Source organism: Xanthomonas sp. CFBP 8152, from assembly GCF_014199025.1.
In the GTDB taxonomy this organism is placed as follows: Bacteria; Pseudomonadota; Gammaproteobacteria; order Xanthomonadales; family Xanthomonadaceae; genus Xanthomonas; species Xanthomonas arboricola_B.
Map to the genome: position 1 here is coordinate 342,804 of NZ_JACHNO010000001.1, position 57,671 is coordinate 400,474.

Here is a 57,671-nt window from a genome sequence, read left to right on the forward strand (position 1 = left end):
CAACCGATTGCGCGGTGCCGCTGACCTTCAGGCCTTCCAGGCAGCCGATCAGGCCGATCACCAGCGCAAACAGCGGCGCCTTGGATAGCCCGACCAGGAAATGCCGCAGCTGGATGGTGTCGTGCATGCGCGCCAGGTACATCTGCGGTGGAATATCCAGATCGAACGCGCCCACGGTGACGCCACCGGCCAGGCCGGCGATCATCGCGATGAAGGTCAGCAGCGGCAGCGTGAAGATCAGCGCGAGCAGGCGCGGGATCACCAGCAGGTCGATCGGGTCCAGGCCCAGGGTGCGGATCGCATCCACTTCCTCGCGCGATTTCATCGCACCGATCTGCGCGGTGAACGCGCTGGCGGTGCGCCCGGCCAGGACGATGGCGGTCAGCAGCACCGCGAACTCGCGCAGAAAGGCGATCGACACCAGTTCCACCACATAAATTTCCGCACCGAAGTCGCGCAGGATGGTTGAGCCCAGGAACGCGATCACCGCGCCGACCAGATACGACAGCAGCACCACCAGCGGCACCGCATCCAGGCCGACCTGCTCCATGTGGTGCACGGTGGAGGTCAGCCGGAAGCGCCGCGGCTCGTGGATCAGCCGCGCGATCTTGACCAGGTTCTCTCCCAGAAAGCTGTTCAGCTCCAGAATGCCCTGGCCCACGCCGTGGGTGGTGCGGCCCAGGCGGTCCAACGCGGCGACGAAGCCGTAGTCGCGTTTGGGCTTGGGGCGTTCGTCGTTGAGTTCCTCGATGGTACACACCAGCGCCTGGTGCTCATCGCGGAAATCGATCGCGTCTTCCTTCAGGCCCATGCGGCTGGCGAAGCGCAGCAACTGCAGCACGCCGGCCGAATCCAGTTGCCCGATGCCGCGCGCGTCGATGCGCCGGATTCCTTCGGGCACGGCCTGCAGCAGCTCGGCCTGGGGCAAGGCGGTCGCCAGGACCCAACTGCCAGCCAGGCGGACCTGTGCGTGATCCTGGGAGTCTTGTTCGATGCGTGGAGGTTGCGCTTTGATCATGGGTGGCCTGTCCGTGGCGCCAGCATACCGCGCCCGGCGTGAGCGAATGATGGGGACGCTTCGCACCTGCGGTCCCGGCACAGACAATCGGCGCGCCGGCCAGGTGCGCTGCGGCATACACTGGCGGCCTCGCCAGACGGCGTTTCTCCGATCCGACCCGCCACGCATGTCCGCTGCCACCGTCGTCCAACCGTCCGCCAGCGCCACCTATGCCCAGCGCGTCGCCTTTGTTTCGGAAATCGCCGGGCGCCTGCATTCCTATGGCACCACTGCGCAGCGTCTGGAGGCCGCCGTGGTCGGACTGTCGCAGAAACTGGGCCTGGACTGCGAGCCCTGGTCCAATCCCACCGGGATCATTTTGAGCTTCAGCGACCCGACCAAAGCCATCGGCTCCAGCGACATCACCCGGGTGATCCGGCTGGCCCCGGGCGAAAACGATCTTTACAAGCTCAGCGTGGCCGATTACGTGGCCGACAGCGTGGCCAACGGGCGCATGAGCATCGCGCAGGGCCACACCGCGCTGCGGCGGCTGGACCGCGAGGTCGATCGGCGCGGCAAGACCATGCAGGTGCTGGCATTCGGGCTGGCCGCTGCCGGCGTGGCAGGGTTGTGGAAACTGCCCTGGCTGGACATTGCCACCGCCGGCGCGATCGGGATGTCGATCGGCCTGCTGACCCAATACACCGACAAACGGCCGGCGACCAAGGAGGCGGGCGAGGCGCTGGCCGGCCTGCTGGCCGGGGTGGTAGCCGCGGTGGTGGCTGCGCTGGTCGGGCCATTGAACCTCAATACGGTGATCATCGCCTCGCTGGTGGTGCTGCTGCCCGGCATGTCGTTGACCAATGCCTTCAACGAGCTGGCCAGCCAGCATTGGGTCTCGGGCACTGCGCGGCTGGCCGGTGCAGTGACCACGGTGCTCAAGCTCACCGTCGGCGCGGTGATCGCGGTGACGCTGACCCAGGTGCTCGGCCTGCACCCGCGGGTGGCCGCATTGCGCCCACAGTCCGGCTGGGTGGAATGGGCCTCGCTGTTGGTGGCCGCTTATGCGTTTGCGGTGTTATTCAAGGCCAATCGACGCGATTATTTATGGATCATGGCAGCGGCCATGTCCGGGTATGTCATCGCGCGTTATGCCGGGCATGCCTGGGGTGGGCCGGCCGGTGTCTTTGCATCGGCCATGGCATTGACTGCCGCCGGTAATCTGTTCGGGCGGGTGGTGCAAAAACCCGGTGCATTGATCCGTTTGCCCGGCATCATCATGCTGGTTCCGGGCAGTGTCAGCCTGCGTGGTTTTCTGACCCTGGTACAGCAACAGGATGTCAGCGTCGGGCAGGCCGCACTATTGGCGGTGACCAATATCGTGATGGCCTTGATGGCCGGTTTGCTGTTCGGCAATCTGTTGATTCCGGCCCGCAAGAATTTATGACCGATGGAAAAAACACGCAATAAAAACGCCGGCACTGCCGGCGTTTTTATTGGTATGAATCAAGCAGCCTTGGACTTCTTGGGCGCGCGCTTGGTGGCGGCCTTGCGCGGCGCGGCCTTCTTGGCCGGGGTCTTCTTGGCGCTGACCTTGCTGATCAGAAAGTCTTCGACTTTCTTGCCGGCGGCGGTCAGTTCGGCCAGCCAGCGCGGCTGCTTGCCGCGGCCGGTCCAGGCTTCCTGAGGATTGGCGGGGTTGCGATATTTCGGCGCAACCTTGCCCAGCTTGCGGCCGGCGCGCGGGCTCGGCTTGGCAGCGGCAGCCGGACGACCCGTGCCGGCGCTGGCGCTGGCGCCAAACAATTCGTCGATGGAATAACCCTGGGCTTTTGCCGCGCGGGTCAGCTGGGTGCGAACCTTGGCAATCGGGGCGCGCTTGGCAACCACGGTCTGCTGCTTTTTCGCATTTTTGATCAGTGCACCCAATTGCTTGGCCGACAGGCCGCTAAGATCGATCGACATCACTACTCCGGAAGATGAGAGAAAAAAGAATGCCGGTCCGTGGCAGCGCTGGCCATCATAATGTCAGAAAACCCGGGTGACAAACGCGCCGAAATAATTCGGCGACTTTTGTTCATCCGATTGAAGTGGTTCCGGGTGATTTGATCAATGACCCAGGCGGGAGAATAACCCGGCCTTATCCAGGTTTTCTGCTGCCTCTGCAGTGCGGGCGCGATATTCAAATGTGCCGGCCGCCAATCCGCGTTCGGAGACCACCACCCGATGCGGAATGCCCAATAGTTCCATATCGGCAAACATCGCGCCCGGGCGCAGGCCGCGGTCGTCCAGCGCCGCTTCGATCCCTGCGGCGATCAACTCGTCCAGCAATGCCTGAGCGGCGGCAACCACCTGCGCATCCTGCTTGGGGTTGATGATGCAGACCACGACCTGCCACGGTGCCATCGGCGCGGGCCATACGATGCCTGCGTCGTCATGGTTCTGCTCGATCGCCGCGGCCACGATGCGCGAAATACCGATGCCGTAGCAGCCCATCTTCATCACTGCGGGCTTGCCGTTCTCGTCGATCACGGTGGCCTGCAATGCCTGCGCATACTGGCTGCCGAGCTGGAACACGTGGCCCACTTCGATGCCGCGGGCCAGCCGCAGTTCGCCGCCATCGGCGGCGCGTTCGCCGTCGATGACGTTGCGTACATCGGCAACGGTTTCCGGTTCCGGCAGGTCGCGGCCCCAGTTGACGCCCACCAGGTGCGCGCCGGGCACATTGGCGCCGACCACGAAATCGGCCATTGCCGCGACATCGCGATCTGCCACCACGCGCACCGGACGGGCGGTGTTCACCGGACCCAGGAAGCCAGGCTCGCAGCCGAGGTGCTCGCGGATCTCGGTTTCGTTGGCCAGGCGGTAGCCGGCCAGGCCGGCGACCTTGCCAAGCTTGATCTCGTTGACGGCGTGATCGCCGCGTACCAGCACCAGCACGAAGCCGGCTTCGGTCATCACCGCCACCGACTTGACCGTGCGCTGCAGTGCGATGCCCAGCAACCCGGCGACGTCTTCGCAGGTCTTCTGGGTGGGCGTTGCGACCTGGCGCATCGCCTCGCCAGCCGCGGCGCGCGGGGCGGGCAGGGCGGCGCTGGCGGTTTCCACGTTGGCGGCGTAATCGGAGCCGGTGGAGAATGCCAGCGAGTCCTCGCCGGAGGCGGCGATGACGTGGAACTCCTGCGAGGCGTCGCCGCCGATGGCGCCGGAGTCGGCCTGCACCGCGCGGAATTCCAGCCCCAGCCGGGTGAAGATGCGGGTATAGGCCGCGCGCATGTTGTCGTACTCGCGCGCCATGTCCGCATCGGTGAGATGGAAGGAATAGGCGTCCTTCATCAGGAATTCGCGCGCACGCATCACGCCGAAGCGCGGGCGGATCTCATCGCGGAACTTGGTCTGGATCTGATAGAAGTTCAGCGGCAGCTGCTTGTAGCTGTTGATCTCCTGGCGCGCGAATTCGGCCGCGGCCTCTTCGGCGGTCGGGCTGTAGCAGAACTCCTGCTCCTTGCGATCCTTGATCTTGAGCAACTGCCCGCCGAACTTCTCCCAACGGCCGGTGGCGTCCCACAGCTCGCGCGGCTGGATGGTGGGAAACAGCACTTCCACCGCCCCGGCGCGGTTCATCTCCTCGCGCACGATGGCCTCGACCTTGCGCAGCACGCGCAGACCCAGTGGCGACCAGGTGTACAGCCCGGAGGCCAGCTTGCGGATCATGCCCGCGCGCAGCATCAGACGGTGGCTGATCAGCTCGGCGTCGGCCGGGGTTTCCTTGGTGGTGTGCAGGTGGAACTGGGAAAGACGCATCGGGCTTCGCTTGGGCGGAAAGCCCATAGTTTGCCAGTCTCGCGCCCTGCCGGTCAGTGGCGCCGGCCGGGTGGACCGACATGTGGCCGGTCGCGGGCCGGCTCAGCTGGCCGGATTGCCGCTCGCTGCCGGCTTGCAATAGGCCTTGGCGGCCGCCTCGGCGAGATTGCGCTGCGCCGCGCGGGCATCCGGGTCCAGCGGGGTGCCGGGCTTGCCGTCGGCGCCGGCTCCCATGGTGACCTCGCCCTTGCCGCTGAGCAGTTCCAGGTTGCGGCGGGCGGTCAGGCAGTCGGCCGATTCGGGTGTGGCGGTTTCCGGCGCGGCGATGGCGGCCGTGCCGCTGCGCGCATCGATCCGGCGTGCTTCGTAGCGCTGGCCGGTCGGTGGCGGGGTTTCGGTGTAGTGGGTGACGCCCTTGGCGTCCTTCCATTTATACAGATCGGTCGCGCCGGCGACGGTGCTGACCAGCAGCAACAGGGCGCAAAGCCCGGACGACAGGTGCATGTGGCTTCCCCTGGATGATTCCCGCGGCGATTGCAGCATCCGCGGCCCGCGCTGGCAAGTGATGCCGCTGGCACGCACGCACGATGCAGGCGCGCTACCGCCTGACGGACCTCAGGCCCTACACTTGCCGGATGGATGAGATGAGACCGCCCCCGCGCTCGCGCACGATCTACCTGCTGCCGAACCTGTTCACCACCGCCGGGCTGTTTTCCGGTTTCTACGCCATCATCGCCGCCGCCAACGGGCAGTTCGTCCAGGCCGCCATGGCGGTGTTTGTGGCTGCGGTGATGGACGGGCTGGACGGCCGGGTGGCGCGCCTGACCAATACCAGCAGCGAATTCGGCGTGCAGTACGACTCGCTGGCCGACCTGGTGAGCTTCGGCATGGCCCCGGCGCTGGTGATGTATCACTGGTCGCTGTCGGCATTGAAGTACGACAGCAACGTGATGGGCCGGGTCGGCTGGTCGGCCGCGTTTCTGTATGCGGCCTGCGCGGCGCTGCGCCTGGCGCGCTTCAACACGCAGGTGGGCGTGGTCGACAAGCGCTGGTTCATCGGCCTGGCCAGCCCGGCCGCTGCCGGCTTGATGATGTCCTTCGTCTGGGCCTTTGCCGACGACAGCCTGGGCTTCGATGGCGAGCAGCTGCGTTATCTGGCGCTGGCGGTCACCGTGGTAGCGGCCTTGCTGATGGTCAGCCGCATCCGGTTCTGGAGTTTCAAGGGCGGCGCGCGTGGGCCGCGTGCCGACCGTGTGCCGTTCCTGGCGCTGGCGATCGCCACGGTGGTGATCGCGTTGCTGGTGATCGATCTGGCCCGTTCGCTGCTGGTGATCGGCGTGCTGTATGCGCTGTCCGGCCCGGCGATGTGGCTGTGGCGGCGCTGGCGGCGTACGCCCGAGCTGCCATGAGTCAATTGGCCTCAGAGCCGATGTGGTCCGATTTGCAGGTGTCGTATCTGCAGGCGTTGGGGCACACCGTGTATCTGGACCGCGATACCGTGGACGCGGCGGCGCCTGACGAGACGATCGAACGCGCGCCGGCAGCGGCACCGCCGCGCATGGAGCGCACGCCATCAATGCCGGCGCCTGCGGCACCGCCTGTGTTCCGTCGCAGCGCTCCGGCGGCGCCGGCCGACGCGCCGCCGACGGTCACGACTGCATCATCGACAGCGCCGCAGCGGCGCAGCCGGGTTGGCCTGCCCGATCGCCTGCAGATGGCGTTGCTGCGCGCCTCCGGCTGCAACCCGGGCGATCCGAATACGCAAGCCTTGATGGCGTCTTGGCCGCTGGCCGAGCTGCGCGGCAATCCGGCGGCCAAGCGCGCGCTGTGGCCGCAACTGCGCGCGCTGCGGCGGCGACAGGACCCGGCATGAGCGCCTTGAACGCGCCGCTGCACACCTCGCTGCGCGCCATGCGCGAGAGCGATCTGGATGTGGTGATGGACATCGAACATCGCGCCTATCCGTTTCCGTGGACGCGCAGCATCTTTCGCGACTGCCTGCAGGCCGGCTATCCGGGCTGGGTGATGGAGCAGGGGGGCCAGGTCATTGGCTACGGGGTGATCAGCATCGCCGCCGACGAGGCGCACGTGCTCAATGTCTGCATCGCACCGGAGGCGCAATCCCAGGGGCATGGCCGGGTGCTGTTGCGCGCGCTGATCAAGGGAGCCTGCGATCGCGGTGCGCGGCGCGCGTTTCTGGAAGTGCGCCCGTCCAATCCGTCGGCGATCGCGCTGTATCACTCCGAAGGCTTCAACGAAATCGGGCGGCGCCCCCGCTACTACCCCTCCAACACCGGTCGCGAAGATGCGTTGGTGATGGCGATCGAGTTGTCCTTCGAAGGGTTTTCCTGAGCGCCATCAGTCGTTGCTGATGGGAGCGTTCACGCGCACCGGGCTTGAACAGCATGATTTGCCTGATACATGCCACGCGGTTGCATTGGTGACGGGGATCGCGACCTGAACACGCCACCCCAAGCCCCGGCGTCGCGGGCGGACGACGGCTCCGGTGCTTCCCTGTTTCGCAGCGAGTGCGGCTTGTTCGTTACAAAGTACGATCAGGTAAACAGGCAATCGCGCGTGCCGTGAGCAACGCCCTTGCGCGTCGCTGCAATCGATCGCAACACGGCGCACATTTTTTCTGCCGCCTCGTGTGAGTCGGCCACTTGCGCGCCGTCATCTGCCATGACGCGCTTGTACGCGGCATGGTGATTCTTTCGCCATGTTGCATTTTACTTTTTCAATGGCGCGATCGGTTGCGTCCAAACGCGCGAGACGCCGCGTGATGGCGATAGCTCGCATTGCAGCCGCTATGCGCGTCAAAAAGCACATGCAGGCATGTGGTCGTGCTGGCACACCGTGCTGGACCTGTGACTGCCTGCGTTGCAAGGCAGGTCATGCTGCGCTGCAGTGTCCCTGGGCCTGTCTCCATCTGTCTTGGTTGCAGCGTTTTGTCTTCTCTTGCGTGTCTCGCAACCGTTTGCGTGACTACGCGTGCACATCGATGCATCGGCTAGATACAAGCCAATGCGATGCTCCTAGTATCGATGCCGCGGAACTGAACATTACAGAGATGAAAAGTATGTTCCGCGCCTGCTAGACGAGGGGTGTGCCGCCGCGCGGCGCATCGAACCCATCCGAGGGAGACATCAAGATGAAGCCGAAATTCTCAACGGCGGCCGCCGCGTCGCTGTTTGTCGGGTCGTTGCTGGTCGTTGGCGTTGCCTGTGCCGATCCTGCGCTGGAAGTTGCAACCACCGGTTGGGCGACACAGAACGGTGGGACCAAGGGCGGCTCCAAAGCGGCAGCTGCCAACATCTACACGGTCAAGACTGCCGCAGAATTGAAGAGCGCGCTCAAAGCCAGCGTGGGCAGCAACGGGCGCATCATCAAGATCAGCGGCATCATCGATGTCAGCGAAGGCAAGCCGTACACCACGACCTCGGATATGAAGGCCCGCGCGCGCCTGGACATTCCGACCAAGACCACGCTGATCGGCATCACCGGCAACGCGGAGATCCGCGAAGGCTATTTCTACGTCAAGGCCAACGACGTCATCATCCGCAACCTCACCATCGAAAATCCATGGGATCCGGAGCCGGTCTGGGATCCGGATGACGGCAGCGCCGGCAACTGGAATGCCGAATACGATGGCCTCACGGTCGAGGGCGCAACCAATGTGTGGGTGGACCATGTCACCTTCACCGACGGTCGCCGCACCGACGATCAGAACGGTACTGCCAACGGCCGCCCCAAGCAGCATCACGACGGGGCGATGGACGTCAAGAAGGGCGCCAACTTCGTCACCATTTCCTATTCGGCGTTCAAATCGCACGAGAAGAACGACCTGATCGGCTCCAGCGACAGCGCCTCCAGCACCGACAGCGGCAAGCTCAAGGTGACCATCCACAACACCTTGTTCGAGAACATCTCCGCGCGCGCACCGCGTGTGCGTTTCGGTCAGGTGCATCTGTACAACAATTACCACGTCGGCAGCACCAGCAATAAGGTCTATCCGTTCTCTTACGCACATGGCGTGGGCAAGGAGTCGAAGATCTTTTCCGAGCGCAACGTGTTCGACATCAGCGGGGTGAGCGGCTGCGACAAGATTGCGGCCGATTACGGCGGCAGCGTGTACCGCGACCAGGGCTCGCTGCTCAACGGCAAGGTGCTGACCTGCTCGTGGAATACCACCATCGGCTGGACCCCACCGTATGCCTATAGCCTGCTGTCGGCCGACAAGGTCGCTGCGGACGTCAAGGCAAAGGCCGGCGCAGGCAAGCTGTAAGGCGTCTGCCACTCGCAACGCTGCGATGCCTGCCGCGTTGCACCGCTTCCCGCAACGCCCGCAACACTGCGGGCGTTGTGCGTTGTGGCGGCGCTAGATCTTGGCGCGTTGTTCGCGCAGGCCGGTCAGTTGCGTGGTCCAGTCGTTCAGGCGCGCGCGCTCCTGCTCGACAACGACGGCCGGTGCGTTCTGCACGAAGGTGGCGTTGCCCAGCTTGCCGTTGCACTTGCCGATCTCGCCTTCCACGCGCTTGATTTCCTTGTCCAGGCGCGTGCGTTCGGCGTCCATGTCGACCAGGCCTTGCAGCGGCACCAGCAGGGTGAGCTCGCCGACGATGGCCGTGGCCGACGGCGGGGTGTCCTGGCCGGCCTCCAGCCAGTCGATCGCTTCGAGCTTGAGCAGGAACGACAGCTGCGAGGCAAAGCGGCCAACACGGGCGCGATCGTCGGCAGTTCCTGCCTGCAGCAGCAGGCGCACCTGCTTGGACGGCGGCACGTTCAACTCGCTGCGCACACGACGCAGTGCCGACACCATCGACTTCAACCATTCGACATCGGCCTCTGCGCCGGCGTAGCGCGCGGTGTCGATATCGCCGGCCTGCGGGAATGCCTGCAACGAGATCGTGGTGGCGGTGATGCCCAGGCGCGGTGCGACCTGCTGCCACAGTTCTTCGGTGACGAATGGGATGAGCGGGTGCAGCAGGCGCAGTAGCGCTTCCAGGACCTGCAGCAGGGTGCGGCGGGTGCTGTCGGCGGCGTGGGCGTCGTCGCCGTTCAACGCCGGCTTGGTCAGCTCCAGGAACCAGTCGCAGAACTCGTTCCAGGCGAACTCGTACAGGCACTGCGCCAGCAGGTCGAATCGATAGGCGGCGTAGTGCGCCTCGGCTTCGGCGCTGACCTTGTCCAGCCGCACCAGGATCCACTTTTCTGCATCGGTGACCGGCACATGCTTGCCCGAGTCCGGATGCGAGGCGGCGTCCGCATGGTTTGCCCCCCGGGCGCGTGGCGACGCGTCTGTCGCTTCCGCGGCCGCGGGATCCCCGGGGCGCGTGTTCATCAGCACGAAGCGCGTGGCGTTCCACAGCTTGTTGCAGAAGTTCTTGTAGCCTTCGGCGCGGCCGAGATCGAACTTGATGTCGCGGCCATGCGTGGCGAGTGCGGCGATGGTGAAGCGCAGCGCGTCGGCACCGTGGGCGATGATGCCGTCCGGGAATTCCTTGCGCGTGGCTTTTTCGATCTTTTCGGCCATGCGCGGCTGCATCAGCCCGTTGGTGCGCTTGGCCACCAGGTCTTCGATGCTGATGCCGTCGATGATGTCCAGCGGATCGAGCACGTTGCCCTTGGACTTGGACATCTTCTGGCCCTGCGCATCGCGGATCAGGCCGGTGATGTAGACATCGCGGAACGGCACCTGGCCGGTGAAGCTGTCGGTGGCCATGATCATGCGCGCCACCCAGAAGAAGATGATATCGAAGCCGGTGACCAGCACCGACGACGGCAGATAGCGCTCGAAGCCGCGCTCGGCCATCGCGTTCGCATCCGGCCAGCCCAACGTGGAGAAGGGCCACAGTTGCGAGGAGAACCAGGTTTCCAGCACGTCGCTGTCCTGGTGCAGCGTGACGTCGGCACCCAGGCCGTGTTTCGCGCGGACCTCGGCTTCGTCATGGCCGACATAGCACTTGCCGGCCTCGTCGAACCACGCCGGGATGCGATGCCCCCACCACAGCTGACGGCTGATGCACCAGTCCTGGATGTTCTCCATCCAGTGGCGATAGGTGTTGATCCAGTTCGGCGGCACGAACTTGACCTGGCCGCTCTCGACCAGCTCCAGCCCGCGCCTGGCCAGCGCGTCCATCTTCACGAACCACTGGTCGGTGAGATAGGGCTCGATCACCTGGCCGGTGCGATCGCCGCGCGGCACCTGCAGTTTGTGCGGCTTGGTTTCGACCAATACGCCCAGGTCTTCCAGTTCGGACAGCACCAGCTTGCGTGCGTCGTAGCGGTCCAGACCGCGATAACGCTCCGGCGCATTCTCGTTGATGGTGGCGGTGACGGTGAACAGGTTGATCAGCGGCAAGTCGTGCCGCACGCCCACCTGGTAATCGTTGAAGTCATGCGCAGGCGTGACCTTGACCACGCCGGTGCCGAAGCCGCGGTCGACATAATCGTCGGTGATCACCGGCACGCGCCGGCCGGTCAGCGGCAGCACGATGCCGGCGCTGTGCAGCGTGGCGTAGCGCGGGTCTTCCGGATGCACCATTACCGCCGTATCGCCCAGCATGGTCTCCGGGCGGGTGGTGGCGACCACCAGATAATCGCGGGTTTCGCGCAGCGTCTCGACGCCGTCGGCATCGTGTTCGACATGCTCGTAGGTCACGCCATCGGCCAGCGGGTAGCGGATCGACCACAGGAAGCCGTCTTCTTCGACGTTTTCCACTTCCAGGTCGGAGATCGCGGTCTTCAGCACCGGGTCCCAGTTGACCAGTCGCTGGCCGCGATAGATCAGGCCCTGCTCGTACCAGCGCACGAAGGCTTCGTTGACTGCGGCCGACGGCTGCGGGTCCATGGTGAAGGTGCTGCGCGACCAGTCGCTGGAGGTGCCCAGCCGGCGCATCTGGCGCTCGATGGTGTCGCCGGATTCGGCCTTCCATTCCCATACCTTGGCGATGAAGCCTTCGCGCCCCAGCGAGTCGCGCGTGTCCCCCTTGCCTTCCAGGGCCAGGTTGCGCGACACCACCATCTCGGTGGCGATGCCGGCATGGTCGGTGCCCACCTGCCATAGCGTGTCGAAACCGCGCATGCGGTGATAGCGCACCAACGCATCCATCAGCGTCTGCTGGAACGCATGGCCCATGTGCAGCGTCCCGGTCACATTCGGCGGCGGCAGCAGCACGGTGTATGGCTCACCCTTGCCGGACGGCACGAAATAACCGGCAGCCTCCCACTGCGCGTACAGGCGCGATTCGAAGGAAGAGGGTTCGTAGCTGGAGGCGAGGGTGGTCATAAGGCGGGGAATGGAGAGTCGGGAATAGGGAATGGGGAAAGCAGGCGTGTTGAAAAGTGAAGGTCTACGGGGTAGTCGACGTTCAATTCTCGATTCCCCATTCCCGATTCACATGTCGTACTTGGTCAGTTCCAGGCCCAGGGCCTTGTACTGTTTCCAGCGTTCGCGCAGCGGTTCGCGGGCGGCGGGGTCGGCCGGCACGACTTCCAGCACGCGGTCGCAGGCGCCCAGGTAGGGATCGTCGCGCAGGTTGATCACCAGCGGGCGCGAGGGCGCATCGAACTCCGGTGAGGCGATCAGTACCGGTGCCAGTTCGTCTTCCTCGTCGGTGCCGGCGATCTGGTGCGGGATGTAGGCCTCGTCGTCGAATGCCCACAGCAGGTCGTCCAATGCCTCGGCCTGCGCGGCGTCGCGCGCCAGGATCAGCGTGGACAGATTGGCGTCGTTGGCCTTGCGCGCCAGCTCGCAGACCAGCCGCAGCGGTTCGTTGAGGAAGCGCGGTTTGGCGATCAGGTAAAAGTCGGCACGGGGCATCAGGGCAGGGATTCGGGAGAGGAGAATTGGGAATGGTCACGGCACCGCCGCGACCTCGAAGGTCGCGGCGGTGCCTGAAAGGAAAGGGCTTTCACGATTCCCTATTCCCGATTTTCAATTCCCACCTTTGGCGCGATCCAGCAACCACTGGGTCAGCAGCCCGACCGGGCGACCGGTGGCCATGCCGCGCTTGCCTTCGTCGCTGGCGACGCCGGCGATGTCCAGATGCGCCCAGCGCTGGTTCTCGGTGAAGCGCGACAGGAAGCAGCCGGCGGTGATCGCGCCGCCCCAGCGGCCGCCGATGTTGTAGACGTCGGCGAAGGTGGAATCCAGCAGGCCCTGGTATTCGTCCCACAGCGGCAGGCGCCAGGCGCGGTCGAACACGTGCTCGCCGGCGGCCAGCAGTTCGTTGGCCAGGTCGTCGTGCTTGCTCATCAGGCCGGCGGTCTGGTGGCCGAGCGCCACCATGCAGGCGCCGGTCAGCGTGGCCACGTCCACCAATGCTTCGGGGTTGAAGCGCTCGGCATAGGTCAGCGCATCGCACAGGATCAGGCGGCCTTCGGCGTCGGTATTGCCGACCTCGATGGTCTTGCCGGACATGCTGGTGATCACATCGGAGGGGCGATAGGCATTGCCGTCGATGGCGTTCTCCACCGCCGGCACCACCACCACCAGGTTGATCGGCAGCTCGGCCTTGACCGTGGCCACGAAGGTGCCGATGACGTTGGCGCCGCCACACATGTCGTACTTCATTTCCTCGATGCCGCCCTGCGTCTTGAGGTTGACGCCGCCGGTGTCGAAGGTGATGCCCTTGCCGACCAGCACGTAGGGCCGCGCATCGCCGCCCCCGTTCCACTTCAGCACGATCAGCTGCGGGCGGTTGGCCGAGCCACGCGCCACCGACAGCAGCGAGCCCATGCCGAGCGACTCCATCTGCGTCTCGTCCAGGATCTCGGCCTCGGCGCCGGGGAACTTGCCGGCGAATGCGGCGGCGGTCTCGGCCAGATAGGCCGGGGTGCAGTAGTTCGGCGGCAGGTTGCCCAGCTCGCGGGCGAACTCCACGCCCTCGGCGGTGGCCACGCCCACGGCCAGTGCACGGGCGTCGTCGCCGGCGATCGCCAGCGTGGTCAGGCCGGTCTCGTCGACCTTTTTCTTGCCCAGCGTGGCGGTGTAACGGTAGGCGGCGTGGTCGCTGACGATGATGGCCTGGCGGATGTTCCAGGCGCCATCGCGCGCCTTGACCTGCAATTCGGTCAGGGTGAGCAGGGCGGTGCCGACCGGGCCGGTCTTCAGCGCGCGGGTCGCGTCGCCGACCGCCTTGAGATACGGCGCCACGCCGAACTTGCCGGCTTCGCCCAGGCCGACCACCAGCACGCGCGGGGCGGCGACACCGGGCAGGTCGTGCAGCAGGCTGGTGCTGCCGGTCTTGGCAGCCACATCGCCACGTGCCACCAGGGCCGTCAGACGGCCCTGGCTGGCGCTGTCCAGCGCCTGGGCGGCGGGCGACAGGGTCTTGTCGGCGAACACGCCAACCACGATGCAGTCGACGGCGGCGCTTGCCGGCGCGTCTTGGTTCAGGGTGAATTGCAGGGCCATTGATCAGATTCCGTAGGCAAATCCGTACAATCGCGGGCTGTTTACGCCAACCGGACTAGGCTGGCGCCGCCGCGAACGAATCCGAGAGTTTAAAACAAGCCCACCCCATGCCGAAGCTCGATCGATACCTGCTTAGCGATTTCACCCAGAGCTTCCTGGCCACCCTGATCGTGCTGCTGGTCGTCAGCGTGGGCGGTGTGCTGGTGGATATCCTCGGCAATATCGCCGACGGCCGCATCCCTGCTCGCTTGCTGCTGTCCCAGGTGGGCCTGCAATTTGTGGCGTATCTGCCGATCATCCTGCCACTGGCGTTGATGCTGGGGCTGTTACTGGCGTTGGCGCGGCTGTACCGCGATTCAGAAATGGCCGTCATTACCGCCATCGGTGTGGGCCCGCGGCGCATGTTGCGGCCGATGCTGATGCTGGTGGTGCCGGTGGTGGTGGTGATCGGGCTGTGCTCGCTGTGGCTGGGCCCCTGGGCCAGCCGCACCGCCGAGACCATGCTGGAAGACGCCAACCGCAGCATCGTGATGGCCGGCCTGGAGTCGGGCAAGTTCACTCCGCTGTCCGGCGGCGGGGTGGTCTACCTGACCACGATCTCGGCCGACGGCAAGGGCCTGGGCAAGGTCTTCATGCAGCGCCAGAAGGACGACCGCATCGATGTGGTCACCGCCGACCGCGGCGCGATGTTCTTCGAAGGCAAGGCCGACCGTTATCTGCGCCTGGAGGACGGCTACCGCATCGAAGGCCCGGCCGCCGGCAACACCCTGGACTACCGCCTGATGAAGTTCGCCAGCAACGATGTGGCCTTGCCCGACCGGACCCAGGTGCACGATGCCAACGATCCGGAAGTGATGTGGACCACGCAGTTGCTGTCGGACCAGCGCCCCGCCGCGCGCGCGCAGTTGCATGAACGCCTGGCGCCACCGCTGCTGGCGCTTGCTTTCGCGCTGCTGACCCTGCCGCTGTCGCGCAGCGCACCGCGGCAGCAGCGGTATGGCCGGATCATGCTGGCCTTCCTGGCTTACATGGTGGGCACCAATCTGATGATCGTCGGCACCCAGTGGATCGCCAACGGCAAGACGCCGGCCGCGCTCGGGCTGTGGTGGCTGACCCTGCCGCTGCTGGCAGTGGCGATCTGGGCGTATGCACGCGATGGCCGCGTGCGTCGGCCGAGGGTGCGCGCATGAGGCTGATGCCGCGGGTGCATGATTGGTACATCGGGCGTGCGGTGCTGTTCACCGTGCTGCTGACATGGGCGGTGTTGCTGGGCCTGGACCTGGTCAACGCGTTTGCCAGCGAGGCCAAAAGCATCGGCCAGGGGACTTACACCTTCGGTCATGCGATCGCGTATGTGGCCTACACGGTGCCTCGTCGGGCCTACACCTTGTTCCCCACTGCGGCGGTGATCGGCGCCTTGATGGGCCTGGGCCAGCTGGCGGCGACGTCCGAGCTCACCGCACTGCGCGCGCTCGGCGTGTCGCGCAAGCGCATGTCGGCCTCGGTAGTGGCCGCCATGGCGCTGCTGACCGCCACCATGGTGATCAGCGGCGAGACCGTGGGGCCGTGGGCGCAGAACCAGGCCGATACCCTGAAAACCAGCGCCCGCTACAACAGCAACATGGCAATGGCACGCTATTCCGGCCTGTGGGCGCGCGAAGGCGACACCTTCCTCAATGCGCTCAGCGGCGAAGAGAAGCTGCTCGATGACGGCGGCACCGCGCTGGATCTGCACGACGTGCGGCTGTATCACCTCGATGCCAGTGGCCGTCTGCAGCAGCTGACCTATGCGGGGCTGGCCGAGAACCGCAACGGGACCTGGACGCTGCGCCAGGTGCGACGCGATACCTTCCAGGACCGCTCGGTGCAGCGCGAAACCTTCCCCGAACTGCCCTGGCAATCGCAGCTGAGCCCTGCAGCGCTGGCGGCCGGGCTGGCCAAACCGCGCAACCTGTCCGCGCGCGATCTGGAACAGAGCATCGAGTACCGTCGCCGCAACGGCCTGGACGCACGCGATTACGAAGATCAGTACTGGAGCCGCTGGTTCTATCCGCTCAACGTGCTGGCACTGTGCCTGGCGGCGATTCCGTTTTCGTTCGGTTCGCTGCGCAGCGGCGGCCTGGGCAAGCGCCTGTTCCTGGGCATCCTGTTCGCGTTGGGGTTCTGGCTGCTGCAGCTGTTCTTCGGCCGCATGGCCGGCGCGCTCAAGCTGGATTACCGCATCGCCTACGCGCTGCCGCCGATGGTGATGCTGGGTGTGTCGGCGTGGTTGTTCCGACGGCGCAGCAGCTGACGCCGATGGGTCGGTTCAGCGTCTTCGGAACCGTGCTCTGCCTGCTCTGAGCAGCGGTTACCGCTTCGCGCCTCTGGGCGGTCAGTACTCCGCATGACGGCCGCACTCCAACGTCGCCTGCCGTAGAGAGCGGCAAGGGGCCGGCCTGACCGTTTCAGCGCTTTGGGGTGCGCTGCAGCCGGGTGCCACTGGCGCGGTCGTGCCAGGCCAAGCGATCGCGATCCAGCCAGGCCCACCAGAACCCTGCGCCAGCCAAGCCCAGCGACAGCGTACCGACGGTATAGCGGATCCAGAGCGCACGCCAGGAGGCTTGCGGACCGACCAGCGACAACCGCCATGGGCGCATGCCCAGGGTCTGGCCACCACGTCGCCAGCTGACGGTGGCGTACACCCCGGCAGCGATCCAGCAACACAGCCACAACAGCCATTGCCAGCCGCTGAAGGGGGCGATGTTTTCGCGAGCCGGGTGCCCGGCAAGCGTGAACCCCAGCGTGAACGCGGCAGAGATCAGCATCCACAGCGCGAGGACCGGCCAGGCGTCGTAGCACAGGGCCAGCAGGCGCCAGACCACCAGGGCGGGCGGTCGCGCGCTGCGCGGTGAAGGGGGCGAGGTCATGCCGCGAGCATAGCCGGCGCAGGCGATCGGGCAACGTCGCGCTGCGGCAATCCCGCGCCTGGCCAACACGGCGCGCCGCAACACGCATGCCACGCTCTATGCTGTTGCGATGTCAGCCAGCAGTCCTGCCGAACGTCGCCAACTGGCGCAACACCTGCCACCGGTGCAGGCCGCCGATGCCGCCGCCATCGAACGCTTCCTGGAGCGGTTGTGGGCCGAGCAGGGCGTGGCGCGGCAGACCCTGGACAGCTACCGGCGCGATCTGGAAGGGCTGGCGCGTTGGCGCGACGGTGGCGGCGGCCTGCTGGGGGTCGATCGCGCGGTGTTGTTCGACTATCTGCGCTGGCGCACCGAGGCGCGTTATTCGCCGCGCAGCAATGCCCGGTTGTTGTCGACCCTGCGTGCGTTCTATGGGCGGTGTCTGCGCGATGGCGTGCGCAGCGACGACCCCACCGCATTGCTGGACCCGCCACGCCTGCCGCGCTCGCTGCCCAAGGCGCTGACCGAGACGCAGATCGAGGCGCTGTTGGCCGCGCCCGAGATCGACACGCCGCTGGGCCTGCGCGACCGTGCGATGCTCGAGCTGATGTATGCGGCCGGCCTGCGGGTCAGCGAACTGGTCAACCTGCCGGCGGTGGGGGTCAACCTGCGCCAGGGCGTGCTGCGGGTCACCGGCAAGGGCAGCAAGGAGCGGCTGGTACCGCTGGGCGAGGAGTCGCAGCATTGGCTGGAGCGATATCTGAGCCAGGCGCGCCCGCTGCTGGCCAGCCACAAGGCGGTGGCGGCAGTAGACGGGCAGGTGCCGTTGTTCATCGATGCAGCGCGTCAGCCGCCCAGCCGCCAGCAGTTCTGGGCGCTGGTCAAACGCTATGCGGCGGTGGCCGGAATCGATCCCGCCACGGTCAGCCCGCACGGGCTGCGGCACAGCTTTGCCACCCATCTGCTCAACCACGGCGCGGACCTGCGCGCGCTGCAGATGCTGCTCGGTCACAGCTCGCTGTCCACCACGCAGATCTACACGCTGGTGGCCCGTCAGCACCTGCAGAAGCTGCACGCCACCCATCATCCGCGCGGCTGACTGCGGCCGCAGAGGCAGCGGCGGTGCGGCTTCGGCCGAGGCGGCGGTCCATTCAGCGGCTCAGCCAGCAGACAGGCCGGCCTGCTGGCTGCCTGGCTTCATCTGCGCTGTGCGAGAATCCCGGCACCCCATTCCACTGGATGCGTGAATGTATCGTCTTGCCATCGCCGCGCTGCTGGGCGCAATCAGCCTTACCGCCTGCGCGCAGTCCTCGCAGCCTGCGGCAAGCAACGCCGGCGCCAAGCCAGCCGCCGCCGCCCCCGCCGCCTCGGGCAATGTGGACCAGCGTGTGAGCGTCGCGCTCAAGGCGTTGGATCCGGACTTCAAGCCGGACTACATCGGCGCCGCGCCGTTTCCCGGTTTCCGTGAGGTGGTGGTCGGCGGGCAGGTGCTGTACGTCAGCGACGACGGCCGTTACCTGATCCAGGCGCAGCCGTTCGACATCCAGAACAAGCAGTTCGCTGCCAGCCCGGGTCTGTTGGCCTACCGCCGCAAGCAGCTGGAGACCGTGCCCAAGGCCGACCGCATCGTATTTGCGCCGGCAAATCCCAAGTACACCGTGACGGTGTTCACCGACGTGGAATGTGGTTACTGCCGCAAGCTGCACAGCGAGATCGGCGAGCTCAACAAGCAGGGAATCGCGGTGGAATATCTGGCATTTCCGCGCATGGGCCTGGGTAGCCAGGACCACAAGGAAATGATCGCAGTGTGGTGCGCGGCCGACCGCAAGCAGGCGCTGACCGCGGCCAAGTCCGGGCAGCCGGTGAATGCCAAGGACTGCAAGAACCCGGTGTCGATGGAGTACACGCTGGGCCAGCGTCTGGGCGTCAATGGCACCCCGGCGATCTTTGCGCCGGACGGCACTCAGCTCGGTGGCTACCTGCCGCCGGCGCAGCTGCGTGAGGCGCTGGAAAAGCGCGCGGTCACCACTGCCGGCGGCAGCCGCTGAGGTATCCGACAGCGGCGCCGGGATGCGGGCCGCTGCGGCGGTCGGTGTGATCGATCAGGAGGCCGGAATGCGCATGCATTCCGGCCTCTTGCGTTTCAGGGTCGGGCCGGCTGCATGGTTTATAGGGTGAGAGCGGCGGTGGACCGGCAGTGCCAGCACTGCGGACGTCGCCACCGCGCGGAGACCGGCCCAAAGACAGGTGGACGCGACAATCCCTGCTGGCATCGCCATCCGCCTTCGCCGTTGCCGCATCGGCCGGAACGCGCCGCATCCGGCCCGGGCTGTGCCGATGATCACCGCATGGATTGGCGGCCCACCCACGCCGGGTCCGGCGCCGGCGCATCAGCTCCGTTACAATCTGCAGCCCCGTTTCTGACACGGTTCCCCGGACATGATGGTCCTCGAGGGCGCTTCTGCCCTTTCGCCGTTCCGCCGCGCTCGGCTCGAAACCCGCCTGCAAACCCTCGTTCCCGCGCTGCGCATCACCGGCGCCTGGCACGTGTACTTCATCCGCGCCGAGGCCGGGCAAGCGCCCGATCAGGCCACCTTGCAGCGGATCCTGCAGGCCGAAGCCGCCCCCGCGCCGCGGGCCGAGGACGCCTCCTCGCGCTATGTGGTACCGCGTCTGGGCACCTTGTCGCCGTGGTCGAGCAAGGCCACCGAACTGGTGCGCGGGGCCGGACAGCCGATCCAGCGCGTGGAGCGCGGTACCCGCATCGATCTGGCCGGCTGGCCGGCCGACGAAGCGATCCAGGCCGCCGTGGCCAAGCTGCTGCACGACCCGATGACGCAGTCGCTGCTCGGCTCGGCCGCGGCCGCCGAGGCGCTGTTTAACGTGCCCGATCGCGGACAGTTGCAGCGCGTGCCGCTGGCGGCGCTGGAACAGGCCAACCGCGACCTCGGTCTGGCACTGGCGCAGGACGAGATCGACTACCTGCGCGAACGCTTCGCCGAGCTGGGCCGCGACCCGGCCGATGTCGAGTTGATGATGTTCGCCCAGGCCAACTCCGAGCACTGCCGGCACAAGATCTTCAATGCCAGCTGGACCATCAACGGCAAGCCGCAGGAACGCTCGCTGTTCCGCATGATCAAGCACACCCACCAGCAGACCCCGCAGCACACCCTGTCTGCCTACAGCGACAATGCGGCGGTGGTGGAAGGCGTGCCGGCCGCGCGCTATCGGCCGGATCCGGCCAGCGGCGAGTACCGCGCCGAGGCGGTGCTGCCGTCGGCGTTTGCGATCAAGGTGGAAACGCATAACCACCCGACCGCGATCGCGCCGTTTCCCGGCGCCGCCACCGGTGCCGGTGGCGAGATCCGCGACGAAGGCGCCACCGGCCGCGGCGGCAAGCCCAAGGCCGGGCTGACCGGGTTCACGGTGTCGCACCTGCGCATCCCGACCCTGCCGCAGCCATGGGAAGCGCCGCGCGCGCTGAACCCGCGCATGGCCCCGGCGCTGGACATCATGCTCGACGGCCCGCTCGGCGGCGCCGCGTTCAACAACGAGTTCGGCCGGCCGAACCTGCTCGGCTACTTCCGCAGTTTCGAGCTCGCCGAAGGTCAGGGCCTGACCCGCGCCTACGACAAGCCGATCATGCTGGCCGGCGGCCTGGGCGCGATCGATCGCAGCCAGGTCGAGAAGCTGCGCCTGCAGCCCGGCGATGCGGTGATCGTGCTGGGCGGCCCGGCGATGCTGATCGGCCTGGGCGGCGGTGCGGCCAGTTCGGTGGCGGCCGGCGACAGCGCCGAGGCGCTGGATTTCGCCAGTGTGCAGCGCGAAAACCCGGAGATGGAGCGCCGCTGCCAGGAGGTCATCGACCGCTGCGTGGCGCTGGGCACCGACAACCCGATCCGCTGGTTTCACGACGTGGGCGCGGGCGGCCTGTCCAACGCCATCCCCGAGCTGCTGCACGACTCCGGCGTGGGCGGCATCATCGACCTGGGCCGCGTGCTCACCGACGACCCCTCGCTGTCGCCGCTGGAACTGTGGTGCAACGAATCGCAGGAGCGCTACGTGCTGGGCGTACCACAGGCACGCCTGGACGAATTCGCCGCCATCTGCGCGCGCGAACGCTGCCCGTTTGCCGCCGTCGGCGTGGCCACGGCCGAGGAGCGGCTGGTGGTTGGCTATGGCGTCCTCGACGCCGGGAATCGGGAATTGGGAATCGGGAATGGCGACAGCACGCTGCCGGCTGCCGATTTCGCTTCTCCCCATTCCCCATTCCCCACTCCCGATTCCCCGCTGCCGATCGACCTGCCGATGGACGTGCTCTTCGGCAAGGCGCCAAAGATGCATCGCGATGCGGTGCATCCGCCGGCGCCGCAGTGGCCGGTGCTGCAGACCGCCGCGCTGGATCTGCAGCAGGCCGGTCTGCGCGTCCTGGCGCATCCCACGGTGGCGTCCAAGAGCTTTCTGGTGACCATCGGCGACCGCAGCGTGGGTGGCTTGACCGCGCGCGAGCAGATGATCGGGCCGTGGCAGCTGCCGCTGGCCGATTGCGCGATCACCCTGGCCGGCTTCGACACTTTCGCCGGAGAGGCGATGTCGATCGGCGAGCGCACCCCGCTGGCGTTGTTGAATGCCGCCGCGTCGGCGCGCATGGCGGTGGGCGAGGCGATCACCAACCTGTGCGCCGCGCCGGTGCAGACGCTGGACAGCATCAAGCTGTCGGCCAACTGGATGGCCGCCGCCGGACACGCCGGTGAAGACGCCTTGCTGTACGACGCGGTGCGCGCGATCGGCATGGAGCTGTGCCCGGCGCTGGAACTGAGCGTGCCGGTGGGCAAGGACTCGCTGTCGATGCAGGCGCAGTGGGTTGTCGCGAATGGGGAATCGGGAATCGGGAATGGCGAAACGCCGCAGCCCTCCGCTTCCACCATTTTCCATTCCCCATTCGCCATTCCCGGTGAAACCCACAAGAGTGTTTCACCGGTCTCGCTGATCATCAGCGCGTTCGCCCCCGTTGGCGATGTGCGCACGCAGTTGACGCCGTTGTTGCGTAGCGACGAAGAGAGCGAGCTGTGGTTGATCGGGCTGGGTGGCGGCAAGCAGCGTCTGGGTGGCTCGGTGCTGGCGCAGGTGTATGCAGACGCTGCGGCGTTGCCGGCATTCGGCGGCGAGGTGCCGGATCTGGACGATGCGCAGCGGCTGCGCAGCTTCTTTGAGCTGATCCGCGCGGCGCGTGAGAGCGGCCTGCTGCTGGCGTATCACGACCGCAGCGATGGCGGGGCGTTCGCTGCGCTGTGCGAAATGGCGTTCGCCTCGCGGCAGGGCCTGGATATCACCCTCGATGCCTGGGGCGACGATGCATTCCGCAGCCTGTTCAATGAGGAACTGGGTGCGGTGGTGCAGATCGCCAACGAGGATCGCGCCGCGTTCGCCGATCTGGTCGAACGGCATGCCCTGACCGAATGCGCGCAGCGCATTGCGCGGCCTACCGGCGCGCCGCGCATCCGCGTGAGCGGGCAGGGCCGGGTGCTGGCCGAGTGGCGTTGGGAAGCCTTGTTCGATGCCTGGTGGTCGGTGACGCACGCCATGCAGAGGCTGCGCGACAACCCGGAAACCGCCGACGAAGAACGCGCACAGGCACGCGACTTCCAGGCGCCGGGCTTGCGCCCGAAGCTGGTGTTCGACCCCTCCGAAGACGTGGCCGCGCCCTTCGTGGCGACCGGCGTGCGGCCCAAGGTGGCGATCCTGCGCGAGCAGGGCGTCAACGGACAGATCGAGATGGCCTACAACTTCGAGCGCGCCGGTTTCCGTGCGTTCGACGTGCACATGAGCGACCTGATCGAAGGCCGCGTGGATCTGGCGCAATTCTCCGGGTTTGCCGCCTGCGGCGGCTTCAGCTACGGCGACGTGCTGGGGGCCGGCCGCGGTTGGGCCACCTCGATCCTGGAGCGGACCGCCTTGCGCGATGCATTCGCCGCGTTCTTCGCGCGTAGCGATACCTTCGCGCTCGGCGTGTGCAACGGCTGCCAGATGCTCAGCCAGCTCAGGGACATCATTCCCGGTGCCGAGCATTGGCCGCGCTTTTTGCGCAATCGCAGCGAGCAGTTCGAAGCGCGTACCGCCTTGCTGGAAGTGGTGGAGTCACCGTCGATCTTCCTGCGCGGCATGGCCGGCTCGCGGATCCCGGTGGCGGTGGCGCATGGCGAAGGCCGCGCCGAGTTCGATACCGTGGTGGATCAGGCGGCTGCCCGCGTGGCCCTGCGTTTCATCGACGGCGATGGCGTGGTGGCATCGCAGTACCCGCTCAATCCGAACGGCTCGCCGGACGGCATCACCGGGCTGACCAGCACCGACGGTCGCGTCACCATCTTGATGCCGCATCCGGAGCGCACCCCGCGCACGGCAAACCTGAGCTGGCACCCGGCCGGCTGGGGCGATGACGCGCCGTGGCTGCGTATGTTCCGCAATGCGCGGGTCTGGTGCGGTTGATGGTAAGTTGTGCGGCGTGAGCTGAAGCGCCGCAGCAAGAGTGTCATTCGACGGCCGCGTGCAGCGATGCGCACGGCCGTCGTCGTTTCCGGTGTCGGCTCTGCGCAACTGCCTGCGATGGTGCCGGGTCGTTCGCCCCTTGCCGCGCTCGCTGTGGCGATGTGCGATGCGTTATGAGCAAGAAAGTGCACGGCCGCGGCTGGGTCGACAGCACCAGATAGGCTCTCACGGAGCCAGGCTTGCCTGCGACAGTTGCCGATAGCAGCGACGTCCCTTGCACGAAGCGTGCGCATCGGCAGGACATTCGGGGAATACTGCGTTCAAGCATGGTCAGCGGCCGTTGAGAGACTTTTCGCTCTCACTTTGCAGGCGTTGCGGATGAGGCCTATACCTGCGATCGCATCGGCGTTGCTGCGATGAAATGCATTTAGTGAAGTCGACCCATGGTTTACTTCAAGTAACCATCGGAAAACTACTGGGCATTTAGTCCAAGCGCCTGCTGATGCGGCCTGTGTAGCGTCGATCTTAATCGGATTTTGATTTTCAACTAAATCGAGGCCGCCAGCGGCAACGCCTGCGACCGATGCCGATGCACCGGCGTTTGCAGATGGTCAGGGTGTGCTGGCAATGGGCAGTGCGAGCAATGCCCTGGGCGATGGAACCAATGCATTTGGCGGCGGAAGCCTGGCATTGGAGCGCGGCGCGGCCGCGATCGAATGCAATGCGTCGGCCGCAGGGGAATCGGCAACCGCCATCGGCGCTGGACGCGGGTTGGCGCAGCGACGGGGGCAGGGGTTGTCGACGTGCACCGGCAAGGGCCGCGGCGGTCCGGCCACACGCCGCATCGTCAATGTCGGCAGCGGCGCGATCGCCGGTGCCAATGGCGCGCCGGTGATCCGACACACGGCAGCGCGAGGCGATGCGGACGTCGGTTTTCTGGCGCAGTGATGCGGGTAGATCGGTCCCGTCGCCGACCGTGCTGGTCCGAGGCGTGGGCGCGGCGAGCGCTGGTCCGATTTCTGGCCTGTTTCGCGCACGGTTTTGCGCAAGCAGGCTTGCCGGCGTCCTGCCGGCGGGCTTTCATGTCCGCAGCGGACATGCGTATTCAGCTTGGAAATGTCTTGCGAGACATGATCTAGATCGCTGTTTTCCAAAGAATTATCAAAAAACGAACAAAAGCAGGTCGAAGTGTGATGGCGCGCACGCTTGGTTGCGCTTTCTGTCAAAAACTTGACGCCCAATTTGACGGCTGTTAACACTTTGCTCAGTTCTATGGTTGGGTAGCGTTCACTTTTTGACTACCCGGGGTGCCGCTTCCCGCGCACCGCCATTTGGCCCATGGCGCCAATCACCACGGGGGATCGCAGCGGCGAAAAGGCCTCGCGATGGTGTGGGTGTTCGTCAAAAAACCAGTCCCAACATTCAGGAGCAGTGCGTCGATGAATCGGATTTATCGCAAGGTCTGGAACAAATCGTTAGGCGTGTGGGCCGTGGCATCGGAGTTGGCCAGCGGCGACAGCCCGGGCGCAGTGAGCACCGCCGCATTCATCGACCGCCGCCAGAGCCGTTGCCTGGTTGCCGCGATCGCCCTGGCGCTGGGTAGCGCCGGCATCGCAATCCCCCTTTCTGCAATGGCGCAATCAGTGGAAGTCGGCCGCGGCGCGTCGGCATCTGCCGCCAACGCTACCGCCATCGGCGGCGGCAGTCGCGCCAGCGCGACCGGCGCGCTCGCCACCGGTGCCGACAGCAGCGCCAGCGGCGTCAACAGCAGCGCGATCGGACGCCAGACCAATGCGATCGGCGAGAACGCGGTGGCCATCGGCTACAACAGCTTCGTACGCCAGAGCGGCGAAAACGGCGTGGCGCTGGGTGCCAACGCCGGCGTGACAGGTGCCAACTCGGTGGCGCTGGGCGCAGGCTCGCGCACCCACGAAGACGATGTGGTTTCGGTCGGCAGCGGCAATGGCCGCGGCGGCCCGGCCACGCGTCGCATCACCAACGTCAGCGCCGGCATCAACGCCACCGACGCGGTCAACGTGGCGCAGTTGCGCGACGTGGCCGATGTGGCCGAAGACACGGCCACGTTCTTCAAGGCGACCCCTGGCGAAGACAGCGTCGGTGCCTATGTCGAAGGCGATAGCGCGCTGGCTGCCGGCGATGCCGCCAATGCGGTGGGCACGGCGACCACGGCGCTGGGAACCGGTGCCAATGCGGTGGCCGACAATGCCACTGCGGTCGGCGCCAATGCGCTCGCCTCCGGGCAGAACAGCGCGGCATTCGGCCACAACGCGCAGGCCAACGGCCCCGGCAGCGTGGCCGTTGGCGGTGCTGCAGTGGACGAAGACGGCGAGCCGTTGATCACCAGTGGCGGCGTGCCCGTCACCACCGGCGCCACCAGCGCCGGCGTCGGCGGGACCGCAGTCGGCGCCAGCGCCAATGCCGATGGATTTGCCGCCTCGTCGTTCGGCGTCGGTGCGTATGCGGCCGGTGCGCAGTCTTCCGCGTTCGGTGCGGTCGCCAATGCGGCAGGCGATTACGCCACCGCCGTGGGCACGCAGACCAGTGCCAGCGGTACCAGCAGCACCGCTGTCGGTGGTCCGGTCGATTTCATTCCCGGTCTGGGTTTCTTCGTGCAGACCCAGGCCAGCGGCGAAGCCTCCACCGCGCTCGGCGCCGGTGCGATCGCATCGGGCACCTACACCACGGCAGTGGGAACGCTCAGCGAAGCCTCCGGCACCGAAGCCACCGCGGTGGGTTATTTCGCCTATGCGCCTGGCCAAGGTGCCACGGCAGTCGGCCCGGAATCCTGGGCCAGCGGTGAGCTGAGCACGGCGCTGGGTTACTACAGCACCGCACGCGGCGCCAACTCGGTTGCGTTGGGCGCCAACTCGGTGGCCGCGCGTGCCAACACCGTGTCGGTGGGTGCGGCGGGCGACGAGCGTCAGATCACCAACGTCGCCGCCGGTACCGAAGGCAGCGATGCGGTCAATCTCGATCAGCTCACCGCAGTGTCCGACGTTGCTTCCACCACCGCGCGCACGTTCGTGGCCACCGGCGATGGCACCGCGATTGCGGAGGGCATCGACAGCGTTGCGGCCGGTTCCAATGCATCGGCTTATGAGGATTACAGCACGGCGCTGGGTTCGAGCAGCGTGGCGTCAGCGGTCAACACCACTGCGGTTGGCAGCGGTGCGGTTGCCAATGTCAACAATGCCACCGCGCTCGGCTTCAACAGCATTGCCAGCGACCGCTATGCCACCGCCGTGGGTGCCGACAGCACGGCATCGGGCTTCTATGGCACTGCAGTGGGCGGCACCAGCGTGGCCAATGGCCGTGGCGGTACCGCAATCGGTTTCGAAAGCATCGCCAATGGTCTCGAATCCACTGCGCTGGGCTTTGCCAGCGTGGCCTGGGGCGATACCAGCACCGCCGTGGGTGCGGAAAGCACGGCCTACGGCGCGCGCAGCGTCGCGGTAGGCATCACCTCGGCCGCCAGCGGCAGCGTCTCGGTGGCCATCGGCGATAACGCCTATGCCGGCGGTGGGCGTGCGATCGCCATCGGCTCGCAAGCAGTCGGCTATGGCGATCGCAGCATCGCACTGGGCGCCGAGGCCTTCGTCGAAGGCGCCGACAGCATCGCGATCGGCGACGGCGCGCGCATTTCGGTCGACAACAGCGTTGCGCTCGGCGTCGGTGCAGTTGCCGACCGCGCCAACACGGTGTCGGTGGGCACGGTCGGCGGCGAGCGCCAGATCACCAATGTCGCCGCCGGTACCGAGGGCACCGATGCGGTGAACCTGGACCAGCTCAATGCAGTCGGCGAAACCGCACAAACCACTGCGCGTCTGTTTGCCGGCACCGGCACCGGCACGGCCGACGCGCAGGGCGAGGACGCCACCGCGGCCGGCTCCAACGCCACTGCGGACGGCGATTACAGCAGCGCGTTCGGTTCCAGCAGCCAGGCCACCGCAATCGGCACCGTCGCCCTCGGCAGCGGTGCCAGCGCCACCGCGCAGTACGCCACTGCGGCCGGTTACAACGCCGCTGCCAGCGGCTACGGCAGCATTGCCAACGGCGCCTTCAGTCAGGCCAGCGGAGATTACGCCGTGGCCGTGGGTGGCGAGAGCGAAGCCGCCGGCGCGCAAAGCACCGCACTGGGTGCGGCGGCAGGTGCCTATGGCGATGGTTCCCTGGCCGCCGGCACGTTGAGCGTGGCCGATGGCAGCGAAACCACCGCGGTGGGCTATTTCGCCAGCGCCAGTGGCGAGTCGGCCACTGCAGTCGGCGCAGAAAGCGTGGCCGATGGCACCAGCGCGGCCGCGTTCGGCTTCGGTGCCGAGGCCACCTCCAACTACTCCACCGCCTTGGGCGGCTATTCCAGTGCGACCGGCTTCAACAGCACCGCGCTGGGCAATTTCAGCACCGCCAGCGGCTCCAATACCGTGGCCGTGGGTGGCGATGCCACCGCAACCGGCGACTACAGCGTTGCCGCCGGCCAGGGCAGCGTGGCCAGCGGCTACAACAGCGTGTCGGTGGGTGGCGCCCTGCTCGGCCTGTTGCCGACCGAAGCCTCCGGCGACTTCTCCACCGCGCTCGGCGGCGCGGCATGGGCACCGGGCCTCAACAGCACCGCGCTCGGCAACTTTGCCGAATCCACCGGCGAAAGCAGCGTGGCCCTGGGCGCCGATTCGGTGGCCGATCGCAACTTTGCGGTTTCGGTAGGCAGTGCCGGCAACGAGCGTCAGATCACCAACGTGGCCGCCGGTATCCAAGGCACCGATGCGGTGAATCTGGACCAGCTCAACGCCGTTGCCGAAACCGCGCAATCCACCAGCAAGTACTTCCAGGCCAGCGGCAGCGATGACAGCGATGCCGGCGCCTACGTCGAGGGCGACAACGCCCTGGCCGCAGGCGAGGGCGCCAATGCCACCGGTACCGGCGCCACGGCGTTGGGTGCCGGTGCGCAGGCGGTGGTCGATAACGCAACGGCGGTTGGCGTGAGTGCGCTGGCCAGCGGAATCGGCGCAGCGGCAGTGGGCAACAATGCCCAGGCCACCGGCGAGAACAGCAGCGCCGTCGGCAGCGATGCCCTGGCCAGCGATGTCGGCGCCACCGCGAACGGTGCCGGCGCGCAGGCGATTTCGACCTATGCGACCGCGCTCGGCAGCGAAGCGGTGGCGTCGGACAATCAGGCCACGGCGGCAGGTTTCCGCAGTACCGCTTCCAATGTCGGCAGCGCAGCCTTCGGTGGCTACAGCGAATCCAGCGGCAGGCTGTCGTCGGCGCTGGGCTATGGCGCGGTTGCGTCCAGCGACTACAGCACCGCCGTGGGTGCCGCCGCACTGGCCTCCGGCGCAAGTGCAGTGGCCGTCGGCGAATTCAGCGAGGCCACCGGCGCAGAAAGCGTGGCCGTCGGCGGCAGCACGTTCTTCGGCTTCATCCCGGCGCGTGCCTCCGGCACCGGTGCTGCTGCATTCGGTGCGGGTGCGTGGGCCACGGCCGACTACACCACCGCAATCGGCTGGAACTCGTATGCCGACGGCGTCAATGCCACCGCGCTCGGTCAGAGCGCGGCGGCACTTACCGACAACACGCTGGCCCTGGGTGGCGGCAGCCGCGCCGATGCAGTCGGTGCCAGCGTCGTCGGTGTGGATGCATCGGCGAGCGGCATCAACAGCACCGGTGTCGGTCGTCAGGTTAACGCGATCGGCGAGAACGCGGTATCGGTGGGCTACAACTCGTTCGTGCGTCAGAGCGCGGTCAATGGTGTGGCCCTGGGCGCCAATGCCGGCGCGACCGGTGCCGACTCGGTGGCGCTGGGCTCGGGTTCGCGTACCTACGAAGCCGACACGGTGTCGATCGGCAGCGGCAATGGCCGCGGCGGCCCGGCCACGCGGCGCATCGTCAATGTCAGCGACGGCCAGGCGGCGACCGATGCAGTCAACAAGGGCCAGCTGGATGCCCTGGCCGCCGATGTGCAGACCACCAACGGCATGGTGCAAACCACCGGTGAAGGGGTGGCCAGCGCAACCGGTGATCGCGCCACTGCGGCGGGCGCCGGCGCAACCGCCAGCGGCGCACGCAGCGTGGCGATCGCCTCCGGCAGCCGCGCCTCGGCCACCGGCGCCAGCGCCCTGGGTGTGGACAGCAGCGCCAGCGGCGTGAACAGCACCGCGATGGGCCGGCAGACCAATGCCATCGGCGAAAACGGCGTGGCGCTGGGCTACAACTCCTTCGTGCGCCAGAGCGGTGCCAACGCGGTGGCGCTGGGTGCCAATGCCGGTGCCAGTGGTGCCGACTCGGTGGCGTTGGGCTCGGGCTCGCGTACCTATGACGCCAACGTGGTCTCGGTCGGTAGCGGCGACGGCCGCGGCGGCCCGGCCACGCGTCGCATCGTCAATGTCGGCAGTGGTGCGATTGCCAGTGCCAGTACCGATGCGATCAACGGCGGCCAGCTGTTCCAGTCGTTGAGCAATGCCGCCAGCTTCCTCGGCGGTGGCGCGGCGATCGGTGCGCAAGGCGTGTTCGTCGCGCCGACCTACGTGATCCAGGGCGCCAGCTACAACAACGTCGGTGCGGCATTGACCGCGTTGGACAGCAAGGTCACCGAGCTGGATGCACGCGGTGGTGCCGCAACCGCCAGCACGGCGGCACGTACGGTGTCGCTGCGCACTGCAGCGGTACCTGCGGTTGCCACGAGCGCAGTGAGCGCATCGAGCAACGCCGTTGCCGACACCGGCGCAAGCGTGCAGGGCACGCCGACCGCCGCAGTGGTCGGCAGCATCACCCCGGCCGCAAGCTCCACTGCCGTGGGCACCGCCGCAGTGGCCAACCACGTGACCGGCACTGCGATCGGCGGCAGCGCGTATGCGCATGGCCCCAACGACACTGCGATCGGCAGCAACGCACGCGTCGATGCCGATGGCAGCACCGCAGTTGGCGCCAATACGCAGATCGCCGCAGTGGCGACCAATGCGGTGGCGATGGGCGAAGGCGCGCAGGTCAGTGCGGCCTCCGGCACGGCGATCGGCCAGGGCGCACGTACCAGTGCGCAAGGTGCGGTCGCCCTGGGTCAGGGCTCGGTCGCCGATCGTGCCAACACGGTGTCGGTGGGCAGCGTCGGTGGCGAGCGTCAGGTGGCCAATGTGGCCGCCGGCACGCGTGCCACCGATGCGGTCAACAAGGGCCAGCTGGACAACGGCGTTGCCGCGGCCAACAGCTATACCGACAGCCGCTACAACGCGATGGCCGACAGTTTCGAGACCTACCAGGGCGACATCGAAGAGCGTCTACGCCGGCAGAACCGTCGCCTGGATCGTCAGGGTGCGATGAGCTCGGCGATGTTGAACATGGCCGCCAGCGTCGGTGGCATCGCCACGCAGAACCGCGTCGGTGCCGGCGTTGGTTTCCAGAACGGCGAATCGGCGTTGTCGGTGGGCTACCAGCGTGCGATCAGCCCGCGCGCCACCCTGACGGTGGGCGGCGCGCTCAGCGGCGACGACAGTTCGATCGGTGTGGGTGCCGGCTTCGGCTGGTAATGCGCTGCTGCATGACACGCGGCGGCGCCACCGTGCGCCGCCGCGCCAGAGCAAGGCCTGAGGGGGCGGGCAAGGACCGTGGCTGGGCCGGCCAACGGATTCGATGGAGTGATGGCCTTACCAGGAGTGGCTGATCGAACGCAGCGCGCTGCATTGCAGTTGCGCAGCAGTTCGGAAGCCGCTCCCAGCTGATCGACGAAAAACACGAAGAGGATTTCACCGTGATCGACAAGAATTTCCGTCTCTCCCCGCTGACCGGCGCCATCTTGATGATGGCCCTGGGTGCATCGGGCACGCTCGCTGCTGCCCCGAAACTGCTGGTCAAGGAACCGACCCAGGCAGCATCGGCCGGCGCTACGTTCAGTAGCCGCCTGATCGTGCGCTACAACGACAACACGGCTGCTGCGACCGATCGCGCCAGCAAGCTGAGCGCGGTGCAGGCCGCAGTCGGCCGTGTCGGTGCCAGCACCGGCGCACGTAGCAGCGCAGCCGCCGCCAAGGCGACGTATGTGCGCAAGCTCGGCATCGGCTCGGACCTGATCAAGCTGTCCAGCACGCTGACTACCGCACAGGTGGACAAGGTGGTGGTCGAGCTCAAGAACGACCCGTCCGTGGCCGACGTGCAGATCGATCGCATGCTGCGCCCGGTCGACATCAAGAAGAGCGTCGCCGCCACCGACGTGACCCCGCAACTGGTCCCCAATGACCCGCTGTACGCGCAGTACCAGTGGCATCTGAGCAACCCCAACGGCGGCATCAATGCGCCGGCCGCTTGGGATCTGTCGCAGGGCGCGGGCGTGGTGGTGGCAGTGCTGGATACCGGCATCCTGCCGGGCCATCCCGACTTTGCCGGCAACCTGCTGCAGGGTTACGACTTCATCACCGATGCCGAAGTCTCGCGTCGTCCCACCGATGCCCGCGTGCCGGGCGCGCTGGATTACGGCGACTGGGAAGAGGCCGACAACGTCTGCTATGACGGCTCGGTGGCACAGGAGAGCTCCTGGCACGGCACCCACGTCTCGGGCACCGTGGCCGAGGCGACCAATAACGGCGTGGGCATGGCTGGCGTGGCGCCGAAGGCGACCATCCTGCCGGTGCGCGTGCTCGGCCGTTGCGGCGGCTACACCTCCGACATCGCCGATGCGATCGTCTGGGCCTCCGGCGGCACGGTCGCTGGCGTGCCGGCCAATACCAACCCGGCCGAGGTGATCAACATGAGCCTGGGCGGCGGCGAGCCCTGCGATTCGGCCACCCAGCTGGCGATCAACGGCGCGGTCGCGCGCGGCACCACGGTGGTGGTGGCGGCCGGCAACAGCGGCGAAGATGCGGCCAACCATTCGCCCGCCAGCTGCAACAACACCATCACCGTGGGTGCCACGCGCATCACCGGCGGCATCACCTACTACTCCAACTACGGCAGCAAGGTCGACCTGTCCGGCCCGGGCGGCGGCGGCAGCGTGGACGGCAACCCGGGCGGTTACATCTGGCAGGCCGGCTACACCGGTGCGACCACGCCGACTTCGGGAACCTATACCTATATGGGCTTGGGTGGCACCTCGATGGCATCGCCGCACGTGGCCGGTGTCGTCGCCCTGGTGCAGAGCGCGGCGATCGGTCTTGGCGATGGCCCGCTGACCCCGGCCGCAGTGGAAGCTCTGCTCAAGCAGACTAGCCGCCGCTTCCCGGTGACGCCGCCGGCCAGCACCCCGATCGGCAGCGGCATCGTCGATGCCAAGGCCGCGCTGGAAGCGGTGCTGGTGGAGCCGTGCGATCCGGCCACCCAGAGCTGCGCGCCGACCGCGATCGCCTTGACCAACAAGGCTCCGCTGACCGGCCTGAGCGGTGCCGGTGGCAGCTCCACGCTGTACAGTTTCCAGGCCAAGGCCGGTGCCGTGCTCAGCTTCATGACCTACGGCGGCACCGGCGATGTGTCGGTGTATGTCAGCTATGAAGCCGAACCCGGCGCGACCAGTTACGACGCCAAGTCGACCCGCCCGGGTAACAGCGAAACCGTGCGTTTCACCGCCCCCAAGGCAGGCACCTACTACATCAAGTTGGTGGGCGCTGCCGACTACGCGAAGCTGACGCTCGTCGCACGACAGTAAGCCGTCCCATAGTGTGACCGATGCCCCCGGCCAATCACCGGGGGCATCGTTTTTCAGGACGATTCAGATGCGTGCGGTTGATCGTCGCGGCAAACTGCTACAGTCGGCGCCGGACCAGTGGAGACGAGTGTGAACGCGGTTGCCGTCGATCCAATTGAGCATCGCAGTGCGGAGACACGCATCGTCGAAGCGCTGCTTGAACGCCGTCGTCTGAAAGACACCGATCTGCTGCGCGCGCGCCAGTTGCAGACCGAATCCGGTATGGGCCTGCTGGCCTTGCTGGGCCGTCTGGGCCTGGTATCCGAACGCGATCATGCGGAGACCTGCGCCGATGTGCTGGGTCTGCCGCTGGTGGATGCACGCCAGCTCGGCGATACCCCACCGGAAATGCTGCCGGAAGTGCAGGGACTGTCGCTGCGCTTCCTCAAACAATTTCATCTATGCCCGGTCGGCGAACGCGATGGCCGGCTTGAGTTGTGGATCGCCGATCCCTACGACGATTACGCGATCGATGCGGTGCGGCTTGCGACCGGCTGCCCGCTGTTTCTGCAGGTCGGTCTGCGCTCGGAAATCGACGATCTGATCGAACGCTGGTACGGCCAGGGCCGTAGCGCGATGGGCACCATCGTGGAAACCGCCGATGGCGATGCCAACAGCAGCGACGATATCGAAGCGCTGCGCGACCTGGCGTCCGAAGCGCCGGTGATCCGGCTGGTGAATCTGGTGATCCAGCACGCGGTGGAACTGCGCGCATCGGACATCCATATCGAACCGTTCGAAAGCCGGCTCAAGGTGCGTTACCGCGTGGACGGCGTGCTGGTGGAAGGCGAAAGCCCGCCGGCCAAGCTCACCGCTGCGGTGATCAGCCGCATCAAGATCATGGCCAAGCTCAACATCGCCGAACGCCGGCTGCCGCAGGACGGCCGCATCATGCTGCGCGTGCAGGGCAAGGAGCTGGATCTGCGTGTCAGCACCGTGCCCACCGCGCACGGCGAGAGCGTGGTGATGCGCCTGCTCGATCGCGAAACGGTGGTGTTCGACTTCTACAAGCTCGGCTTCACCGAAGAGTTTCTGCCGCAGTTTCGCAAGGTGCTGGAGCAACCGCACGGCATCATGCTGGTGACCGGCCCGACCGGTTCGGGCAAGACCACCACGCTGTACACCGCGTTGAGCCAGCTCAACACCTCGGACGTGAAAATCATCACTGTCGAAGACCCGGTGGAATACCAGATCGAAGGCATCAACCAGATCCAGGCCAAGCCGCAGATCGGGCTGGATTTTGCCAACGCGTTGCGCAGCATCGTGCGTCAGGATCCGGACATCATCATGATCGGCGAAATGCGCGATCTGGAAACCGCGCGCATCGCGATCCAGTCCGCGCTCACCGGCCATCTGGTGCTGTCCACGCTGCACACCAACAACGCGGCCGGCGGCATCACCCGTCTGCTCGACATGGGCGTGGAAGACTATCTGCTCACCTCCACCATCAACGGCATTCTGGCGCAGCGCCTGGTGCGCAAGCTCGACCTGGCCAACGCCGAGCGCTACCTGGCATCGCCGGAAGAGGTCGAACGCTTCAACCTGCGCCGGCTGCAACCGGACGGCGAGATCTATCTGTACCGCCCGCGCGCGTCGGCCGCTGCGCCGACCGGTTATCTTGGCCGCACCACCATCGTCGAATTCCTGGTGATGAACGACGAGTTGCGGCGCGCGGTGATGCGCCGCGCCGGCATGGGCGAGATCGAACAACTGGCCCGCAAGGCCGGCATGCGCACCATGTACGAGGACGGCCTGTCCAAGGCCTTGCGCGGCGAAACCACCATCGAAGAAGTGCTGCGCGTTACGGAGGATGCGTGAGAGTCAACGGAGCCACAGCGAGCATCGGATGCTCAGGATCGGAAGATAAGCAGAGCAAGGTCCCGGCAATGCGCCGCGCACGCGCACGGCTGCGCCCAGTCGCGCCAACGCAGCGCGGCATCGCACTTTTACCGATTCCCGATTCCCGATTCCCCAACCCCGGCCTTCCCGCCTGATGCCCCTGTACCGCTACAAAGCGCTCGACGCCCATGGCGAAATGCTAGATGGCCAGATGGAAGCGGCCAGCGACGCGGACGTCGCGCTGCGCCTGCAGGAGCAGGGCCACCTGCCGGTAGAAACGCGCCTGGCGACCGGCGAGAACGATTCGCCGTCGCTGCGCATGCTGTTGCGCAAGAAGCCGTTCGACAACGCCGCGTTGGTGCAGTTCACCCAGCAGTTGTCCACGCTGATCGGTGCCGGCCAGCCGCTGGATCGCGCGTTGTCGATCCTGATGGATCTGCCCGAAGACGACAAAAGCCGGCGCGTGATCGGCGATGTACGCGACACCGTGCGTGGCGGCGCGCCGCTGTCCTCGGCGCTGGAGCGCCAGCACGGGCTGTTTTCCAAGCTCTACATCAACATGGTGCGCGCGGGCGAAGCCGGCGGCAGCATGCAGGACACGCTGCAGCGCCTGGCCGATTATCTGGAGCGCAGCCGCGCACTGCGCGGCAAGGTGATCAACGCATTGATCTATCCGGCGATCCTGCTGGCGGTGGTCGGCTGCGCGTTGCTGTTCCTGCTTGGCTATGTGGTGCCGCAGTTCGCGCAGATGTACGAAAGCCTGGATGTGGCCTTGCCGTGGTTCACCCAGGCGGTATTGAGCGTGGGACTGCTGGTGCGCGACTGGTGGCTGGTGCTGATCGTGGTGCCGGGCGTGCTGGGGCTGTGGCTGGATCGCAAACGCCGCAATGCCGCGTTCCGTGCCGCGCTGGACGAGTGGTTGCTGCGGCAGAAAGTGGTCGGCAGCCTGATCGCGCGTCTGGAAACCGCACGGCTGACGCGCACCCTGGGCACCTTGCTGCGCAACGGCGTGCCGTTGCTGGCGGCGATCGGCATTGCGCGCAATGTGATGTCCAACCTGGCGCTGGTCGAGGATGTCGACGCCGCGGCCGACGACGTCAAGAACGGCCATGGCCTGGCGATGTCGCTGGCACGCGGCAAGCGCTTCCCGCGGCTGGCCCTGCAGATGATCCAGGTCGGCGAAGAATCGGGCGCCCTGGACACGATGCTGCTCAAGACTGCCGACACCTTCGAGCTCGAAACCGCGCAGGCCATCGACCGCGCGCTGGCCGCGCTGGTGCCGTTGATCACGCTGGTGCTGGCCTCGGTGGTGGGGCTTGTCATCATTTCCGTGCTGGTACCGCTGTATGACCTGACCAATGCCATCGGATAACGTGGCGTCGGATTCTCAACAACTTCCCGGCGACCGCGCGACATGCGTGCGGGAACCATTGCAACGCCCGCCGTGTCATCTTCTGGCGGCAGCAACCTTCATCGACGTGCAAGGAAATCGTTCATGATCAAGCGCTCCATCACCCGTAGTCCATCGCGTGCAGGCCAGGCCGGCATGAGCCTGCTGGAAATCATCATCGTCATCGTGCTGATCGGCGCGGTGCTCACCCTGGTCGGTAGCCGGGTGCTCGGTGGTGCCGATCGCGGCAAGGCCAATCTGGCCAAGTCGCAGATCCAGACCCTGGCCGGCAAGATCGAGAATTTCCAGCTCGACACCGGAAAGTTGCCGAGCAAGCTCGATGATCTGGTGACCCAGCCGGGCGGCAGCAGCGGCTGGCTCGGCCCGTACGCCAAGCCGGTCGAATTGAACGACCCGTGGGGTCACACCATCGAATACCGCGTGCCCGGCGATGGCCAGCCGTTCGATCTGATCAGCCTGGGCAAGGACGGCCGCCCCGGCGGCAGCAGTTACGACGCGGACATCAAGTACCAATAAGCCGTTCGTCATGCGCGTTGCGTGTCAGCCGTTGCGTCATCCGCATGGAGTGGTCGGCCCTGGTCGTACACGCACGCGTGGCAGTTCGTTGCTGGAGATGTTGCTGGTGATCGCCCTGATCGCGATGGCCGGCGTATTGGCCGCCGCAGCGCTCAACGGCGGGATCGACGGCATGCGCCTGCGCACTGCAGGCAAGGCGATCGCCTCGCAGCTGCGCTATACGCGTACCCAGGCGATTGCCACCGGCACGCCGCAGCGCTTTCTGATCGACCCGCAGCAGCGCCGCTGGGAAGCGCCCGGCGGCCATCACGGCGATCTGCCGTCGTCGCTGGAAGTGCGCTTCACCGGCGCGCGGCAGGTGCAGTCGCGGCAGGATCAGGGCGCCATTCAGTTCTTCCCCGATGGCGCCTCCACCGGCGGGCGCATCGATCTGCGCGTCAAGGACGCGACCTGGCGTGTGGATGTGGGCTGGATCACCGGCGAAGTGCGTTCCGGGCAGTTGCGGACGCCGGCGCCATGAAGCGACAGCGCGGTTACAGCCTGATCGAGGTGATCGTCGCCTTTGCGTTGCTGGCGCTGGCGTTGAGCCTGTTGCTGGGATCGCTGTCCGGTGCCGCGCGTCAGGTGCGCGCGGCCGACGAGAGCACGCGCGCCACCTTGCATGCGCAGTCGTTGCTGGCGGCGCAGGGCATGGACAAGCCGCTGGTGCCCGAGCAGCAGCAAGGCACGTTCGAAGACGGGCATTTCCGCTGGTCGATGGATGTGCGCCCGTACGACGAGCCACGACGCAATCCGCAGGCGCCGGTATCCCCCGGCGCGCACACGTTGCTGCAGCTGACCCTGGTGGTGCGCTGGGGCGAGCAGCCCAATCAGGTGCTGCAGTGGCGCACCTTGCGGCTGGTGGCTGCGGCGCAGCCGGGCAGCGCGCCATGAGTCGCTCGCGCAGTGCCGGTTTCACCTTGATCGAAGTATTGCTGGCGACGATGTTGCTGGTCGGCGGGCTGGCATTGGCATTTGCCACCTTGCGCTCTGCCAGTGCGGTGAGCCAGCGCGGCGAGGCGATCGCCCAGCGCAGCGAGCGCGTGCGTGCGGTGGAAGAATTCCTGCGCCGGCGGCTGGCGGCGGCACTGCCGATCGCGATGGGCATCGACCCGCAAAGCCAGCAGCCGATGCTGTTCATCGGCGAGCCGCAGCGCATGCGTTTTGCCGCCGATGTGCCGGATTACCTTGGCCGCGGCGGGCCGTACCTGCATGACCTGTCGGTGGCCGGCGAAGGCGAACAGCGCACGCTGCGGATCGCGTTGACCATGCTGCAATCGGGCAAGTCGATCGAAGAGGGCGCCACGCTGCCGCCGGAAACACTTGCCGAAGACGTGCAGCAGGTGAGCTTTCGGTATCGCGGCATGGATCCGCAGAGTGGCCGCCTGAGCGCGTGGTTGCCGCAGTGGGAATGGCACGACCGTCTGCCGCTGCTGGTGCGCATCGAGATCCGTAGCGGCGGTGCCGCCTGGCCGCCGCTGGTGGTGGCCTTGCCGCAATCCAGCAACCCGGGAGCGGGGCAATGAGCGCGATGCGCGGTGCCGCGCTGGTATTGGTGCTGTGGCTGATTGCGCTGCTCACCGCGATGATCGGCGCATTCGCGCTGACCGCGCGGGTGGAAGCGCTGCAGGGCAGCATGCTGCGCAACGGCGCGCAGGCGCAGGAGTACGCGCGCTCCGGGCTGGAATACGCATTGTCCCGCCTGCAAAGCACCGACACCCAGGCACGCTGGCTTGCAGACGGCCGGCGCTATCGTTGGCAGATGGACGATGCCACGGTGGAGATCCGCATTACCGACGAAAGCGGCAAGGTGGACTTGAACATGGCCGAGCCCGCGCTGCTGGCCGGCCTGGTACGCGCGGTCGTTGGCGAGCAGGGCCGCGATACCCGCATTGCCGGCGCGATCGTCGACTGGCGCGATGGCGATTCGCTCAGCCAGCCCGGCGGTGGCGCGGAAGATCGCGATTATGCCGATGCCGGATTGCCGTACGGTGCCAAGGACGGCCCGTTCGAAACGCTGGGCGAGTTGCGCCTGGTGCTGGGAATGGATGGCGAGCTGTATCGCAAGCTGTTGCCCAACCTCACCCTGTACAGCGGACGCTCGCGCCCCGAAGCGCGCTTTGCGCCGGGCCCGGTGCTGACCGCGATGGGCCTGGATGCGCGGCAACTGCTGGCCCAGCGTGACGCGCCGCCGGGTTTGCCGGGCAGCGAGGCGACGGTCGGTGGGTCGGACACTTATAGTATCGAGAGCCGGGCGCGACTGAGTCAGGGACGCGAGGCTGTGTTGCGGGCGGTGGTCTCCACCAGTGCGTCCGCATTACCCGGGTCGGCTTATACCGTGTTGCGTTGGGAAGAGGGAGCAGCAGTGCAATGACCGCATGGCGGGACACCTTGGGTCGTATCGGCGTACGCGCCATGCCGGGAGCCGGAGGCTTCTGGCGTTGGTGGCAACAATCGCTGCTGGCCTGGCTGCCGCAGCGCTGGCAATGGCAGTTGGGCCTGTCGCCGTCGCGGCTGTTGTTGCAGCCCGACGGATCTGCGCTGCAGTTGCTGCGTCAGCGCGATCACAGCAGCGAGGCCATCGCCAGCCTGCCGTGGCCGGTGCAGCCGCAGGAAGTCCATGCCTTGCTGCCGACCGCGCTGGAAGGCCTGCCACGGCATTGGCTGCTGCCGGCCGCGCATGCCTTGCGTCGTCCGTTGCGCCTGCCCGCGGCGGCGGCGGCGCGGCTGCAGGATGTGGCGCGCTTCGAGATCGACCGGCAAACCCCGTTCACTGCCGACCAGGTGTACTTCGATGCGCGCGTGCTGGATGTGCGCGAAGACGGCCAGCTCGATGCCGAACTGGTGGTGGTGCCGCGGCGCATGATCGATGGCCCGGCCGGCGTGCCCGACGCATGGGCCAGCGCCCTGTCCGGCATCGATGTCGCCGACGCGCAGGGCCTGCCCTTGGGCGTGAACCTGCTGCCGCCGGCGCGGCGGCTGCGGCGCAGCGACCCGATGCAGCGCTGGAATCTGCTGCTCGCTGCCGCCGCACTGGTGCTGCTGGCCGTGGCCGGCTGGCTGCTGCTGGACAACCGCCGCCAGGCCGCCGACGACTTGCGTGCCAAGGTGCAGGCCAACGCCGCGCGCGCGCGCCAGGTCGCCGCCGAACGCCAGCAATTGCTGGATCTGGTCGAAGGGGCCAACTTCTTCCAGCAGCAGCGCGCCACCCGCCCCACCTCGGTGGAAATCTGGGACGAGCTGAGCCGGCGTCTGCCGGGCGGCACCTATCTGGAAAAATTCTCGGTCGAAGGCGGGCAACTGCAGTTGATCGGTCTGAGCAACGAAGCCTCCTCGCTGGTGCGGCGCCTGGAAGGCTCGCCGCTGTGGCGCACGCCCTCGCTGACCGGCGTGCTGCAGAGCGATGCCGGTCGCAACGTCGACCGCTTCACCATCACCGCCGAACTGGCCGGCCCCGATGCCAAGGAGGCGGCCGATGCCACGCAGCGTTAAGCGCGATCGCTGGATCGCTTTGGGCCTGCTGTTGCTGGTGATCGGCGTGGCCTATCTGGTGCTGGTGCACCCCTGGTTCACCCAGCCGATGATCGCAGTGCAGGACGACCTGCAAGCGCTGCGTGAGCGCGAGCTGCGCGTGCGCGTGCAGCTGCAGCAGGCACCGGAAGTCAGCAAACGGCTACGTCAGGCACGCCAGACGCTGGAAAGCCGCCCGGGCTTCCTGCCGGAAACCTCGGCCGAACTGGCATCGGCCGGCCTGGTGCAGCGGCTGGAACGCGCCGTGGTGGAAGCCAGCCCCGGCAACCGCAGCTGCGCGATCAGCAACCGCTCGCCGCTGCAGCCGGAAAGCAAGGACCGCTTCACCCGCGTCGCGGTGCAGGTGCGCCTGCGCTGCGGCACCCCGGAGCTGGCCTCGGTGTTGTACAGCCTGGAAAACGGCACCCCGCGCCTGTTCGTGGACAACCTCAACGTGATGGCGCAGCGCTACCAACTCTCGCCCAACGAAAGCGGCAACGGCCTGGATATCGCCTTCGAACTGGCCGGCTACCTGCGCCCCGGCGCCAGCGCCGCGCCGTTGAACACCGACGCGGCGCCCACCGCAGCCGACGCCGCGGAGGCCAGCAATGCGCCTTGACATGATCGGACTGCGCACCTGGCTGCTGGCCACCGTGGTCGGCTGGGCACTGCTGGTGTGCGTGCTGGCCGTGGCCGGGCTGGGCAAGCGCGTGGAGCTGCTGCCGGACGACCCGGCACTGGTGCAGCGCCTGCCCACCCTGCCGGCACCGGCACCGGAACGGCTGGGAGCGTTCGAAAAGTATTCGGAGATCGCCGCGCATCCGGCCTTCGCCGAAGACCGCCTGCCGCATCCGTTCTTCCTGTCCGGTAACGAGGGCAGCAGCGCCGCCTCGACGGTGCGCCTGACCGGCGTGCTGCTGACGGACAACTTCAAGATGGCCACGCTGACGCTGGACCCGCAGGATTCGGTGCGGGTGCAGCTGGGCGGCGAGGCGGTCAAGGGCTGGCGCCTGCTCGCCCTGCAGCCGCGCAGCGCAACCATCGAAGGCCCCGGCGGCACGCAGACACTGGAGCTGCACGTGTTCAACGGCCTGGGCGGGCAACCGCCCACCGCCAATGCGGGCGCGCGCGGCGCTGGCGGCGCCATTCCGCCGTTACCGTCGCCCGATGCCGCCGCGGTCGCGCCGGCGCAGCCGCCGCAGACCCAGCCCGCCACGCCGCCACAGCAGCCCGGTGGGCAGGCACCGCCGACGGCGCCGCCGCAGCGTAGCGATGGCGCCCAGGAAGCCCCACGCCCCTCCGATGATCAGATGCGCGCCATCCGCGAACGTATCGAAGCCCGACGCCGCCAGCTGCAACAGCAGCGCCAGAGCGGCTCTACCCCCGGTCAGACCCAATGAGTGAACGCATGACGCAGCGCCTGTTTCCCGTGTCCCTGCTGATCGGCCTGCTGGCCGGTTGCGCCACCACTCCGCCGCCGGACGTGCGCCGAAACGCGCGCCTGGACCCGCAAGTCGGCGCTGCCGGCGCCACCCAGACCGGCGCCGAGCAACGCGCCGAGGGCAACGCCAGCGCCAAGCCCACCCCGGTGATCCGGCGTGGCAGCGGCACCATGATCAACCAGAGCGCGGCGGGCGCGCCGGCACCGACGCTGGGCATGGCCAGCAGCGGCAGCGCCACCTTCAACTTCGAAGGCGAGTCGGTGCAGGCGGTGGTCAAGGCGATCCTGGGCGACATGCTCGGGCAGAACTACGTCATTGCCCCCGGCGTGCAGGGCACCGTGACCCTGGCCACGCCCAATCCGGTCTCGCCGGCGCAGGCCTTGAACCTGCTGGAAATGGTGCTGGGCTGGAACAACGCACGCATGGTGTTCAGCGGTGGCCGCTACAACATCGTGCCGGCCGACCAGGCGCTGGCCGGCACCGTCGCGCCCAGCACCGCATCGCCCTCGGCCGCGCGCGGTTTCGAAGTGCGCGTGGTGCCGTTGAAGTTCATCTCCGCCAGCGAAATGAAGAAGGTGCTCGAGCCCTATGCGCGCCCGAACGCCATCGTCGGCACCGATCCGTCGCGCAACGTGATCACCCTGGGCGGCACCCGCGCCGAGCTGGAAAACTACCTGCGCACCGTGCAGATCTTCGACGTGGACTGGCTGTCGGGCATGTCGGTGGGCGTGTTCCCGATCCAGTCCGGCAAGGCCGAAAAGGTCTCGGCCGATCTGGAAAAGGTGTTCGGCGAGCAGAGCAAGACGCCCAGCGCCGGCATGTTCCGTTTCATGCCGCTGGAAAACGCCAACGCGGTGCTGGTGATCACCCCGCAGCCGCGCTACCTGGACCAGATCCAGCAGTGGCTGGACCGCATCGACAGCGCCGGCGGCGGCGTGCGGCTGTTCTCGTACGAGTTGAAATACATCAAGGCCAAGGACCTGGCCGACCGCCTGTCGGAAGTGTTCGGCGGGCGCGGCAACAACAACGACTCCAACGCATCGCTGGCCCCGGGCTCGGAAACCAGCGTGCTCGGAGGCGCCCTGGGTAACCGCGACAGCAGCATGGGCGGCAGCTCGGGCACCACCGGCGGCAGCATCGGCGAGAGCAGCGATGGCAGCTCCTCCGGCAGCAGCTTCGGCGGCAGCAGTGGCAGTGGCAGCAGCAGCGGCGGACTGGGCAACGGCAGCCTGCAGCTGTCGCCGCGCAGCAACGGCAATGGCGCGGTGACGCTGGAAGTGGAAGGCGACAAGGTCGGCGTGTCGGCAGTAGCCGAAACCAATACCTTGCTGGTGCGCGCCACCCCGCAGTCGTGGAGTTCGATCCGCGACGTCATCGAAAAGCTCGATGTGATGCCGATGCAGGTGCATATCGAAGCGCAGGTGGCCGAGGTGAATTTGACCGGTGCGCTGAGTTACGGCGTTAACTGGTATTTTGAAAATGCAGTAAATGCACCGGCAACCGCGACCGATGGCGGTCTGACCAATGGAACGGGCATCGGTCTGGGAGCTGGTCTTGCAAATGCAGCGGGACGTAACATCTGGGGTGACATCGCCGGGAAAGTCGGTAGTGGAGGGGTTGCTTGGAGTTTTCTAGGGAAAAACGCTGCTGCGATTATCACTGCGCTCGATCAAGTAACTAACGTTCGCCTGCTGCAGACGCCTTCTGTGTTTGTGCGCAACAATGCCGAAGCGACGCTCAATGTCGGTTCGCGTATTGCCATCAATTCGACGTCCATCAATACCGGGCTTGGTAGCGACAGCAGCTTCTCTTCGGTGCAATACATCGACACCGGTGTGATCCTGAAAGTACGGCCACGCGTCACTAAAGACGGCATGGTCTTTCTAGATATCGTGCAGGAGGTCAGTAGTCCAGAGAATCGCCCTGCTGCTTGTCTTTCTGCGACAGCAACAGTCAATGCGGCTGCCTGCAATGTCGATATCAACACGCGTCGCGTCAAGACAGAAGCAGCCGTGCAGAGTGGTGACACCATCATGTTGGCGGGCTTGATCGACGACAGCACAACTGACGGTAGCGACGGTGTGCCATTCCTGAGTAAATTGCCGGTGGTCGGCGCTCTGTTCGGGACAAAGACCAAAGATTCTCGTCGCCGCGAAGTCATCGTGTTGATCACCCCGTCGATCGTGCGCAACCCGCAGGAAGCGCGCAATCTCACCGACGAATACGGTCAGAAGTTCAAGGCCATGGAGCCGCTGAAACCCAGCCAGAAGCCGCAATGAGTGCGGCATTGCCCGTCGTGCTGGTGCCGGTCGGCACCGACGACGAGGCCCTGGATGCCTGCCTGGGCGCACTGGATGCCGCCACGCCCGCCGGCACGCGCGTGTGGCTGGCCGACGACGCGCAGGCCGGCCCGCGTGGCCGCGCGGTGATCGCGCACTGGTTGGCGCGTACGCACCTGCAGGCGCATCACACCCGGCGTCAGCGCATGCTCGGCGAAGTGCCCCATCTGGACGAAATGCTCAGCGGCTGCGGCGATGCCGATGTGGTGGTGCTGGGTGTGGATGCCTGCCCGCTGCCGGGTTGGTTGAATCAGCTCGACGCCTGCTTTGCGCGCGATGCGGCGATCGCCACCGCCACCCCGTGGAGCAATGTGGGCGAAGCCTGCAGCTGGCCACGCCTGGGCGAACTCAATCCGATGCCTGCCGCACCGGAGCGGCTTGCCGCTGCATGTGCAGCGATGCCGCCACTGCATCCGGAACTGCCGTCGGCAATCGGCCACGCGGTGCTGCTGCGCGGCAGCGCGCGGCGCAAGGCCGGCGGCCTGGACGCCAGCAGCTATGGCTCCTGGTATGCGGCACTGGTGGACCTGAGCCTGCGCATGGCTGGCCTGGGCTGGCGCAACGTGCTGTGCGACACCGCCTTTGTCGCCTCGCCGCACGAAGGCCGCCCCGCCGACGGCGACATGGATGCATTGGCCACACGCTGGCCGGCCTGGCACGCACGCCTGGCCAACTTCCTGATGCACGACCCGCTACGTGCGCAGCGCGATCAACTCTCGCAGCTGCTAGCCGATTTACCGCCGCCGGATCCACAACGCAGGCTATTTGACGCGTAGAACAGCTGCTAACGCGGCATGCTCACCGTCAGGCGGGCGCAGCAGGTGTTCGGTGGACTCGTACAGTGCAGTTCTTGAGCGCTGTCCTATGCAACCTGACGACTGCTCGCCGTGCGCTGAGTGAAGTGGCTTTGTCGGCCGTATGTTGGTGGATGCTATCGGACGTCCAGGTCAAACGCCGAGTGGGTCGAGGGCGCGGTGCCCTCAGCGCTCGCGGGACACGCCGTGAACCCGTCCCTGGGGGCTCGGTGGCGGCATCCATGCCGCCACACGGTCCCGCAATCGGCGAGGACACCGCACCAGAGAGTGAGTCGGTTGCTTTGTTGAAAACATGCACACCGACCATCTTGACTGGTCCTTGCCCGCCCACCGTCGCGTAAGAGCTTACAAGGACGTACTTGCAGCGTGTCCTGCGATGGTGGGCGGGCAAGGGCCCCTGCAGCCAGGCCGCAGTGCAGTGACTGACGTGACGTAGTCTTGTTAGCCGCTCAAGAAGCCGACCGCATCGGTGCCTCGGTCCGTACCACCACATCCAGTGCATCGTGGCGCCAGGATTCGATATCCAGCTCCACCGCGCGGTTGTCTTCGGCGAAGCTGATCCGCTGCAGCCGGAAGCAGGGTGTGCCGGTGGTGGACTGCAGCAACAGGGCTTGCGTGGCGTCCAGCCCGGCCGGATGCATCGACAATTGCGCGCGGCTCAGGAACAGCCCGAGTTTCTGGTTGAACACGCTCGACAGCGAGCCGGCCAGGTCGTGCTCCAGCAGGCCCGGTGCCCAGGCGGCCAGCACCACGTTGGTTTCCAGCAGTACCGCGCGGCGGTCGATCCAGCGCCGGCGTTGCAGCACGAAGACCTGCTCGTACGGCGTCTCCAGCCGTAGCGCCGCCGCGTAGGCGGCCCCCGCTGCCTGACGGGTGGCACTCAACAGCTCGGTGCGCGGTCTGCGTCCTTGCGCCGCCACGTACTGCATGAAGCCGGCGATGCTGGTGGGGTCGTAGCGCACGCGCGGCGCGCTGACGAACCAGCCGCGCCGGTTCTCGCGATAGATGCGGCCCTGCGCTTCCAGTTGCTGCAGGGCCTCACGCAAGGTGATGCGGGTGCAGCCGAAGCGTTCGGCAAGCTCGCGCTCCACCGGCAGGCGCTGATCGGGGCCCCATTCGCCGGCGGCGATCTGCGACGAGACGATTTCGGTGATGGCGTGTTGGCGCGACACGCTCATGCGGCGATCCACCGATGACGGAAGCCGCGCATGTGCAAGACAGTGTGATGAAAGAGATGCATGTTGCGATGGTAAAGAAGAACGCGCCCGCAAACCGCAGGCGGCTCAGGCAAGGCCGGCCGGGTTCTGCTGCTGTTGGGTTTTCCAGCTGCGCCATCCATACAGCGCCAGCAGCACGAAGCCTGCATACAGCAGTGCGGTGGGGTACAGCCCCTTGCTGACGAACACGCCCACGTAGACGCAATCGAGCACGATCCACAGTATCCAGTTGGCAATGCGTTTGCGTGCGGCCCAGACGCTGGCGACCAGGCTGAAGCTGGCCAGCGCCGCGTCCAGCCACGGCAGTGCGGCATCGGTACGGTGATGCATGTAGGCACCGAGCGCGGTGGCGAACACGGCGCCGCTGCACAGCGAGATCCACAGCTCCGCCTGCGGCATCGGCAACGGGCGAATGCGTGCGCGCGCGGCCATCCCGCGCTGCCACTGCCACCAGCCGTACAGCTGGGTCAGCACGTAGACGCCTTGCAGCAACATGTCCGAGTACAGCTTCCACTGGTAGAACAGCCAGGCATACAGCGCCACCGCCACGATGCCGACCGGCCAGCACCATCGAATGCGCCGCGCGGTCAGCCAGACACCGAGCAGGTTGATCACGACGGCGATGGATTCGAGCAATGACATGGAAGGTCTGGGGAGGATGTCTGATGGACGATGGATCGGGGGCTGGGACGCAGAACAGTTCAACGCGACCGTGCGAGCAGGCCGAGCGCGTTCACTGCCTGTAGCCGATACCTGCAGCGCACTCGGCCCGCGCAGCACCGCTGTCGCGTAACCCGTGCAGCTCATGCGTCAGCGGATCGCATGGCCGCATCGGCCGCGTTTAGAAGTCCACCTGCACGGTCAGACGCGCCGTACGCGGCGCACCCGGGAACAGGTACGCATCGCCCTGGTATTCGCCGCTATCGCGCCAGTAGCGCTTGTCGAACACGTTGTCCACGTTCAAGCGCCAGGTGGTGGCCAGCCCGCCCAGTGCAGTGGCGTAACGCGCGCCCAGGTTGGCCACCGTGTAGGCCGGCACGCTGGCGTTGCCGAGCCGGTCGGCGAACTTGCGCCCGCTGTATCGCATGCCTGCCAGCAGCGCCAGGCCATCGATGCCGGGCACGCTGTAGTCGGCCTGCAGGCTGGCGCGCAGCTTGGGCACGTTGATGGCCTGGTGGCCTTCGTACTCGGCAATGTCGGTGTCTTCGGCGCGTCCGCGGATCGCCGCGACGCTGGCGAAGATGCGCAGCTGCGCGGTGGCCGCGCCATCGGCCGACAACTCCAGGCCGCGGTTGTGCAGGCGGCCCTGTTGCACATAGCGCAGGCCGCCATCGGCCTGCGGCTGGGTGAACTGGTAGGCCTGGCGGATGTCGAACAGCGCCGCGCCCAGACGCAGGCTGTCGAGCTCGAATTTGGCGCCGGTCTCCAGCTGGTAGGCATTGGTCGGGGGCAGGATCTCATCGGCGTTGTCGGCAAACCACGGGGCGGTACCGCCGGCGGCCAGGCTCTTGGCGTAGCTGGCGTACAGCGATACCTGCTGCTGCGGTTTGAACAGCAGCGCGGCCTGCGGCAGCAGCGTGTCCTTGCGCGTGCGTCGCTCCAGCACGCCATCGCGGTCGAAGCTGCGCTCGTCCAGGCGCACGTAACGCGCGCCCAGCGACAGCTCCCATTGCGACCCAAGACCGATCCGGTCGGCCAATACCAACGCACGTTGACGGCTGTCCAGGCGGCGTTGCTTCGGGTCCAGGGCGACGTCGGTCTGTGCAAACACTGCGGGGTCGCGGTCGATGCTGCCGCTGCCGACGAATTCGTTGACCGAACCGAAACGATCGATGGTGCGGCGTAGCCAGTCGCCGCCGATGCTCAGGCGGTGATCCAGCGCGCCGGTGAGCACACGGCCTTCCAGCGTGGCGCGCAGTTGATCGTGCACGCGGGTGTCGTCGGGGCTGCGGTAGTCGTAGACGTCGTACTCGCCTTGCGCGCTGAAGAAATTCGGGGTGACGCTGTCGGCGCAACTGGCCGCGCCATAACAGCCCCAGGCGAACGCGGAGAAATCGTTGATCACCGAGCGGCTGCGTGACGCTTCAGCGGTAGCGCGCCAGTCGTCGTTGAACTGGTAGGCGTAGCGCAGCTGCGCATTGAGCGAATCCATCTCCACCGGCCGCGACCACGGCTGGTAGCCGAGCAGGCGATGCACATCGATAGCGCGCGGCACCTGGGTGCCGTCCAGGAGCTGATAACCCGGCACCGAGCGTTGCTGCCGATGCTGATACTCCACATCCAGCTGCAGCAGCGATTGCGGGCTGATCTTCCAGTCGCCGGCCAGCGACAGGAAATTGCGATAGCCGTCGGCGTGCTCGACATAGCTGTTGATGTCTTCGCGCGCTGCGTTGACGCGCAGGCCCAGGCTGCGCTCGGCACCGAACCAGTCGCCCAGGTCGGCGGCGACATAGCGCGAGCCTTGTTCGTCGGTGCCCAGGGTCACGCTGCGCACGTGCTCGGGCCGCTTGGTGCGGTAGTCGATCAGCCCGGCCGGTTCGTTGACGCCCGATTGCAGCCCGGCCAGGCCCTTGAGGATCTGCACCTGCTGCTTGTTTTCCAGTGCGATGGATTGTTCGCCCACTGCGCTCAGGCCATTGATGCGGTAACTGTTGGCGGCGTTGAGCGAATAGCCGCGCACGACGAAATTTTCGTAGTAGCCGATCGGGGCATAGGCATCGCCGGCGGAGGCATCGGCACGCAATACCTCGCTGAGCACGCGAGCCTGACGGTCGAGCAATTGCTGGCGATCGATCACCGCGATCGAGGCCGGGGCATCCAGCAGCCGCGTGGCGCCGAAGCCGGTCAAGGCCGTGCTGGCGTCGGCGTGTTCGCCACGCACGTTGACCGCATCCAGTTCGACCGCCTCGGCACCGGGGTGTTGCTGCGCGAGTGCAGGCGTGGCGACACACAGCGCAAGTGCAAGTGCAAGCGCAAGCGGGCGGCGGTGGGGCAGAGGGGCGGACAGGTGCATGCGCAGGGCTCGAAAAGGAGAAGGAAGAACGCTCATGGCAACCGGCGCGCGCGCGCGCGCAGGTGATTGAGCAGACACTGGCCATCGGCGCTGGCAAACCAGTCCGCATGGCCGAGCAGGTAACGGTGGTAGGCGATGTCGGCGTTGTCGGCCGAGCGGGTGATGCCGGCGAAGTAGTCGATCTCGCTCAGTGCGAAGTCGGCATGCACGATCGGCAGCAAGGCGGCCAGCTGCCTTAGCTGCGCGGCGTCCAGCGCGCAGTGCCGGGCGTAGCCGTCCAGCAAGGCGTCGAGTTGCTCCAGCTGCGGCTGCGCGCGCTGCCCTGCATCCAGGTTCAACCATGGGATCAGAGTGCGTTCGATTGCCGTGGCCAGGTCGAACATCGCAAAGCTGCGGTCGCACAGGCCGAAGTCGAACACCGCGCTGACCGCGATGGCCCCATCGTCGTGCGTGCGCCACAGCAGGTTGGAGGCATGCCAGTCGCCATGCGTCCACAGCGGCGGCAGGGCACCGGGCGCCGACAGCACCGGCCATGCCCGGGCGTGCCAGGGCAGCAGGTGGTCGGTCAGGTCGCGGCGCCAGGGCCGGTCCTGAAAATCGGCGGCCAGGCCGGGGCGCGACAGCAATGCCTGTTCCACCGCCCGGATCGGGTCGGCCTGCGCGAACAGGGCCAGGTTGGCCACCAGCACGCTGCTTTGGCGTGGCGGCGCATCGAATCCCTGCGCTGCCAGGTGCAGGCGGGCCAGCGCGGCACCTGCCGCCCACGCATGCGTGGCGGAGGTGAAGGGCGTCCACGACAAGGCATCCCGGTACAGGTCCTGGCCGATACCTGCGCGCTGCACTTCGTAGACCCAGTCCGCATCGGCCAGGGCGGTGCGGCCCGCGGCATCGTGCAGCACCTCGACCACCGGTGCCCCGGCCCAGCGCAGATGCGCCATGAACCGGTGCTCTTCGCGCACCGCAGCCACATTGCGCACGCTGCGGTGATGCCGCTTGACGATGACCGTGCCGTTGGCGGTGTCCACGCAGGCGGCGGCGGAAAACGGGCGCGCACTATGCCAGCGAATCAGTTCGCCACCGCCAGGAGCGGGAAAGTGCTGCAGCACGCGATGGATTTCGTCGGCGGTCAACACCGGCCAGTCCGGCAGCGCCAACTCCAGGCCCATGCCGTGCACCTGATGCGAGGTGCTCATCCGCGCGGATCCGGCAATGTTGAGCCGTCCAGTGGTATAGACCAGCCAATCGGTGTCGAAGGGGCGGACCCGGCGCGCGCGCCGGCGACAACATGGACGGCGCTGCCAGGCCGTCGTTGCGGCGCGCCCGCCATCAGGCGGTTGCGCTGCAGGGAATGAAAAGGCAGCGCAACACCGAAAGGTCGCTGGCCGTCATCTCGATACTGAATGTGGGGTGCGCCGTGGGCGGCGCCTGCGCAAAGCCGCTGGGCGGCTCCGGGCGCGCAGTATGCCTGCTGCGGCTGCCAGCCGCCATATCGGCGCCGGCACACGCCCAATGGCGTTGCGCTGCCCCGGGGCCGGATAATGGCCGGATGACTCCCGTCCAGATTGCCGCCGTCGTCGTCACCTATCAGAGCAGCAGCACCATCGATGCATGCCTGTCGCGGCTGCGCGCGGCAGAGGGCATCAGCGAGATCCGGGTGGTCGACAACGCGTCCAGCGACGATACGCTGGAGGTCGTGCAGCGGCATGCGTTGGCCGATGCGCGGCTGCACTTCATCGCCAATCCGGACAACCCGGGCTTTGCGACCGCCTGCAACCAGGGCGCGCGCGACTCGCAGGCGCCCTGGCTGGTCTTCATCAACCCGGACCTGATGGTCGAACGCGATACATTGGCGCAGCTGTGCGCGCGCGCGTCCGGGCATGCGGCGGTGCTGTTGGGCGTGGAGCAGGTAGACGAGCAGGGGCAGCCGGATGCCGCCGTGCGCCGTCGCGATCCGGATTTTGCGGCGATGTTGCGCGCACCGCGCGCTGCCGCCCAGCTGGCGGTGCCGGCCGATCCGTCTGCGACCTTGCAGGTGGTGGACGCCATTTCCGGCGCCTTGATGCTGATGCAACGCAGCCTGTTCGACCGGCTCGACGGCTGGGACGGCGGCTACCGGCTGCACGCCGAAGACCTGGACCTGTGCCGACGTGCGCGTCAGGCCGGCGCGCTGGTGGCGGTGGCCAACGATCTGCAGGTCCTGCATGTGCGCGGCGTGTCCAGTCGTTCGCGGCCGTTCTTTGTCGAGTGGCATAAGCACCGCGGCCTGTGGCGCTATTTCCGCAAGTTCGAGGCGGGCCGGCGCGGGCGGGTCACCCGGCTTGGCGTCTGGCTGGCGATCTGGACCCATGCGGCCGCCCAGGTGCCGAGATTGTTGCAAAACAGATGAGTCCGCTCGCGTTAAATTTGTGATAAATCGGTGATGGGTGGCGGAACTTAACTGTGATACGTTTCGCCTCGAAGTGTGATCAATCACTAGCTTCCTGTCCCTTCCGGGTCCCCCATCAGGAATCGTGCAATGTCCTTACACAACGACCCGCAGCTGCGGGTACGTCAGCCATGCGCCGCCGCGCTGCAGTCCAGTTCGGTTGCCTTGCCCCCTTCTCTTGAGTCCACCATGTGTCGCGCGCCGGTGGCTGCGCTGTCGGCGCTCGCGTTGAGCTGCCTGATGGCTGCCGTGCCGGGTACGGCCTTGGCCGGTGCCTGGACCCAGCCGCAGGGCGACACCCTGGTGATCGTCAAGGCGCTGCATAGCGATGGCACCGGCTGGTTCGACGACGCCCATCACCGCGGTGATTTCGGCAACAACGGACGCAGCCGCCAGGACCAGCTCAATGTGTATGTCGAGCATGGTCTGAGCGATACGCTGAGCGTGATCGGCAATTTCTATTTCACCGAAGTCGGCTTCAACAACGACGAACCGGTGAACGGTGCGCCCGGGCGGGCACGCCGCAGCACGACCGGCTTTGCCGATCAGGAGATCGGCCTGCGCTACGCACTGCCAAGCGCGGCCGACGACGTCTGGCGTAGCGCGGTGCAGGCCTTGGTCAGTCTCCCGGCCTACGGGCGTAGCAAAACCTATCACCCAAACAATCCTGGGCGCGACCCCGCGCTCGGCCTCGGCGACTACGGCCTGGAGCTGCGTTACAGCCGTGGGCGTGGTTACACGCTGGGCGGGCGCAACGGCTACGTCGATCTGGGGGGCGCGGTGCGCTTGCGCGGCAGTGCCGCTTCCGACGAAGTGCGGGTGGATGCATCCACCGGCCTGAGCCTGACCCCGAGCTGGTTGCTGCTCGGCGAAGTCAACGTGATCCAGGGCCTGGGTAACGGTCGTAACGACGCGTTTGTCGTTGGCTCGACACCTGGCGATTCCGGCTTCGTCGCCACCGGCACCAACTACGACCTCACCAAGCTGCAGCTGTCCACGCTGTACACCGCGCCGGGCGGCAGCCAGTGGCAGGTGGGCTATCAGCAGCCTGTCATGGGCCGCAACACCGGCGCCGCGGGTGGGCCATTCGTGGCCGCCTGGTGGCGGTTCTAAGGACGCCACGACAATGACGGTCACCTGCGAAATGGAGGCGCTTGGACGGGCACCGGACATCGGCCGCGAGCGCGGTCTGTTGGGTCGCGCGCTGGTCACGGCAGGCGTCATCACCGACGAACAGCTGCGCTCGGCGCTGGCGTTGCAGCAACGCTGGAACTCGCGCCTGGGCGATGTGATCCTGGCCCAGCGCGGCGTACCGGCGCAGCGGTTCTACGCCATCGTCGCCGCGCATTTCGGTCTTGAGTTCATCGACTTGGTGCAGCAGCCGCCGGATCCGGAACTGCTCACCCCCGGCGATCTGGAAAGTTACGCGCAGCGCCTGCTGCTGCCGTGGCGTCGCGAGGACGGCGTGCTGGTGCTGGCCGTGGCCGATCCCGACCCGGCGGTGTTTGCCTGGGCGCGTGCGCACTATGGCGAAGACGTGCGTTTTGTCGGCACCGCCAAGTTCGACATCATCTGGAGCCTGCAGCGCTATGCCGACGAGCAGCTCACCGACAACGCGCTGAACCTGCTTGCAGCGCATGCGCCGACCTATTCGGCGCGCCAGGTGGTGACGCGCGGACAGAAGTTCACGCTGTGGGCAATTGCCGCGGTGCTGGTGATCTCAATGGTGCTGTTCCCGGTGCCGGCCCTGATCACCGTCAACACGCTGGTGGCGCTGGGCTTTCTGGCAACCTTCGGGCTGAAGCTGTTGCTGGTGTGGTTCGGCTCGCGCCACCGCATCGACATCAAGGTCACCGAAGACGAAGTGGCCGCGCTGCGCGATGACGACCTGCCGGTCTATACCGTGCTGGTGCCGATGTACAAGGAGCCGGAAGTCCTGCCGATCCTGGCCAACGCGCTGCGCAAGCTGGATTACCCGATCAGCAAGCTCGACGTGAAGCTGGTGCTGGAAGCGGACGATGTCGACACCATCGAAGCCGCCAAGAAACTCGGCCTGGAGGCGTTCTTCGAAATCATCCGGGTGCCGCCGTCGCAGCCCAAGACCAAGCCCAAGGCCTGCAACTACGCGCTGCATTTTGCGCGCGGCGAACTGCTCACCATCTACGACGCCGAAGACAAGCCCGAGCCGGATCAGCTCAAGCGCGTGGTGGCCGCATTCCGCAAGGCCGAAAAGGACGTGGTGTGCATCCAGGCGCGCTTGAACTACTACAACGCCGACGAGAACTGGCTGACGCGGATGTTCACGCTGGAGTACACGCTCTGGTTCGACTTCTACCTGCCGGCGCTGGAGTACCTGCGCATTCCGATTCCACTGGGCGGCACGTCCAACCACTTCCGTCTGGATGTGTTGCGCCAGGTGCGTGCATGGGACCCGTACAACGTCACCGAAGACGCCGATCTGGGCGTGCGGCTGATCCAGAACGGCTACCGCGTCAACGTGGTCAATTCCACCACGTTCGAAGAAGCCAACGTCAGCATTCCCAACTGGATCCGGCAGCGGTCGCGCTGGCTCAAGGGCTACATGCAGACCTGGCTGGTGCACATGCGCGACCCGGTGCATCTGTATCGCAGCACCGGTTTCAAGGGCTTCTGGGGCTTTCAGTTCTTCATTGGCGGCGGCTTCTTCACCGCATTGGGCGTGCCGGTGCTGTGGGCGCTGTATGTGGGCTGGGCCGTGACCGGGACAACCGCGTTCGAGCGCTTCTTCCCGCCCTGGCTGGCGACCGTGTCGTTGGTCAATCTGTTGTTGGCCAATGCGTTCTTCATCTACATCACGCTGGTGGCTGCGTTCAAACGCGACTACTTCAAGCTGGCGCCCTACGCGCTGACCGTGCCGTTCTATTGGGCGCTGCAGTCGATCGCCGCTTACAAGGGTCTCTGGCAGCTGATCCACAATCCGTTCTATTGGGAGAAGACCACTCATGGCATCAGCAAGCATTCGGAAAACGAGCGCCGCGCCGCACTCGAAGAGTGAGTCGGCCGTCTCGCGTCGTCACAGCGGGCTGCCGGCGTTTCTGGTCGCCGTGGTGGCCCTGTCGCTGCTGAGCCAACCCTTGCTGTTGCAGTCGGTCGGCTCCGCCGCACCGGCAATTGCGCCCGCGGACAGCTTGCCGGCGACCAGTTTGCTGGCGTGGGCGATCAACCTCGGACTGGACAGCTGGAATCTGCCGTTCCAGGTCTGGCCGTTCCTGGCAGTTGCCGCCAATGCACTGTTCCTGTCGCTGCTGTGGCGCGATCTGGCCGGCGTGTTCGGACGCGGCTGGGCCAGCGGATTGACGGTATTGGTGGGCTGCAATCCGCTGTTCCTGTTGCCGATCGCCGCCGGCGGAAGCCAGGCGGTGGGTCTGCTGGCGTTCTACGGTTTGTGCCGCACCTTGCGCCGCCTGCAGATGCCGGTGGAGGCCTTCACCTACCTGCGCATCGCCGGCTGGTTGTGCATCCTGCTGTGCCTGGATGTGCAGACACTTGCGTTGTCGACGATGGTGGCACCGTGGCTGCTGCTGGTGATGCCGCCGCAGATGCTGCGCAAGGCGCCGGGGTCGTTCTATCTGGTGTGCTATCTGCCGTTCGCGTTCCTGGTCGGCATGTGGGCCTACGTCAATCTGACCGTGTTCAACGCACCGTGGCCGTCGCTGTCGAGCATCGGGCAGGGCGCGCATCCGCTGCCGTTGCCGCTGGCCGACCACGCGCTGGGCTGGTTGCCGGCCGTGCGGTGGGGCGTGGCGGCGGTGGTCTGCTTCCCGGTCCTGGCATTGCTGGCCCGCAGTTGCAGCAGCGCGCTCACGCGCGGCGTGGTGGCCAGCGCCGGCACCGTGATCTGCGCAGCGGCGTTGTCGTTTGCCTTCGGCTGGGCCGGGTTCGACGCCTTGTTGCTGCTGTGGGTGCCGGTGGCATTGCTGTTGCGTGCACTCCATGCCGATCAGCGCAGTCAGGCCGCCGGCCTGCTGTTGCTGGGTCTGATCGGTGCGGCCTGGGTGCAGCCGCAGGGCTGGGGCAGCTGGATGCGTGCGGCGCCTGCCGATGCGCAATCCTTGCTGCAGGGCGAGGCGATGGTCATGGCTGCGCCGGTGTCGTTGCCCACCAACGGCGCGGCAACGTCGGCAGCGGACGCTAGGCAGTTGCAGCCCGCCGCAGCCACTTCCGCGGCCGTGTCCGGGCAGGTCGCTGCCGGCGCCAGCGCGCCCGTTGATGCCAGAGCTGCCACTGCTGCAATGGTGCAGCCGGGCAGGAACGCCGCTGGCATCGGTGCAGTGGACTGCGCGCACACCACGACGGCCTCCACCACCGAGGCATCTGCCGCATGTTCAAACGCGTTCTGAGCACTGCGTTTCTGGTCGGGGCGTGCATGCTGGTCAACGGCTGCAACGCGGACGCATCGACGTGGATGGGCGCCAACGTCAAGGTCTCGGCCAACGCGCCGTGGGAAAGCGAAGCGGCGGCGCAGTCGCTGGACGCGCTGGCCAGAACCGGCGCCAGCAGGGCGCTACTGGTGGCATTTGTGTGGCAGGCCAACCCACAGTCGAATGACCCGGTGCTGGGCAGCGACAGCAGCGTGGAGGCCATGCGCGCCGCGTTGCGGCAGAGCCATCACGCCGGTCTGCAGGCCACGCTCAAGGTGCATGTGTGGATTCCCGGACATTGGGCCGGCGACACGGCGCCCACAGACCAGGCAGCCTGGTTTGCCGCGTATCAGAACGCGTTGCTGCCGTTGGCCAGACTGGCCGAAGACGAGCACGCCGAAGCGCTGGTGATCGGCACCGAACTGCGCAAGCTGCAGGACGCGCCGCAGTGGCCTGGCCTGGTGGCGGAAGTGCGCAAGGTCTACCACGGCAAGCTGCTGTACGTGGCCGACGGCATGGAGCACGCCGAAAGCTTCCGTTACTGGTCCTTGTTCGATGCAGTGGGCACCAGCCTGTATCCGCGGCTGTCCGAAGCGGCCGCTACACGCACGGCCGAGATGAACGCTGCCGCGCAGCGTCTGCAGCAACTCGGGCAGCGCGTGGGCAAGCCAGTGTGGGTGGCGGAGCTGGGGCTGCGTTCTGCACGCGGCAGCCTGGCCGCGCCATGGGAAAGCCCGGAACAACGCGCCGCCGCAGTCGACACCCGCCTGCAGCTGCAGGTGTTGCAGCAGTGGCGCAAGGTCCTGCAGGCGCACGGCGTGGACGGCATCGCGCTGTGGTGCTGGTACACCGACCCCAAGGCCGGTGGGCCAGGCGACAGCGACTTCACCGTGCAGGGCAAACCTGCGCAGCAGGTGCTGGCGCGCTGAGCGATCACGCCCGGCCATCTCTCAGAGAAGCTGCCGAGCGCAGTTGCCAAGTGAGATCGCCAAGCGCACTGCCGCCGCGCAGCGCACCGCCGCCCGGGGCATGGGAACGGTTTGCACGCAGCGCGATCGCCGCTGCGGGCATAATCCGGCAGCATGATCATCCATTCGCTGCTCGACACCGACCTGTACAAATTCACCATGATGCAGGCGGTGCTGCATCAGCATCCGGCCGCGCAAGTCGATTACCGCTTCAAGTGCCGCACGCCTGGTGTGGATCTGGCGCAGTTCATCGACGAGATCTCGCGCGAGATCGACGCGCTGTGCCGGCTGCGTCTGCGCGAGGATGAAGTGGGCTATCTGCGCGGCCTGCGCTTCATCAAGCCGGACTTTGCCGACTTCCTGGCGCTGTTCCATCTGGACCGCAAGTATCTGCAGCTGTCGGCATCGACCAGCCACCCAGGGGAGATCGAGCTGACCATCCGCGGCCCCTGGCTGCATACC

Annotated in this window: 43 protein-coding genes (2 of these 43 cut by a window edge); 31 read left to right on the top strand and 12 right to left on the bottom strand. The window is 66.8% G+C overall.

Annotated features, from left to right (window positions below):
* Positions 1 to 1,018: the 5' portion of an ABC transporter permease gene (locus FHT09_RS01560; protein ID WP_046344362.1), read on the bottom strand. 95 nt of this gene lie to the left of the window's left edge; 1,018 of the gene's 1,113 nt are visible here — the first part of the coding sequence; its start codon is at positions 1,016 to 1,018; its stop codon lies beyond the left edge, outside the window.
* 166 nt (positions 1,019 to 1,184) lie between these two features.
* Here FHT09_RS01560 and FHT09_RS01565 point away from each other — a divergent pair, with 166 nt between their 5' ends.
* The gene (locus FHT09_RS01565) at positions 1,185 to 2,444 is read left to right on the top strand and encodes a threonine/serine exporter family protein (RefSeq protein WP_104536320.1); all 1,260 of its coding nucleotides are present in this window, start codon (positions 1,185 to 1,187) and stop codon (positions 2,442 to 2,444) included.
* A gap of 59 nt (positions 2,445 to 2,503) precedes the next feature.
* Here the strand turns inward: FHT09_RS01565 and FHT09_RS01570 are convergent, their stop codons facing one another.
* The 3 genes from FHT09_RS01570 to FHT09_RS01580 all read right to left on the bottom strand — a co-directional run bounded on the left by FHT09_RS01570 (position 2,504) and on the right by FHT09_RS01580 (position 5,305).
* Positions 2,504 to 2,962 (bottom strand): H-NS family nucleoid-associated regulatory protein, encoded by a 459-nt coding sequence (locus FHT09_RS01570; protein WP_104605891.1) that lies wholly within the window; start codon positions 2,960 to 2,962, stop codon positions 2,504 to 2,506.
* A gap of 144 nt (positions 2,963 to 3,106) precedes the next feature.
* Positions 3,107 to 4,801: a proline--tRNA ligase gene (locus FHT09_RS01575; protein ID WP_104605890.1), complete on the bottom strand. Its 1,695-nt coding sequence runs from the start codon at positions 4,799 to 4,801 to the stop codon at positions 3,107 to 3,109.
* 102 nt (positions 4,802 to 4,903) lie between these two features.
* Positions 4,904 to 5,305 carry a DUF4124 domain-containing protein gene (locus FHT09_RS01580; RefSeq protein ID WP_104605889.1) on the bottom strand — a complete coding sequence of 134 codons (402 nt, stop codon included), beginning with the start codon at positions 5,303 to 5,305 and terminating at the stop codon, positions 4,904 to 4,906.
* 131 nt (positions 5,306 to 5,436) lie between these two features.
* Here FHT09_RS01580 and pssA point away from each other — a divergent pair, with 131 nt between their 5' ends.
* From pssA to FHT09_RS01600, 4 genes are all read left to right on the top strand, one after another.
* A complete protein-coding gene (gene pssA / locus FHT09_RS01585) occupies positions 5,437 to 6,210 on the top strand; it encodes a CDP-diacylglycerol--serine O-phosphatidyltransferase (protein ID WP_047127282.1) in 774 nt (257 codons plus the stop codon).
* Positions 6,207 to 6,674 (top strand): alanine acetyltransferase, encoded by a 468-nt coding sequence (locus FHT09_RS01590; protein WP_104605888.1) that lies wholly within the window; start codon positions 6,207 to 6,209, stop codon positions 6,672 to 6,674. Before pssA ends, FHT09_RS01590 begins: the two co-directional genes overlap by 4 nt.
* A complete protein-coding gene (gene rimI, locus FHT09_RS01595; RefSeq protein ID WP_181126169.1) occupies positions 6,671 to 7,153 on the top strand; it encodes a ribosomal protein S18-alanine N-acetyltransferase in 483 nt (160 codons plus the stop codon). Before FHT09_RS01590 ends, rimI begins: the two co-directional genes overlap by 4 nt.
* A 799-nt stretch (positions 7,154 to 7,952) precedes the next feature.
* On the top strand, positions 7,953 to 9,086 hold the full coding sequence (locus tag FHT09_RS01600; RefSeq protein WP_104605887.1) for a pectate lyase: 1,134 nt from the start codon (positions 7,953 to 7,955) through the stop codon (positions 9,084 to 9,086).
* 93 nt (positions 9,087 to 9,179) lie between these two features.
* Here FHT09_RS01600 and FHT09_RS01605 read toward each other — a convergent pair whose 3' ends face one another.
* From FHT09_RS01605 to FHT09_RS01615, 3 genes are all read right to left on the bottom strand, one after another.
* A complete protein-coding gene (locus FHT09_RS01605) occupies positions 9,180 to 12,089 on the bottom strand; it encodes a valine--tRNA ligase (protein WP_104605886.1) in 2,910 nt (969 codons plus the stop codon).
* Positions 12,090 to 12,197: 108 nt separating this feature from the next.
* Positions 12,198 to 12,623: a DNA polymerase III subunit chi gene (locus FHT09_RS01610; protein WP_047127277.1), complete on the bottom strand. Its 426-nt coding sequence runs from the start codon at positions 12,621 to 12,623 to the stop codon at positions 12,198 to 12,200.
* Between the two features lie 114 nt (positions 12,624 to 12,737).
* Positions 12,738 to 14,219 carry a leucyl aminopeptidase gene (locus tag FHT09_RS01615; protein WP_104605885.1) on the bottom strand — a complete coding sequence of 494 codons (1,482 nt, stop codon included), beginning with the start codon at positions 14,217 to 14,219 and terminating at the stop codon, positions 12,738 to 12,740.
* A 107-nt stretch (positions 14,220 to 14,326) separates the two neighbouring features.
* Between FHT09_RS01615 and lptF the strand changes: the two genes are divergently transcribed.
* Together lptF and lptG are read left to right on the top strand one after the other, a co-directional pair.
* On the top strand, positions 14,327 to 15,409 hold the full coding sequence (gene lptF, locus FHT09_RS01620; protein WP_024939128.1) for an LPS export ABC transporter permease LptF: 1,083 nt from the start codon (positions 14,327 to 14,329) through the stop codon (positions 15,407 to 15,409).
* Positions 15,406 to 16,512 carry an LPS export ABC transporter permease LptG gene (gene lptG / locus FHT09_RS01625; RefSeq protein WP_047127275.1) on the top strand — a complete coding sequence of 369 codons (1,107 nt, stop codon included), beginning with the start codon at positions 15,406 to 15,408 and terminating at the stop codon, positions 16,510 to 16,512. The genes lptF and lptG overlap by 4 nt, the downstream gene beginning before the upstream one ends.
* Positions 16,513 to 16,666: 154 nt before the next feature.
* Here the strand turns inward: lptG and FHT09_RS01630 are convergent, their stop codons facing one another.
* Positions 16,667 to 17,128: an RDD family protein gene (locus FHT09_RS01630; RefSeq protein ID WP_104605884.1), complete on the bottom strand. Its 462-nt coding sequence runs from the start codon at positions 17,126 to 17,128 to the stop codon at positions 16,667 to 16,669.
* Between the two features lie 109 nt (positions 17,129 to 17,237).
* Between FHT09_RS01630 and xerD the strand changes: the two genes are divergently transcribed.
* The 18 genes from xerD (at position 17,238) to FHT09_RS01720 (ending at position 45,147) form a co-directional block, all read left to right on the top strand.
* Positions 17,238 to 18,206 (top strand): site-specific tyrosine recombinase XerD, encoded by a 969-nt coding sequence (gene xerD / locus FHT09_RS01635; RefSeq protein WP_104605883.1) that lies wholly within the window; start codon positions 17,238 to 17,240, stop codon positions 18,204 to 18,206.
* A gap of 148 nt (positions 18,207 to 18,354) precedes the next feature.
* On the top strand, positions 18,355 to 19,155 hold the full coding sequence (locus FHT09_RS01640; protein WP_104605882.1) for a DsbC family protein: 801 nt from the start codon (positions 18,355 to 18,357) through the stop codon (positions 19,153 to 19,155).
* 391 nt (positions 19,156 to 19,546) lie between these two features.
* Positions 19,547 to 23,593, top strand: a complete 4,047-nt coding sequence (gene purL / locus FHT09_RS01645; RefSeq protein ID WP_104605881.1) for a phosphoribosylformylglycinamidine synthase — start codon at positions 19,547 to 19,549, stop codon at positions 23,591 to 23,593.
* Positions 23,594 to 24,220: 627 nt separating this feature from the next.
* Positions 24,221 to 24,541, top strand: a complete 321-nt coding sequence (locus FHT09_RS20395; RefSeq protein WP_181141291.1) for a hypothetical protein — start codon at positions 24,221 to 24,223, stop codon at positions 24,539 to 24,541.
* A 491-nt stretch (positions 24,542 to 25,032) separates the two neighbouring features.
* The gene (locus tag FHT09_RS01655) at positions 25,033 to 31,131 is read left to right on the top strand and encodes an ESPR-type extended signal peptide-containing protein (RefSeq protein ID WP_104605880.1); all 6,099 of its coding nucleotides are present in this window, start codon (positions 25,033 to 25,035) and stop codon (positions 31,129 to 31,131) included.
* A gap of 221 nt (positions 31,132 to 31,352) precedes the next feature.
* Complete coding sequence (locus FHT09_RS01660; protein WP_104605879.1) at positions 31,353 to 33,236, top strand: diffusible signal factor-reguated S8 family serine peptidase; 1,884 nt, start codon at positions 31,353 to 31,355, stop codon at positions 33,234 to 33,236.
* A gap of 129 nt (positions 33,237 to 33,365) precedes the next feature.
* A complete protein-coding gene (gspE, locus tag FHT09_RS01665; protein WP_181141290.1) occupies positions 33,366 to 35,093 on the top strand; it encodes a type II secretion system ATPase GspE in 1,728 nt (575 codons plus the stop codon).
* Between the two features lie 175 nt (positions 35,094 to 35,268).
* Complete coding sequence (locus tag FHT09_RS01670) at positions 35,269 to 36,486, top strand: type II secretion system F family protein (RefSeq protein ID WP_039510376.1); 1,218 nt, start codon at positions 35,269 to 35,271, stop codon at positions 36,484 to 36,486.
* Between the two features lie 123 nt (positions 36,487 to 36,609).
* Complete coding sequence (gene gspG / locus FHT09_RS01675) at positions 36,610 to 37,041, top strand: type II secretion system major pseudopilin GspG (RefSeq protein ID WP_104536305.1); 432 nt, start codon at positions 36,610 to 36,612, stop codon at positions 37,039 to 37,041.
* A gap of 10 nt (positions 37,042 to 37,051) precedes the next feature.
* Entirely contained in the window at positions 37,052 to 37,561 is a 510-nt protein-coding gene (locus FHT09_RS01680; RefSeq protein ID WP_046344332.1) for a GspH/FimT family pseudopilin, read from the top strand.
* Positions 37,558 to 37,974, top strand: coding sequence for a prepilin-type N-terminal cleavage/methylation domain-containing protein (locus FHT09_RS01685; protein WP_046344331.1), 417 nt, complete (start codon positions 37,558 to 37,560; stop codon positions 37,972 to 37,974). The genes FHT09_RS01680 and FHT09_RS01685 overlap by 4 nt, the downstream gene beginning before the upstream one ends.
* Positions 37,971 to 38,606, top strand: a complete 636-nt coding sequence (locus FHT09_RS01690; protein WP_104536304.1) for a type II secretion system protein J — start codon at positions 37,971 to 37,973, stop codon at positions 38,604 to 38,606. Before FHT09_RS01685 ends, FHT09_RS01690 begins: the two co-directional genes overlap by 4 nt.
* A complete protein-coding gene (locus FHT09_RS01695) occupies positions 38,603 to 39,454 on the top strand; it encodes a type II secretion system protein GspK (RefSeq protein ID WP_104605877.1) in 852 nt (283 codons plus the stop codon). Before FHT09_RS01690 ends, FHT09_RS01695 begins: the two co-directional genes overlap by 4 nt.
* Positions 39,451 to 40,572: a PilN domain-containing protein gene (locus FHT09_RS01700; protein WP_104536303.1), complete on the top strand. Its 1,122-nt coding sequence runs from the start codon at positions 39,451 to 39,453 to the stop codon at positions 40,570 to 40,572. Before FHT09_RS01695 ends, FHT09_RS01700 begins: the two co-directional genes overlap by 4 nt.
* Positions 40,556 to 41,209: a type II secretion system protein GspM gene (gspM, locus tag FHT09_RS01705; RefSeq protein ID WP_104605876.1), complete on the top strand. Its 654-nt coding sequence runs from the start codon at positions 40,556 to 40,558 to the stop codon at positions 41,207 to 41,209. Before FHT09_RS01700 ends, gspM begins: the two co-directional genes overlap by 17 nt.
* Entirely contained in the window at positions 41,199 to 41,990 is a 792-nt protein-coding gene (gene xpsN, locus FHT09_RS01710) for a type II secretion system protein XpsN (protein WP_104605875.1), read from the top strand. The genes gspM and xpsN overlap by 11 nt, the downstream gene beginning before the upstream one ends.
* Positions 41,987 to 44,311 (top strand): type II secretion system secretin GspD, encoded by a 2,325-nt coding sequence (gene gspD, locus FHT09_RS01715; protein WP_104605874.1) that lies wholly within the window; start codon positions 41,987 to 41,989, stop codon positions 44,309 to 44,311. The genes xpsN and gspD overlap by 4 nt, the downstream gene beginning before the upstream one ends.
* Entirely contained in the window at positions 44,308 to 45,147 is an 840-nt protein-coding gene (locus tag FHT09_RS01720) for a glycosyltransferase (protein ID WP_104605873.1), read from the top strand. Before gspD ends, FHT09_RS01720 begins: the two co-directional genes overlap by 4 nt.
* A gap of 488 nt (positions 45,148 to 45,635) precedes the next feature.
* On the opposite strand, the gene FHT09_RS01725 is transcribed toward FHT09_RS01720, so the two are convergent.
* The 4 genes from FHT09_RS01725 to FHT09_RS01740 all read right to left on the bottom strand — a co-directional run bounded on the left by FHT09_RS01725 (position 45,636) and on the right by FHT09_RS01740 (position 50,609).
* On the bottom strand, positions 45,636 to 46,364 hold the full coding sequence (locus FHT09_RS01725) for a UTRA domain-containing protein (RefSeq protein ID WP_184416827.1): 729 nt from the start codon (positions 46,362 to 46,364) through the stop codon (positions 45,636 to 45,638).
* Positions 46,365 to 46,469: 105 nt separating this feature from the next.
* Positions 46,470 to 47,045: a nicotinamide riboside transporter PnuC gene (gene pnuC / locus FHT09_RS01730; protein ID WP_104607609.1), complete on the bottom strand. Its 576-nt coding sequence runs from the start codon at positions 47,043 to 47,045 to the stop codon at positions 46,470 to 46,472.
* A 199-nt stretch (positions 47,046 to 47,244) separates the two neighbouring features.
* Positions 47,245 to 49,416, bottom strand: a complete 2,172-nt coding sequence (locus FHT09_RS01735) for a TonB-dependent receptor (protein ID WP_184416829.1) — start codon at positions 49,414 to 49,416, stop codon at positions 47,245 to 47,247.
* 32 nt (positions 49,417 to 49,448) lie between these two features.
* Entirely contained in the window at positions 49,449 to 50,609 is a 1,161-nt protein-coding gene (locus FHT09_RS01740; protein ID WP_184416831.1) for a phosphotransferase, read from the bottom strand.
* Between the two features lie 353 nt (positions 50,610 to 50,962).
* Here FHT09_RS01740 and FHT09_RS01745 point away from each other — a divergent pair, with 353 nt between their 5' ends.
* From FHT09_RS01745 to pncB, 6 genes are all read left to right on the top strand, one after another.
* Positions 50,963 to 51,802, top strand: a complete 840-nt coding sequence (locus tag FHT09_RS01745; RefSeq protein ID WP_104607353.1) for a glycosyltransferase family 2 protein — start codon at positions 50,963 to 50,965, stop codon at positions 51,800 to 51,802.
* 129 nt (positions 51,803 to 51,931) lie between these two features.
* Positions 51,932 to 52,954 carry a hypothetical protein gene (locus tag FHT09_RS01750; protein WP_166774105.1) on the top strand — a complete coding sequence of 341 codons (1,023 nt, stop codon included), beginning with the start codon at positions 51,932 to 51,934 and terminating at the stop codon, positions 52,952 to 52,954.
* Between the two features lie 13 nt (positions 52,955 to 52,967).
* Positions 52,968 to 54,875, top strand: coding sequence for a glycosyltransferase family 2 protein (locus tag FHT09_RS01755; RefSeq protein ID WP_104607352.1), 1,908 nt, complete (start codon positions 52,968 to 52,970; stop codon positions 54,873 to 54,875).
* 49 nt (positions 54,876 to 54,924) lie between these two features.
* The gene (locus FHT09_RS01760) at positions 54,925 to 56,220 is read left to right on the top strand and encodes a hypothetical protein (RefSeq protein WP_104607351.1); all 1,296 of its coding nucleotides are present in this window, start codon (positions 54,925 to 54,927) and stop codon (positions 56,218 to 56,220) included.
* Positions 56,202 to 57,170 (top strand): glycosidase-like protein, encoded by a 969-nt coding sequence (locus tag FHT09_RS01765; protein ID WP_104607350.1) that lies wholly within the window; start codon positions 56,202 to 56,204, stop codon positions 57,168 to 57,170. Before FHT09_RS01760 ends, FHT09_RS01765 begins: the two co-directional genes overlap by 19 nt.
* 153 nt (positions 57,171 to 57,323) lie before the next feature.
* Positions 57,324 to 57,671, top strand: partial view of a nicotinate phosphoribosyltransferase gene (gene pncB, locus FHT09_RS01770; protein WP_104607349.1) — the beginning only. 849 nt of this gene lie beyond the right edge of the window; only the first 348 of its 1,197 coding nucleotides appear in the window; it begins with the start codon at positions 57,324 to 57,326; its stop codon lies off the right edge, out of view.

Coding starts and splice junctions, on each gene's coding strand:
- FHT09_RS01565 (WP_104536320.1), top strand. CDS start 1,185: ATGTCCGCTGCCACCGTCGTCCAACCGTCCGCCAGCGCCACCTATGCC.
- FHT09_RS01570 (WP_104605891.1), bottom strand. CDS start 2,962: ATGTCGATCGATCTTAGCGGCCTGTCGGCCAAGCAATTGGGTGCACTG.
- FHT09_RS01575 (WP_104605890.1), bottom strand. CDS start 4,801: ATGCGTCTTTCCCAGTTCCACCTGCACACCACCAAGGAAACCCCGGCC.
- FHT09_RS01580 (WP_104605889.1), bottom strand. CDS start 5,305: ATGCACCTGTCGTCCGGGCTTTGCGCCCTGTTGCTGCTGGTCAGCACC.
- pssA (WP_047127282.1), top strand. CDS start 5,437: ATGGATGAGATGAGACCGCCCCCGCGCTCGCGCACGATCTACCTGCTG.
- FHT09_RS01590 (WP_104605888.1), top strand. CDS start 6,207: ATGAGTCAATTGGCCTCAGAGCCGATGTGGTCCGATTTGCAGGTGTCG.
- rimI (WP_181126169.1), top strand. CDS start 6,671: ATGAGCGCCTTGAACGCGCCGCTGCACACCTCGCTGCGCGCCATGCGC.
- FHT09_RS01600 (WP_104605887.1), top strand. CDS start 7,953: ATGAAGCCGAAATTCTCAACGGCGGCCGCCGCGTCGCTGTTTGTCGGG.
- FHT09_RS01605 (WP_104605886.1), bottom strand. CDS start 12,089: ATGACCACCCTCGCCTCCAGCTACGAACCCTCTTCCTTCGAATCGCGC.
- FHT09_RS01610 (WP_047127277.1), bottom strand. CDS start 12,623: ATGCCCCGTGCCGACTTTTACCTGATCGCCAAACCGCGCTTCCTCAAC.
- FHT09_RS01615 (WP_104605885.1), bottom strand. CDS start 14,219: ATGGCCCTGCAATTCACCCTGAACCAAGACGCGCCGGCAAGCGCCGCC.
- lptF (WP_024939128.1), top strand. CDS start 14,327: ATGCCGAAGCTCGATCGATACCTGCTTAGCGATTTCACCCAGAGCTTC.
- lptG (WP_047127275.1), top strand. CDS start 15,406: ATGAGGCTGATGCCGCGGGTGCATGATTGGTACATCGGGCGTGCGGTG.
- FHT09_RS01630 (WP_104605884.1), bottom strand. CDS start 17,128: ATGACCTCGCCCCCTTCACCGCGCAGCGCGCGACCGCCCGCCCTGGTG.
- xerD (WP_104605883.1), top strand. CDS start 17,238: ATGTCAGCCAGCAGTCCTGCCGAACGTCGCCAACTGGCGCAACACCTG.
- FHT09_RS01640 (WP_104605882.1), top strand. CDS start 18,355: ATGTATCGTCTTGCCATCGCCGCGCTGCTGGGCGCAATCAGCCTTACC.
- purL (WP_104605881.1), top strand. CDS start 19,547: ATGATGGTCCTCGAGGGCGCTTCTGCCCTTTCGCCGTTCCGCCGCGCT.
- FHT09_RS20395 (WP_181141291.1), top strand. CDS start 24,221: ATGGGCAGTGCGAGCAATGCCCTGGGCGATGGAACCAATGCATTTGGC.
- FHT09_RS01655 (WP_104605880.1), top strand. CDS start 25,033: ATGAATCGGATTTATCGCAAGGTCTGGAACAAATCGTTAGGCGTGTGG.
- FHT09_RS01670 (WP_039510376.1), top strand. CDS start 35,269: ATGCCCCTGTACCGCTACAAAGCGCTCGACGCCCATGGCGAAATGCTA.
- gspG (WP_104536305.1), top strand. CDS start 36,610: ATGATCAAGCGCTCCATCACCCGTAGTCCATCGCGTGCAGGCCAGGCC.
- FHT09_RS01680 (WP_046344332.1), top strand. CDS start 37,052: ATGCGCGTTGCGTGTCAGCCGTTGCGTCATCCGCATGGAGTGGTCGGC.
- FHT09_RS01685 (WP_046344331.1), top strand. CDS start 37,558: ATGAAGCGACAGCGCGGTTACAGCCTGATCGAGGTGATCGTCGCCTTT.
- FHT09_RS01690 (WP_104536304.1), top strand. CDS start 37,971: ATGAGTCGCTCGCGCAGTGCCGGTTTCACCTTGATCGAAGTATTGCTG.
- FHT09_RS01695 (WP_104605877.1), top strand. CDS start 38,603: ATGAGCGCGATGCGCGGTGCCGCGCTGGTATTGGTGCTGTGGCTGATT.
- FHT09_RS01700 (WP_104536303.1), top strand. CDS start 39,451: ATGACCGCATGGCGGGACACCTTGGGTCGTATCGGCGTACGCGCCATG.
- gspM (WP_104605876.1), top strand. CDS start 40,556: ATGCCACGCAGCGTTAAGCGCGATCGCTGGATCGCTTTGGGCCTGCTG.
- xpsN (WP_104605875.1), top strand. CDS start 41,199: ATGCGCCTTGACATGATCGGACTGCGCACCTGGCTGCTGGCCACCGTG.
- gspD (WP_104605874.1), top strand. CDS start 41,987: ATGAGTGAACGCATGACGCAGCGCCTGTTTCCCGTGTCCCTGCTGATC.
- FHT09_RS01720 (WP_104605873.1), top strand. CDS start 44,308: ATGAGTGCGGCATTGCCCGTCGTGCTGGTGCCGGTCGGCACCGACGAC.
- FHT09_RS01725 (WP_184416827.1), bottom strand. CDS start 46,364: ATGAGCGTGTCGCGCCAACACGCCATCACCGAAATCGTCTCGTCGCAG.
- pnuC (WP_104607609.1), bottom strand. CDS start 47,045: ATGTCATTGCTCGAATCCATCGCCGTCGTGATCAACCTGCTCGGTGTC.
- FHT09_RS01735 (WP_184416829.1), bottom strand. CDS start 49,416: ATGCACCTGTCCGCCCCTCTGCCCCACCGCCGCCCGCTTGCGCTTGCA.
- FHT09_RS01740 (WP_184416831.1), bottom strand. CDS start 50,609: ATGAGCACCTCGCATCAGGTGCACGGCATGGGCCTGGAGTTGGCGCTG.
- FHT09_RS01745 (WP_104607353.1), top strand. CDS start 50,963: ATGACTCCCGTCCAGATTGCCGCCGTCGTCGTCACCTATCAGAGCAGC.
- FHT09_RS01750 (WP_166774105.1), top strand. CDS start 51,932: ATGTCCTTACACAACGACCCGCAGCTGCGGGTACGTCAGCCATGCGCC.
- FHT09_RS01755 (WP_104607352.1), top strand. CDS start 52,968: ATGACGGTCACCTGCGAAATGGAGGCGCTTGGACGGGCACCGGACATC.
- FHT09_RS01765 (WP_104607350.1), top strand. CDS start 56,202: ATGTTCAAACGCGTTCTGAGCACTGCGTTTCTGGTCGGGGCGTGCATG.